This window comes from Streptomyces sp. NPDC037290, assembly GCF_055603245.1.
The window spans coordinates 108,490-162,056 of sequence record NZ_JBVJVZ010000012.1 but is presented as its reverse complement, the minus strand read 5'-3'; the positions used below and the strand labels follow the sequence as shown (position 1 = coordinate 162,056).

59 protein-coding genes, 1 tRNA gene, 1 pseudogene and 1 riboswitch (2 of these 62 only partly in view) are annotated in these 53,567 nt (G+C 70.5%); of the genes and pseudogenes, 29 read left to right on the top strand and 32 right to left on the bottom strand.

Going from position 1 to position 53,567, the window contains the following annotated elements; genetic code table 11:
• Positions 1–60, top strand: partial view of a DNA cytosine methyltransferase gene (locus ACZ7HQ_RS32945; protein WP_470997944.1) — the 3' end only. 1,293 nt of this gene lie to the left of the window's left edge; only the last 60 of its 1,353 coding nucleotides appear in the window; its start codon lies beyond the left edge, outside the window; the stop codon is at positions 58–60.
• A 103-nt stretch (positions 61–163) separates the two neighbouring features.
• Here the strand turns inward: ACZ7HQ_RS32945 and ACZ7HQ_RS32940 are convergent, their stop codons facing one another.
• Positions 164–823 (bottom strand): ATP-binding protein, encoded by a 660-nt coding sequence (locus tag ACZ7HQ_RS32940; RefSeq protein WP_470997941.1) that lies wholly within the window; start codon positions 821–823, stop codon positions 164–166.
• A 263-nt stretch (positions 824–1,086) separates the two neighbouring features.
• On the opposite strand from ACZ7HQ_RS32940, the gene ACZ7HQ_RS32935 reads away from it, so the two are divergent.
• A complete protein-coding gene (locus tag ACZ7HQ_RS32935) occupies positions 1,087–1,947 on the top strand; it encodes a helix-turn-helix domain-containing protein (RefSeq protein ID WP_470997938.1) in 861 nt (286 codons plus the stop codon).
• Positions 1,947–2,141 carry a hypothetical protein gene (locus ACZ7HQ_RS32930; RefSeq protein ID WP_470997974.1) on the top strand — a complete coding sequence of 65 codons (195 nt, stop codon included), beginning with the start codon at positions 1,947–1,949 and terminating at the stop codon, positions 2,139–2,141. The genes ACZ7HQ_RS32935 and ACZ7HQ_RS32930 overlap by 1 nt, the downstream gene beginning before the upstream one ends.
• Before the next feature lie 31 nt (positions 2,142–2,172).
• Here the strand turns inward: ACZ7HQ_RS32930 and ACZ7HQ_RS32925 are convergent.
• Positions 2,173–2,547: pseudogene (locus ACZ7HQ_RS32925) on the bottom strand (HAD family hydrolase); the annotation flags it as partial.
• A 157-nt stretch (positions 2,548–2,704) separates the two neighbouring features.
• Between ACZ7HQ_RS32925 and ACZ7HQ_RS32920 the strand changes: the two are divergent.
• From ACZ7HQ_RS32920 to ACZ7HQ_RS32900, 5 genes are all read left to right on the top strand, one after another.
• Complete coding sequence (locus ACZ7HQ_RS32920) at positions 2,705–2,911, top strand: hypothetical protein (protein WP_470997935.1); 207 nt, start codon at positions 2,705–2,707, stop codon at positions 2,909–2,911.
• On the top strand, positions 2,895–3,413 hold the full coding sequence (locus tag ACZ7HQ_RS32915; protein ID WP_470997932.1) for a DUF6879 family protein: 519 nt from the start codon (positions 2,895–2,897) through the stop codon (positions 3,411–3,413). Before ACZ7HQ_RS32920 ends, ACZ7HQ_RS32915 begins: the two co-directional genes overlap by 17 nt.
• Positions 3,403–4,233, top strand: a complete 831-nt coding sequence (locus ACZ7HQ_RS32910) for a helix-turn-helix domain-containing protein (RefSeq protein ID WP_470997930.1) — start codon at positions 3,403–3,405, stop codon at positions 4,231–4,233. The genes ACZ7HQ_RS32915 and ACZ7HQ_RS32910 overlap by 11 nt, the downstream gene beginning before the upstream one ends.
• A 365-nt stretch (positions 4,234–4,598) precedes the next feature.
• Positions 4,599–4,823 carry a DUF397 domain-containing protein gene (locus ACZ7HQ_RS32905; protein ID WP_470997928.1) on the top strand — a complete coding sequence of 75 codons (225 nt, stop codon included), beginning with the start codon at positions 4,599–4,601 and terminating at the stop codon, positions 4,821–4,823.
• Positions 4,824–4,904: 81 nt separating this feature from the next.
• Complete coding sequence (locus ACZ7HQ_RS32900; protein ID WP_470997971.1) at positions 4,905–5,399, top strand: hypothetical protein; 495 nt, start codon at positions 4,905–4,907, stop codon at positions 5,397–5,399.
• 10 nt (positions 5,400–5,409) lie between these two features.
• Here ACZ7HQ_RS32900 and ACZ7HQ_RS32895 read toward each other — a convergent pair whose 3' ends face one another.
• On the bottom strand, positions 5,410–5,889 hold the full coding sequence (locus ACZ7HQ_RS32895) for a DUF2267 domain-containing protein (protein ID WP_470997926.1): 480 nt from the start codon (positions 5,887–5,889) through the stop codon (positions 5,410–5,412).
• A 268-nt stretch (positions 5,890–6,157) separates the two neighbouring features.
• Positions 6,158–6,583 carry an Hsp20/alpha crystallin family protein gene (locus ACZ7HQ_RS32890; protein WP_470997924.1) on the bottom strand — a complete coding sequence of 142 codons (426 nt, stop codon included), beginning with the start codon at positions 6,581–6,583 and terminating at the stop codon, positions 6,158–6,160.
• A 158-nt stretch (positions 6,584–6,741) separates the two neighbouring features.
• On the opposite strand from ACZ7HQ_RS32890, the gene ACZ7HQ_RS32885 reads away from it, so the two are divergent.
• Positions 6,742–7,044 (top strand): hypothetical protein, encoded by a 303-nt coding sequence (locus ACZ7HQ_RS32885; RefSeq protein ID WP_470997922.1) that lies wholly within the window; start codon positions 6,742–6,744, stop codon positions 7,042–7,044.
• A 17-nt stretch (positions 7,045–7,061) separates the two neighbouring features.
• On the opposite strand, the gene ACZ7HQ_RS32880 is transcribed toward ACZ7HQ_RS32885, so the two are convergent.
• Positions 7,062–8,012: a GlxA family transcriptional regulator gene (locus ACZ7HQ_RS32880; RefSeq protein WP_470997919.1), complete on the bottom strand. Its 951-nt coding sequence runs from the start codon at positions 8,010–8,012 to the stop codon at positions 7,062–7,064.
• Positions 8,013–8,175: 163 nt separating this feature from the next.
• On the opposite strand from ACZ7HQ_RS32880, the gene ACZ7HQ_RS32875 reads away from it, so the two are divergent.
• A complete protein-coding gene (locus tag ACZ7HQ_RS32875; protein WP_470997917.1) occupies positions 8,176–8,619 on the top strand; it encodes a hypothetical protein in 444 nt (147 codons plus the stop codon).
• Between the two features lie 19 nt (positions 8,620–8,638).
• On the opposite strand, the gene ACZ7HQ_RS32870 is transcribed toward ACZ7HQ_RS32875, so the two are convergent.
• Together ACZ7HQ_RS32870 and ACZ7HQ_RS32865 are read right to left on the bottom strand one after the other, a co-directional pair.
• Positions 8,639–10,201, bottom strand: coding sequence for an MFS transporter (locus ACZ7HQ_RS32870; protein ID WP_470997914.1), 1,563 nt, complete (start codon positions 10,199–10,201; stop codon positions 8,639–8,641).
• A 90-nt stretch (positions 10,202–10,291) separates the two neighbouring features.
• A complete protein-coding gene (locus ACZ7HQ_RS32865; RefSeq protein WP_470997911.1) occupies positions 10,292–11,608 on the bottom strand; it encodes a DUF445 domain-containing protein in 1,317 nt (438 codons plus the stop codon).
• A 208-nt stretch (positions 11,609–11,816) separates the two neighbouring features.
• Here ACZ7HQ_RS32865 and ACZ7HQ_RS32860 point away from each other — a divergent pair, with 208 nt between their 5' ends.
• Together ACZ7HQ_RS32860 and rdgB are read left to right on the top strand one after the other, a co-directional pair.
• Entirely contained in the window at positions 11,817–13,151 is a 1,335-nt protein-coding gene (locus tag ACZ7HQ_RS32860; RefSeq protein ID WP_470997909.1) for an SGNH/GDSL hydrolase family protein, read from the top strand.
• A gap of 52 nt (positions 13,152–13,203) precedes the next feature.
• Positions 13,204–13,806 (top strand): RdgB/HAM1 family non-canonical purine NTP pyrophosphatase, encoded by a 603-nt coding sequence (gene rdgB, locus ACZ7HQ_RS32855; RefSeq protein WP_470997906.1) that lies wholly within the window; start codon positions 13,204–13,206, stop codon positions 13,804–13,806.
• 4 nt (positions 13,807–13,810) lie between these two features.
• Here the strand turns inward: rdgB and ACZ7HQ_RS32850 are convergent.
• Together ACZ7HQ_RS32850 and bcp are read right to left on the bottom strand one after the other, a co-directional pair.
• Positions 13,811–13,897, bottom strand: a tRNA-Leu gene (locus tag ACZ7HQ_RS32850).
• Between the two features lie 48 nt (positions 13,898–13,945).
• Positions 13,946–14,413: a thioredoxin-dependent thiol peroxidase gene (bcp, locus tag ACZ7HQ_RS32845; RefSeq protein WP_470997903.1), complete on the bottom strand. Its 468-nt coding sequence runs from the start codon at positions 14,411–14,413 to the stop codon at positions 13,946–13,948.
• Between the two features lie 93 nt (positions 14,414–14,506).
• Between bcp and ACZ7HQ_RS32840 the strand changes: the two genes are divergently transcribed.
• The 3 genes from ACZ7HQ_RS32840 to ACZ7HQ_RS32830 all read left to right on the top strand — a co-directional run bounded on the left by ACZ7HQ_RS32840 (position 14,507) and on the right by ACZ7HQ_RS32830 (position 15,726).
• Complete coding sequence (locus tag ACZ7HQ_RS32840) at positions 14,507–14,836, top strand: DUF3618 domain-containing protein (protein WP_470997900.1); 330 nt, start codon at positions 14,507–14,509, stop codon at positions 14,834–14,836.
• 43 nt (positions 14,837–14,879) lie between these two features.
• Positions 14,880–15,239, top strand: a complete 360-nt coding sequence (locus ACZ7HQ_RS32835; RefSeq protein ID WP_470997898.1) for a GroES family chaperonin — start codon at positions 14,880–14,882, stop codon at positions 15,237–15,239.
• A 53-nt stretch (positions 15,240–15,292) separates the two neighbouring features.
• A riboswitch (guanidine-III (ykkC-III) riboswitch) is annotated at positions 15,293–15,372 on the top strand.
• Positions 15,373–15,405: 33 nt separating this feature from the next.
• Positions 15,406–15,726, top strand: a complete 321-nt coding sequence (locus ACZ7HQ_RS32830; protein ID WP_470997895.1) for a DMT family transporter — start codon at positions 15,406–15,408, stop codon at positions 15,724–15,726.
• Positions 15,727–15,750: 24 nt separating this feature from the next.
• On the opposite strand, the gene ACZ7HQ_RS32825 is transcribed toward ACZ7HQ_RS32830, so the two are convergent.
• Positions 15,751–18,537, bottom strand: coding sequence for a transglycosylase domain-containing protein (locus ACZ7HQ_RS32825; protein ID WP_470997968.1), 2,787 nt, complete (start codon positions 18,535–18,537; stop codon positions 15,751–15,753).
• 998 nt (positions 18,538–19,535) lie between these two features.
• On the opposite strand from ACZ7HQ_RS32825, the gene ACZ7HQ_RS32820 reads away from it, so the two are divergent.
• From ACZ7HQ_RS32820 to ACZ7HQ_RS32805, 4 genes are read left to right on the top strand one after another with little or no spacing between them, the layout of a single operon-like run.
• Positions 19,536–20,336, top strand: coding sequence for an ABC transporter permease (locus ACZ7HQ_RS32820; RefSeq protein ID WP_470997892.1), 801 nt, complete (start codon positions 19,536–19,538; stop codon positions 20,334–20,336).
• A gap of 37 nt (positions 20,337–20,373) precedes the next feature.
• Positions 20,374–21,150, top strand: coding sequence for an ABC transporter permease (locus tag ACZ7HQ_RS32815; protein ID WP_470997965.1), 777 nt, complete (start codon positions 20,374–20,376; stop codon positions 21,148–21,150).
• Between the two features lie 3 nt (positions 21,151–21,153).
• A complete protein-coding gene (locus tag ACZ7HQ_RS32810) occupies positions 21,154–22,122 on the top strand; it encodes an ABC transporter ATP-binding protein (protein WP_470997890.1) in 969 nt (322 codons plus the stop codon).
• Between the two features lie 9 nt (positions 22,123–22,131).
• Positions 22,132–22,833, top strand: coding sequence for a DUF1707 SHOCT-like domain-containing protein (locus tag ACZ7HQ_RS32805; protein ID WP_470997887.1), 702 nt, complete (start codon positions 22,132–22,134; stop codon positions 22,831–22,833).
• Positions 22,834–22,844: 11 nt separating this feature from the next.
• On the opposite strand, the gene ACZ7HQ_RS32800 is transcribed toward ACZ7HQ_RS32805, so the two are convergent.
• From ACZ7HQ_RS32800 to ACZ7HQ_RS32790, 3 genes are all read right to left on the bottom strand, one after another.
• The gene (locus ACZ7HQ_RS32800; RefSeq protein WP_470997884.1) at positions 22,845–23,237 is read right to left on the bottom strand and encodes a hypothetical protein; all 393 of its coding nucleotides are present in this window, start codon (positions 23,235–23,237) and stop codon (positions 22,845–22,847) included.
• Between the two features lie 100 nt (positions 23,238–23,337).
• A complete protein-coding gene (rph, locus tag ACZ7HQ_RS32795) occupies positions 23,338–24,075 on the bottom strand; it encodes a ribonuclease PH (protein ID WP_470997881.1) in 738 nt (245 codons plus the stop codon).
• A 77-nt stretch (positions 24,076–24,152) separates the two neighbouring features.
• Positions 24,153–24,386: a PTS sugar transporter subunit IIB gene (locus ACZ7HQ_RS32790; RefSeq protein ID WP_030610403.1), complete on the bottom strand. Its 234-nt coding sequence runs from the start codon at positions 24,384–24,386 to the stop codon at positions 24,153–24,155.
• Between the two features lie 184 nt (positions 24,387–24,570).
• Here ACZ7HQ_RS32790 and ACZ7HQ_RS32785 point away from each other — a divergent pair, with 184 nt between their 5' ends.
• Together ACZ7HQ_RS32785 and ACZ7HQ_RS32780 are read left to right on the top strand one after the other, a co-directional pair.
• Complete coding sequence (locus ACZ7HQ_RS32785; RefSeq protein WP_470997877.1) at positions 24,571–25,872, top strand: PTS transporter subunit EIIC; 1,302 nt, start codon at positions 24,571–24,573, stop codon at positions 25,870–25,872.
• Between the two features lie 140 nt (positions 25,873–26,012).
• On the top strand, positions 26,013–27,263 hold the full coding sequence (locus tag ACZ7HQ_RS32780) for a PTS transporter subunit EIIC (RefSeq protein WP_470997874.1): 1,251 nt from the start codon (positions 26,013–26,015) through the stop codon (positions 27,261–27,263).
• Positions 27,264–27,333: 70 nt separating this feature from the next.
• Here ACZ7HQ_RS32780 and ACZ7HQ_RS32775 read toward each other — a convergent pair whose 3' ends face one another.
• Positions 27,334–28,086, bottom strand: coding sequence for an MBL fold metallo-hydrolase (locus ACZ7HQ_RS32775; protein ID WP_470997871.1), 753 nt, complete (start codon positions 28,084–28,086; stop codon positions 27,334–27,336).
• Positions 28,087–28,300: 214 nt separating this feature from the next.
• On the opposite strand from ACZ7HQ_RS32775, the gene ACZ7HQ_RS32770 reads away from it, so the two are divergent.
• On the top strand, positions 28,301–28,759 hold the full coding sequence (locus ACZ7HQ_RS32770; protein WP_470997869.1) for a type II toxin-antitoxin system PemK/MazF family toxin: 459 nt from the start codon (positions 28,301–28,303) through the stop codon (positions 28,757–28,759).
• Here the strand turns inward: ACZ7HQ_RS32770 and ACZ7HQ_RS32765 are convergent, their stop codons facing one another.
• From ACZ7HQ_RS32765 to clpS, 9 genes are all read right to left on the bottom strand, one after another.
• Positions 28,760–29,215 (bottom strand): hypothetical protein, encoded by a 456-nt coding sequence (locus tag ACZ7HQ_RS32765; protein WP_470997867.1) that lies wholly within the window; start codon positions 29,213–29,215, stop codon positions 28,760–28,762. It abuts the gene before it with no gap.
• A gap of 129 nt (positions 29,216–29,344) precedes the next feature.
• On the bottom strand, positions 29,345–31,411 hold the full coding sequence (locus tag ACZ7HQ_RS32760) for a putative Ig domain-containing protein (protein ID WP_470997864.1): 2,067 nt from the start codon (positions 31,409–31,411) through the stop codon (positions 29,345–29,347).
• 274 nt (positions 31,412–31,685) lie between these two features.
• Positions 31,686–32,636 (bottom strand): PLP-dependent cysteine synthase family protein, encoded by a 951-nt coding sequence (locus ACZ7HQ_RS32755; protein WP_470997861.1) that lies wholly within the window; start codon positions 32,634–32,636, stop codon positions 31,686–31,688.
• A 17-nt stretch (positions 32,637–32,653) separates the two neighbouring features.
• The gene (locus tag ACZ7HQ_RS32750) at positions 32,654–32,932 is read right to left on the bottom strand and encodes a MoaD/ThiS family protein (protein ID WP_470997859.1); all 279 of its coding nucleotides are present in this window, start codon (positions 32,930–32,932) and stop codon (positions 32,654–32,656) included.
• A gap of 95 nt (positions 32,933–33,027) precedes the next feature.
• Entirely contained in the window at positions 33,028–33,123 is a 96-nt protein-coding gene (locus ACZ7HQ_RS32745; RefSeq protein WP_470997856.1) for a putative leader peptide, read from the bottom strand.
• Between the two features lie 79 nt (positions 33,124–33,202).
• Positions 33,203–33,625, bottom strand: a complete 423-nt coding sequence (locus tag ACZ7HQ_RS32740) for a M67 family metallopeptidase (RefSeq protein ID WP_470997853.1) — start codon at positions 33,623–33,625, stop codon at positions 33,203–33,205.
• Positions 33,626–33,759: 134 nt separating this feature from the next.
• Positions 33,760–35,196 (bottom strand): amino acid permease, encoded by a 1,437-nt coding sequence (locus tag ACZ7HQ_RS32735; protein WP_470997850.1) that lies wholly within the window; start codon positions 35,194–35,196, stop codon positions 33,760–33,762.
• Positions 35,197–35,541: 345 nt separating this feature from the next.
• Positions 35,542–36,147 carry a DUF2017 domain-containing protein gene (locus ACZ7HQ_RS32730; protein WP_470997847.1) on the bottom strand — a complete coding sequence of 202 codons (606 nt, stop codon included), beginning with the start codon at positions 36,145–36,147 and terminating at the stop codon, positions 35,542–35,544.
• Positions 36,148–36,159: 12 nt separating this feature from the next.
• On the bottom strand, positions 36,160–36,477 hold the full coding sequence (clpS, locus tag ACZ7HQ_RS32725) for an ATP-dependent Clp protease adapter ClpS (protein WP_189948983.1): 318 nt from the start codon (positions 36,475–36,477) through the stop codon (positions 36,160–36,162).
• Between the two features lie 57 nt (positions 36,478–36,534).
• Here clpS and ACZ7HQ_RS32720 point away from each other — a divergent pair, with 57 nt between their 5' ends.
• Together ACZ7HQ_RS32720 and ACZ7HQ_RS32715 are read left to right on the top strand one after the other, a co-directional pair.
• A complete protein-coding gene (locus ACZ7HQ_RS32720; protein WP_470997844.1) occupies positions 36,535–37,881 on the top strand; it encodes a nicotinate phosphoribosyltransferase in 1,347 nt (448 codons plus the stop codon).
• Between the two features lie 97 nt (positions 37,882–37,978).
• Positions 37,979–38,572, top strand: a complete 594-nt coding sequence (locus ACZ7HQ_RS32715; protein WP_470997841.1) for a nicotinamidase — start codon at positions 37,979–37,981, stop codon at positions 38,570–38,572.
• 47 nt (positions 38,573–38,619) lie between these two features.
• On the opposite strand, the gene ACZ7HQ_RS32710 is transcribed toward ACZ7HQ_RS32715, so the two are convergent.
• Both ACZ7HQ_RS32710 and ACZ7HQ_RS32705 read right to left on the bottom strand, forming a co-directional pair.
• Complete coding sequence (locus tag ACZ7HQ_RS32710) at positions 38,620–38,943, bottom strand: hypothetical protein (RefSeq protein ID WP_470997838.1); 324 nt, start codon at positions 38,941–38,943, stop codon at positions 38,620–38,622.
• Between the two features lie 121 nt (positions 38,944–39,064).
• Complete coding sequence (locus ACZ7HQ_RS32705; protein ID WP_470997835.1) at positions 39,065–41,419, bottom strand: immune inhibitor A domain-containing protein; 2,355 nt, start codon at positions 41,417–41,419, stop codon at positions 39,065–39,067.
• Positions 41,420–41,763: 344 nt separating this feature from the next.
• On the opposite strand from ACZ7HQ_RS32705, the gene ACZ7HQ_RS32700 reads away from it, so the two are divergent.
• Positions 41,764–42,009, top strand: a complete 246-nt coding sequence (locus tag ACZ7HQ_RS32700) for a hypothetical protein (RefSeq protein ID WP_470997832.1) — start codon at positions 41,764–41,766, stop codon at positions 42,007–42,009.
• A 76-nt stretch (positions 42,010–42,085) separates the two neighbouring features.
• On the opposite strand, the gene ACZ7HQ_RS32695 is transcribed toward ACZ7HQ_RS32700, so the two are convergent.
• Entirely contained in the window at positions 42,086–42,883 is a 798-nt protein-coding gene (locus ACZ7HQ_RS32695; RefSeq protein ID WP_470997829.1) for an RDD family protein, read from the bottom strand.
• A gap of 92 nt (positions 42,884–42,975) precedes the next feature.
• Positions 42,976–44,631, bottom strand: coding sequence for an RDD family protein (locus tag ACZ7HQ_RS32690; protein ID WP_470997826.1), 1,656 nt, complete (start codon positions 44,629–44,631; stop codon positions 42,976–42,978).
• 245 nt (positions 44,632–44,876) lie between these two features.
• Here ACZ7HQ_RS32690 and ACZ7HQ_RS32685 point away from each other — a divergent pair, with 245 nt between their 5' ends.
• Complete coding sequence (locus ACZ7HQ_RS32685) at positions 44,877–45,290, top strand: SsgA family sporulation/cell division regulator (RefSeq protein ID WP_470997824.1); 414 nt, start codon at positions 44,877–44,879, stop codon at positions 45,288–45,290.
• A gap of 11 nt (positions 45,291–45,301) precedes the next feature.
• Here ACZ7HQ_RS32685 and ACZ7HQ_RS32680 read toward each other — a convergent pair whose 3' ends face one another.
• Positions 45,302–46,708: an FAD-binding oxidoreductase gene (locus tag ACZ7HQ_RS32680; RefSeq protein WP_470997821.1), complete on the bottom strand. Its 1,407-nt coding sequence runs from the start codon at positions 46,706–46,708 to the stop codon at positions 45,302–45,304.
• A 92-nt stretch (positions 46,709–46,800) separates the two neighbouring features.
• On the opposite strand from ACZ7HQ_RS32680, the gene ACZ7HQ_RS32675 reads away from it, so the two are divergent.
• A complete protein-coding gene (locus ACZ7HQ_RS32675; RefSeq protein WP_470997818.1) occupies positions 46,801–48,273 on the top strand; it encodes a tetratricopeptide repeat protein in 1,473 nt (490 codons plus the stop codon).
• 9 nt (positions 48,274–48,282) lie between these two features.
• Here ACZ7HQ_RS32675 and hppD read toward each other — a convergent pair whose 3' ends face one another.
• Complete coding sequence (gene hppD / locus ACZ7HQ_RS32670; protein ID WP_470997815.1) at positions 48,283–49,428, bottom strand: 4-hydroxyphenylpyruvate dioxygenase; 1,146 nt, start codon at positions 49,426–49,428, stop codon at positions 48,283–48,285.
• Between the two features lie 122 nt (positions 49,429–49,550).
• Between hppD and ACZ7HQ_RS32665 the strand changes: the two genes are divergently transcribed.
• Positions 49,551–50,030 carry an Lrp/AsnC family transcriptional regulator gene (locus ACZ7HQ_RS32665; protein ID WP_470997812.1) on the top strand — a complete coding sequence of 160 codons (480 nt, stop codon included), beginning with the start codon at positions 49,551–49,553 and terminating at the stop codon, positions 50,028–50,030.
• Positions 50,031–50,036: 6 nt separating this feature from the next.
• Here the strand turns inward: ACZ7HQ_RS32665 and ACZ7HQ_RS32660 are convergent, their stop codons facing one another.
• From ACZ7HQ_RS32660 to ACZ7HQ_RS32650, 3 genes are read right to left on the bottom strand one after another with little or no spacing between them, the layout of a single operon-like run.
• Positions 50,037–50,828 carry a S16 family serine protease gene (locus ACZ7HQ_RS32660; protein WP_470997809.1) on the bottom strand — a complete coding sequence of 264 codons (792 nt, stop codon included), beginning with the start codon at positions 50,826–50,828 and terminating at the stop codon, positions 50,037–50,039.
• A 32-nt stretch (positions 50,829–50,860) separates the two neighbouring features.
• Positions 50,861–51,970 (bottom strand): o-succinylbenzoate synthase, encoded by a 1,110-nt coding sequence (gene menC / locus ACZ7HQ_RS32655; RefSeq protein ID WP_470997806.1) that lies wholly within the window; start codon positions 51,968–51,970, stop codon positions 50,861–50,863.
• Positions 51,967–52,728, bottom strand: a complete 762-nt coding sequence (locus ACZ7HQ_RS32650) for a chorismate synthase (RefSeq protein WP_470997803.1) — start codon at positions 52,726–52,728, stop codon at positions 51,967–51,969. Before ACZ7HQ_RS32650 ends, menC begins: the two co-directional genes overlap by 4 nt.
• Before the next feature lie 102 nt (positions 52,729–52,830).
• On the opposite strand from ACZ7HQ_RS32650, the gene ACZ7HQ_RS32645 reads away from it, so the two are divergent.
• Positions 52,831–53,567: the start of a PucR family transcriptional regulator gene (locus ACZ7HQ_RS32645; RefSeq protein WP_470997801.1), read on the top strand. The gene runs 820 nt beyond the window's last position; only the first 737 of its 1,557 coding nucleotides appear in the window; it begins with the start codon at positions 52,831–52,833; its stop codon lies off the right edge, out of view.

Genomic DNA, 53,567 nt, shown 5'->3' with positions numbered 1-53,567 from the left:
GTCCCGGTCCCTCTCGGCAAGGCGATCGCTGCGTCAATATACGCATATCTTCGCGACTGAAAGTCGTACCCTGTCTGTTCGACAGCCCGGAATCTTGCTGAGAACTCAAGTCCGGGCTGTCGCCGCGCATGACAGCGCTGAGGCTCGGCCGTCCGCCAGCTGCCTACCAATTGGCGGACGGCTCCGCCTCGGCCTCCAACTGGCGTTGGGCCCTGTCCAGAGCCTGGTCGGCATCATGACCGTGCGCCTGAAGCCAATGAAGAAGGTCGGCGATGGCCGCGACCGCTACCGTCTCGGCCATGGTGGCGGTCAGTCTTCTCGATGCGGCCGTGCGCGCAGGCTGCTGCACGTCGTACAAGCCGAGGACGCTCGCGGCCCTTGAGACGCGTGGGTTCTGGCTGTGGCCGTTCGGCGCACTCAAGCCCGTCGCGAACTCGACCCACGTGACCTTTCGGTTGGGCAGGAGTTGAACACCCCAGCGATCGGAGCAGGCGGCGACAAGTGCAATGCCGCGCCCCGACTCCGCATCGCCCTCCGCATCGATCAGCGTCGGTAAGGCCTGGCTGTCGGGGTCATGGATCTCGATGCGCAAGTGGGTGCCGCTCATGGAGACGACAAGGGTTGAAGGTGTACCTGGACCAACGTGCGTGATCACGTTGGAAACCAGCTCGCTGAGGCAGAGTTGGACACCTTCGATCAACTCCGGTAGGCCCCAGAGACGCAGATGGACCTTCAGCACGTGTCTGAGTGCGGCCACCTCCTCCGGCACCGCAAGGAAGGGCAACTCCCAAGGTGTTCTTGGCGTACAGGCGCTGCATTCCATGTGTCGACTCCTGCTCGTGTGTCCTCTTGTGCTGCTCGGCAAGCAGTGGCTTGTCGCCCTGGCGCACGCCCCTCTCTCCCAGGGCAGGAGAGATCGGGCAGGCATGGGCGATGCACTTCTGTTCGCCATGGACCAGCGGCTCGATGCTCAACCTAGAAGCCCTCCTGGTAAATTTGCCACACGCTTCGGCAAATTAGCTCGATCGTGGATGGAGGGGCGGGCGCACGGCAGACTGCCGTCTGAGCCAACACGGAAGGATGGACATGCCCCCGAAGCAAGTTCCGACTCAGCGGCAGAAGCGCCTCGGTTACGAGTTGCGCAGGATGCGGGTCACGGCAGGCGTGTCCGCGGAGGAAGCGGCCAAGCTGATGGGAGTTGACCGCGGGAAGATCTCCTACATGGAGTCCGGCGCACGGAACATCAGTGAGGAGCGCCTACGCGCCCTGGCTCATCACTGCGGGTGTACCGACGAGAAGTACGTGAGCGCCCTGATCGACATGGCCTCGGCCGGCGCTCATGGGTGGTGGGAGCAGTACCGTGGCGCACTGCCCCAAGGCCTGTTGGACATCGCCGAGTTGGAGTCCCGGGCCGTCCGCATGCGAGCAGCGTGCACTGTACACATCCCAGGACTGCTCCAAACCACGGACTATGCACTGGCTGTGTTCCGTGCCGTCCTGCCGCGACTGCCTGAACACGAAGTAACGATGAGGGCGGCCCATCGCAATCGGCGTCAGGAGATCCTCTCAGGCGACACAGCTCGTGCCTTCACAGGCATCGTTCACGAGGCAGCGCTGCGGATGCAGTTCGGAGGGCCCCGAGTGACTCGTGAACAACTCGAATATTTGCTCGCACAGTCCGAGAAGGACGGCGTGACCGTGTTGGTCGTGCCCTTCGCCCATGGTGGGTTTCCAGGTGCGGGCCAAACCGTCCTGTATGCAGAGGGACCGACAGAGCAGCTGCACACCGTGCAGATCGACAACTCCCACGGTCCGGACTTCCTCTACGGTGAGGCCGAGTTGGCCAAGTACCGTGCTCACTTGGACCGGATGGAGGAACTGGCGCTGTCTCCCGGCGACTCGAAGGACCTCATCCAAACCATCGCAAACGGACTGCAGGAGGCATGATGAGTGGGATCCAGTGGGAAGAGCCGTTCTGCGGGGAGGGCAACTCGTGCTTCCGGATAGGTGTCGATGAGGCCGACAACGCATACATAGCGGTGCTCGGCCAGGAGGACCGTTTCATCACGGATACTCGGGACGCCTTGCGCACCATGATTCGGGACATCAAGGCAGGCAAGGCGGACCACCTGCTCCGGTGAGAACCAATCGAGGGACCGGGCCGAACTCCATTTATCGGTCCGTTGAGTCGTTGAAGCTCTTGATCCGTCCGGACAGGTCCCCAAGGCTCTCGACCCTGAAGGTCGGGAGGCTCTCGGCTTCCGCCGTGCGCCACTGGATTGGCGCCCATGGCCCTCGGTGGACCAAAGCGGCAGCGGCGGCCGGCTGGACGTCGTTGTCGAGCCGGTCGCCGACGTAGAGAGTTTCGGCCGCGCTGAAGGGGACGGCTTCGACGACACGGTGGAAGAACGCGGCATCTGGCTTGCCGGCGCCCCAGTCAGCCGAGGTTCCGATCAGGTCGACGTCATCCGTGAACAGTACCCGGAGGATCCTGCCTGCGCGGATCGTCTGGTTGCCTGCGATGCCCATCCAGATGCCATCCGACCGACTCGTGTCCCTCGACAACCGGCGCAGCCTTCTCGGCGAGATCAACTACCCCACTACAGGAATATTTCCGTGGCGTCCTGGACGCCCTCCCAGTAGCCGACCTAGCGTCGCCCCTGAGGCAGGGAACGACAACTCTGTCCGACGTGAAGGGGGCACAATGCCGCGTGGAGAGCTGACTCGGCTGACCGGCAACGGGAACGGTGAGTGCGGGGGCGACGACTGCCCCAACGTGTACCGGACCAGCTCGGGGTCGTTCGTGGTCCAGGGGAACCTGTCGAATGTCTTCGACCCGCCGGAGGGAGAGGCGCTCGTGGAGATCCCTGAGTCTGTCCTGAAGGAGGCTGTCCGTGCTCTTGGCTGGTGAGGATTGGCGGAGGACGTTCGACGCCATGCAAGGAGAGGCGTGGCGTCTGGAGTCTCTGCCCGTCTACCGTGTGCCGCAGGAGGACGAGGCCATTCGCCGGTTTCTGGCCGGGGAGCCTGTGACACGTGACGCCACTCAGCCTTGGTTCGATCGGGTCAAGGCGTACGTGGCGAGCGGTCGTAGCGTCGGGCGAGTGCACGTCGTCGCTCGGCCCCTCTCGGACTACCTCCGCTTCGAGTTCGAGTTCTACCGTCACAACGTCGAGGCCGGTGAGGCGATCCGCATCCTCGACGTTACCGATCGTCCCAACCCCCTCGACCACGTTCAGGACTTCTGGATGTTCGACCGCTCTCGGATCGTGCTCATGCACTACGAGCCGGACGGGACTCAGATCAGCCGCGAAGTGTACGAAGGCGATCCGGCACCGTACCGGGAGTACCAACGCATCGCCCTCGCGGAATCGGTGCCTTTCGAGGAGTACGTGAAGGGCCTTGACGCTTGATCCTGAGAAGCTGGGGCAGTCGAAGGCCGACCTGGCGGAGACACTGAGAATGCTACGCAAACGAGCCGGACTCTCCCAGGTCCGGCTCGCGAGGCGTTGCAATGTTTCCCAGTCCAAGATCAGTAAGATTGAGACTGCGGAAATCACCCCAAGCCTGGTCGATGTCGAGCTCATCCTGCGGGCACTCGACGCCCCAGAGAAACTGGTCGCTGAAATAACCTCGCTGGCGCGACTCGCGAACACCCAGTGGGAACCGATTCGGTCGTCGTGGCGCCGCGGCTTGGAGAAGCGCCAGGCAGAGTTGGCCGGCCTCGAAGCCGAGTCCAGGGAACTTCGCTACTTCCTCCCCGCAATGCTCACGGGCTTGCTGGCCACTCCCGATTACGTCCGGGCCGGCCTCGCATACTCGCCGGGAGACATCTCGAAGGCCGTAGCGCGGAAGCTGGAACGGCAGACGGTGCTGTACGACACCACGAAGCGCTTCACGTTCCTGCTCACGGAGCAGGCAGTGCGGTGGGCCGTTGTCCCACCGCCTGCAATGGCTGTGCAGATCGACCGCCTGAGCTCACTGTCCCACCTCCCCAACGTGCGAATAGGTGTCATCACGATCGGCACAGTCGTAAGTCGTGGGCCCATGAACACTTTCACGGTGTACGACGACCGGCTGGCCACTGTCGAGACGTTCACCGGGCGGACGGTGTTCCGCGACCCTCGCGATATCTCTGAACATCTGGAAGTCTTCACGCAGTACGAGCAGAAGGCCCACTTCGCAGACGCGGCCAGCACCCTCCTTCAGGAATGGGCCAGCGCCTACCGTTGATCTTTAGTAGACAACCGGAATAAAGCTCGCCCTCCCCTTCCTGTCGCTGGATCATGTGAGTCATGAAACACAGGGGAGAATCAATGGCGAATGAATGCGGGATCTTTTCCAATCGCCCGCTCATGACTATTCGCGTCTCGCAGGATTCCGGCCGGACGTGGGGACGCCGGCGAACTTTGTTTGCAACGGATGACCTTCCACCCCTCGTCACGGCACAGTGGCCGCCGTGCCGATGCCGGCGCTGCGCCGGGCGCCGTAAGGAAGCCGACTGCTGAGGCCGCTGGCCCCGTTCCCAGAACTCCCGCCCATCGAGGGCGGCGGCGGTCAGTCATGGCCGCGAACAGTTGAGCAGGAAGGTGCAAGTGATGCTGGACGGAACCAAGTTGTATGACCTGGACATCAGCGGGGCCTCCTTCGTGAAGGCCTGCGGTGGTCCCTGTACCGAGGGGTGCGTGACGCTGGCCCGGATCGGCCAGGACGCCTGGGCGCTGGGGGACAGCAAGCGGCCGGATGCGGAGCCGTTGCGGTTCACGTCGGAGGAGCTGGCCGTGGCCGGCATCGATCCGGTGAGGTTCGGATTGTCCGTCTGATCCTCTCCTGCCGGTCCCGGCCCCCGTATGGAGGCCGGGACCGGTCCTGCCCGATCCCGTACGCCCGACAAGGAACGGCTGGTGCACTTCCACGGCTATCTATGGGTCGGCGCGAAAGAGCGATTCGACCAGGAGGCCCTTCGGCGGCCTCCGCATCCCGAGCCGCCGCCGGCCGCGAGCAGACCTGAGCTGATCGAACGCTATCGAGAGGTGGCGACGGCGTTCCCGACCGTGGATCTTCCTCCGTTGGAGACGGCGTACTGGCTCGTCAAACCACGTTCCTTGGTACGGGGCACATGGGACGAGGCCAAGGACGCCGCCGCCTGGGTCGGAGCGCGTGTGGCCGAGTACGCGCCCCGGTTCGCCTCCGCCCGGGAGCGCGACTCCGGCGAGCCGGGGGCGCTGGTTGCCTCCGTGGCGGAGAAGCTCTGTTCGGGCGGCGACGTGTCCCTCGGCTTCTACCTCGAGCGTCCCTCGTACCTGTCCCTCGCGGTGGTGACGTGCTCACCGAACCGGTCGAAGCCAGAACTGGCGTGCCCCGGTGCCGGCCTGGCCGGTGCCGGCCGGTTGCCTTGAGACCGGGCGGTCACGCCGTCGGTGCCAGGTCCGCCCGTCCGAAGAGGAGGGCGTAGCCCGGGGGGAGTTGGGTGAGGAGGCGGGTGGTCAGGGGGTCGCCCACCCAGTCCGCCAGGACGCTCAGGACCGAGCTGACGTCCCAGCGGGCCGTCGCCGGGGTCGCTCCCTCGATGCGGGTGGCCACGGAGTCGACGAACTCCCGGGCCGTGAGGGGGTGCGTGGCGGGGATCTGGGAGGCGATCACCCGGCCTGCCTCCCGGGGGACGGCCTGGGCCAGGGCCACGCGCTCGTCACCGGTCACATGGCCGCCCAGGGCCGAGAGGACGGTGCGGGTCACGCTCTCTGCTTCCGCCCTCGTCGTGTACTGGCCCGCCTCCCGTACCGCCTCGGTCAGTTGCTCCCAGCTTGCGGTGTCGGTATCGGCGTCACGGGACAGGGGGGCTGCGGTGGCAATAGTCGTTCTCAGGGGCGGGGTCGTCGTCACGGTCATCGTGCTTGCTCCTTCTCCGGGACACTGGCGCCGGGGGCGGTACCCCGGTACCCCGTAATGCGACCTGCATGAGCTGGAGTTCGGCCAATGTGTTGCTTGGGGCGGGTGGTGGCGGTGGGCCGCCGCCCTGTCCGCGGTGGGCCGCCACGCCCGCCGGCCGGCTGCGGTCGGCCGCCACGCCCGCCGGTCAGCCGCGGTCGGCCGCGGTCGCAGGCCGCCGCGCCCCGGTTCCGCTGGGGGAGCCCGGGACGCGGCGAGTGGCAGTGGGTCAGGTGCTGATCTGCTTGCGGTCGGCGTTGCCGCCCGCGATCTGGATGCGGCGTGGCTTGGCCTGTTCGGCCACCGGGATGCGCAGGGTCAGGACGCCCGCCTCGTACGACGCGTCGATGCGGTCCGTGTCGAGGGTCTCGCCGAGGAACAGCTGGCGCGTGAAGATGCCGGTGGGGCGCTCCGCCACGAGCAGGTCCGCGTCGCCGGGGGCCGGGCTGCGGCGCTCGGCGCGGACGTTGAGGACGTTGCGCTCGACGTCCAGCTCGATCGTCTCGGGGTCGATGCCGGGCAGATCGAAGTGGACCAGGAAGTCATCCCCCGCGCGGTAGGCGTCCATCGGCATCGCGGCCGGACGCGCGGCGTCTCCGAAGAACTGTCGCGTGAGGCGGTCGACCTCACGGAAGGGGTCCGTACGCATGAGCATCACAGGTCACTCCTCTCTTCAGGAATTGGGTGCGATGCCCTACGGCCTCTTATATAACTCTCTGCCGGAAACTTGACAAGGCCAGACTCAGGTTAGGGGCGTCCCGTCGGTGGGGCGTTAGCCTCGGGCCGAGACATATGGCACCAGAGGAGGCAGTCGTGGCCAGGGTTCCCAGTGCAGTCGTCGCCGCTACCGGGCTCGTCGGCGGGTACGGCGTCGCTCGTTGGACCAAGAAGCGGCAGCTGGGCGGTGCCGTGCTGGCCGTCGCCGGGGTCGCTGCCGCGCAGCAGTGGCGTGCGCGGGCCGGCGGGAAGGCCGCCGGTGCGCTGGGCGCCGCCTATCTCGCCGCCTTCGCCGGGTCCCACCCGCTCGCGAAGAAGGTCGGCGCCTGGCCGTCCGTCCTCGGTGTCGCCGGCGCCGTCGCCCTCGCCTCCTGGGCCGTCGCCGACCGCAAGGCCTGACGGCACGCCGACGGCAGCTACAGCGTCCCCGCCCGGAACGCCCTGCGGTACGCCTGCGGACTCGTCCCCACCACCCTCCTGAACCGTTCCCGGAAGGCCGTGGGCGAGCCGAAGCCGGTCTGGGTGGCGATGCGCTCGACCGGGTACGGCGTCGTCTCCAGCAGGTGCTGGGCCCGCCGTACCCGTGCCCGGTGGAGCCACTGCAGCGGAGTCGTGCCGGTCTGCTCCCGGAAGCGGCGGTTGAGGGTGCGGGTGCTCATGCCCGCCCGGGCCGCGATCTCGTCCAGCGTGAGGTCACGGTCGCTGTGGTCCTCCAGCCAGTGCAGCAGGGGCTCCAGGGTGGTACCGGCCGGGGCCGGGGGCAGGTCGTGGACGATGAACTGGGCCTGGCCGCCCTCCCGTTCCAGCGGCATGACGGACATCCGGGCCGCGTGAGCGGCGACAGCCGATCCGAAGTCCCTGCGGATCATGTGCAGGCACATGTCCAGCGCCGCCGCCGCGCCCGCCGACGTCAGGAACGGGCCCTCGTCGACGTACAGGACGTTCGGATCGACGGTCACCTTCGGGTACAGCTCCGCCAGCCGGGCGGCCGCGACCCAGTGCGTCGTCGCGCGCAGGCCGTCCAGCAGGCCCGTCGCCGCGAAGAGGAACGCGCCCACGCAGACCGAGGCGATGCGGGTGCCGTTCGCCGCCGCCGCGCGCAGTGCCTCGGCCACCCCCGGCGGCAGTTCCTCCGGCGGTTCCGCCACGCCCGGCAGGATGATCGTGTCCGCCTCCGCCAGCGCGTCCAGGCCGTAGGGCGCCCGCACCGTGAAGGCGCCCGCGCTCACCTCCTCCCGTACCGAACACACCCGTACCCGGTACGGCTCCCGCCCGTCGGGCAGCCGCGCCCGGCCGAAGGTGTCGACGGGGGCGGACAGGTCGAACGGGATGACGCCGTCCAGCGCCAGTACGGCCACGGTGTGCATGGCGGGATCGTAGATGTGCGACGGGTTGCGGCCAACGGTCAGCTGCCGGTGCCGGAGCCACCGGACGCCGCCCGCCTGCCCCTACCGCCGCTGGCGAGAATCCGTTGGACCCTGGCACTCTCGCCGCTTCCGCGGGATCCACCCGCCGCCTACCGTCACCGCCGTGACCAAGTTCCTCCTCGCCGTGCACGTCCTCGCCGCCATCGTCGCCGTGGGTCCCGTGACCGTCGCCGCCAGCATGTTCCCGCCCGCCGCGCGCCGCGCCCTCGCCGCACCCGACGACCCCGGCGCCACCGGGACCCTCAACCTGCTGCACCGGATCTGCCGGATGTACGCCCTCGTCGGCGTCGTCGTCCCGGCCTTCGGGTTCGCCACCGCGAGCGAGATGGGCGTGCTCGGCAGTGCCTGGCTGGTCACCTCCATCGCGCTGACCGCCGTCGCCGGCGTCGTACTCGCCGCGCTGGTGCTGCCCGCCCAGAGCGCGCTGGTGGAGGGCCGCGGCACGAACCCCGCACGGCTCGCCATGTTCACCGGCGTCTTCAACCTGCTGTGGGCCACCGTGACGGTCCTGATGATCGTGCGGCCGGGATCCACCACCGGCGCCTGACCCCGGCCGCCGCCCCTCCCTACGGGTTGCTCGCCGCCGGCGGTGCCGTGGGACCCGGGCCCCCGGTGCCGGGAGTGCGGCGGGACGGTCGCGCGCCCCGGGTGACCGCCCCCACCCGGTCGGCCACCGCCGTCAGCGGGCGGGCGATGTCCTCCAGGGAGCGGCGTTCGGCCCGTACCGCCAGGAAGGCGGCGACCAGGCCCGCCGCGCACATCAGGAACGCGCCGATGGAGAACGCCAGGACCGTGTCGCCGACCCTGCCCGTGCCGGTGAGGTCGGCGAACAGCAGCGGGCCGCTGATCCCGCCGGCCGCCGTGCCGAGGGCGTAGAAGAAGGCGATGGACATCGCCCTCGTCTCCATCGGGAAGATCTCCGAGACGGTGAGGTAGGCGCTGGAGGCGCCCGCCGAGGCGAAGAACAGCACCACGCACCAGCAGGCCGTCAGCGTGCCCGCGCTCAGCGCACCCCGGCCGAACAGCCACGCCGTGCCGAACAGCAGCAGACCCGAGAGCAGGTACGTCGAGGAGATCATCACCCGGCGCCCCACCGTGTCGAACAGCTTGCCCAGCAGCAGCGGGCCGCAGAAGTTGCCGACCGCGATCACCGCGAAGTAGTAGCCGGTGCGGTCGGCGGGCACCGCGAAGAACTTGGTCAGGATGGCGCCGAAACCGAAGGTGATCGCGTTGTACAGGAACGCCTGGCCGATGAAGAGCGAGAAGCCGAGCACCGCACGCCTGCGGTACCGGCCGAAGACCGTGCGCGCGATCTCCATGAACGTCACGCTCCTGCGCTGGTGGATCTCCAGCTCGCCCCGAGGCCCGGGCAGCGCCACGCCCTTCTCCCGCACCACCCGGCGCTCGATCCCGGAGACGATCTCCTCCGCCTCCCGGTCCCTGCCGTGGATCAGCAGCCAGCGCGGGCTCTCCGGGACGTGCCGCCGCACCAGCAGGATGACCAGGGCGAGTACGGCGCCGAGGGCGAACGTCAGCCGCCAGCCGACGTTCCTGGCCAGGAGGTCCGTGTCGAGCGCGACGATCGACAGCAGGGAGCCGCCGACCGCGCCCAGCCAGAAGCTGCCGTTGATGATCAGGTCGACCCGGCCGCGGTAGTCCGCCGGGATCAGCTCGTCGATCGCCGAGTTGATCGCCGCGTACTCGCCGCCGATGCCGAAGCCGGTCAGGAAGCGGAACAGGAAGAACCACCAGGCCTCCCAGGAGACCGCCGTCAGCGCCGTCGCCGCCAGGTACACCGCCAGGGTGATCATGAACAGCTTCTTGCGGCCGAAGCGGTCGGTCAGGCGGCCCCAGAACAGGGCACCCGAGCAGGCACCCGCCACGTACAGCGCGGCCGCGACGCCGGTGATCTGGCCCGAGGTGATCGAGAGCCCGCTACCGGGTTCGGCCAGCCGGCCGGCGATGTTGCCGACGACCGTGACCTCCAGGCCGTCGAGGATCCAGACGGTGCCCAGGCCGATCACGATCGTCCAGTGCCAGCGGGACCAGGGCAGGCGGTCCAGCCGGGCGGGGATGTCGGTGGTGATCGTACGGCCGGTCTGCGGTGACGGTGCCTCGGCGGTGGCCATGGGCTCCCTCCTCGTCGAAGGACGTCCCCCGTACGGGCGGGGACGGCATCACGGGTGCCCCCGGCCCGCACAACCACTCCGCACCGGGGCTCAGGCGCCCAGCGTCCGCGTCACCGCGTAGATCAGCAGTCCCGCCAGTGACCCCACCACCGTGCCATTGATCCGGATGAACTGCAGATCGCGGCCGATGTGCGCCTCGATCTTCCGGGTGGTGTGCTCGGCGTCCCAGCTCGCCACGGTGTCCGTGATCAGCGAGGTGATCTCCTTGCGGTACGTCGTCACGACGTGCACCGCCGCGCCCTCCACCCAGCTGTCGACCTTCTCCTGCACCTTCGGCTCGGTCGCCATCCGCGCGCCCAGCGACAGCAGCGCCGCCCGCACCCGCGTCCGCAGCTCGCTCCGCTCGTCCTCGGCCGCCGCCACGATCATGGACCGTACGGCCGTCCAGACGGACGCGATCAGGTCCTGCACCTCGCCCCGGCCCAGCACCTCGCCCTTCAGCCGTTCCACGCGCGCCCGGGTGTCCGTGTCGGACTGCAGGTCGGAGGCGAAGTCGGTGAGGAAGCGGTCGAGCGCGCCACGCGCAGGATGCGAGGGCATGTCCCGCATCTCGGTGACGAACCGCAGCAGCTCCTTGTACACCCGCTCACCGACCCTGCGGTCCACGAACCGCGGGGTCCAGCCGGGCGCGCCGCCCTCCACGGCGACCATCACATCGTCCCGGTGCAGCACCAGCCAGTCGTGCGCCCGCGTCACCACCAGGTCCACCGCCCGCCGGTGGCCGCCGTCCGCGACGATCTTCTCCAGCATCTTGCCGATGCCCGGCGCGATCTCCTGCGCGTTCGCCCGCCGCGTGATGGCCTCACCGACGACCGCCTGCACGTCCGAGTCCCTCAGGACCGTCAGCGCGCCCCGCAGCGCCGTCGCCAGCTCCGCCGTCACCCGGTCCGCGTGCTCCGGCTCGGCCAGCCACGCCCCGAGCCGGCTGCCGATGCCCACCGAGCGCAGCCGCTGCCGCACGACGTCCTCGGAGAGGAAGTTCTCCCCGACGAACTCGCCGAGCGAGACCCCCAGCTGGTCCTTCTTGGTCGGGATGATCGCCGTGTGCGGAATGGGCAGCCCCAGCGGGTGCCGGAAGAGCGCGGTGACCGCGAACCAGTCGGCGAGCGCGCCCACCATGCCGGCCTCGGCGGCCGCGGCCACGTAGTCCGCCCAGGGTCCCGCGCCCGCGTGCGCGGCGAGCTTCGCCAGGACGTAGACCACCGCCACGACCAGCAGCATGGCCGTCGCCGTGAGCTTCATCCGCCGCACCCCGCGCCGACGCTCCTCGTCGGCCGGGGTGAAGGCCGTCATCGTGCGGTACGACACACCCCGCCCCGACGCTGTTCCGGTCTCCGTAGGTCCCATCAGCTCCACCCGTCAGCTCCACCCGTGCGGTGATCCCGCACACAATTGTCCCTTCCTGACCGACTCCCGGAACGGAACAGGAGTTCCCGGCGTCTGTCTGCAAGGGGGTTTTGGGCAGGGCCCTGACAGCTCGCCCCGGCTCATGACGCATCATGGGCCCATCAAGATCGGAGCCTCGGGCTCCCATCCCGAGGAGAACAACACAAGCGTGACCAAGCGTCATGGTTATGCCCTGCTGAGTGCGCTCGCCGCACTGCTCGTGGCCGTGTCCGCCGCCATCTACGTCACCGTGGCGGCCGACGACGGCACCCCGCGCGGCACCCTCGCCGGCCACCGCCCCCGTCCCGGCTCCTCCGTCGCCCCCGCCTCGACCGGCACCTGGGTCGGCGCCTGGTCCACCGCCCCGGTCGGCGGCGAGCCCGGCACCGAGACGACGGGCCTCGCGGGCCGCTCCGTGCGCAACGTCGTCCACGCCGGCACCGGCGGAACGAGTGCCCGGATCACGCTGTCCAATCTCTACGGCCACACCCCGCTGACCATCACCCACGCCTCGATCGCGCTCTCCGCCGGCGACGGCACCGCCACGGCCGACCCCCAGTCGATGCGCCGCCTCACCTTCAACGGCGCCACCGGCGTCGTCATACCCGCCGGCGCCCAGATCACCAGCGACGCCGTACGCCTCGCCGTCCCGCACGACACCGACGTCCTGGTCACCACGTACTCCCCCACCGCGTCCGGCCCGGTCACCTACCACCCGCACGCACGCCAGATCTCCTACGTCGCGAACGGCGACCGCACCGAGGACGCGACCGGCATCCCCTACACCGAACAGACCCCCTACTGGCGCTACCTGACGGGCCTGGACGTCCTCAGCAACGAGGCCGACGGCACGGTCGTCGTCTTCGGGGACTCCATCACCGACGGCATCACCTCCACCACCGGCGCCAACCACCGCTGGCCTGACATCCTCGCGGGCCGGCTGCGCACCGCGCTCGAGAGCGGACACCAACTGCCGCGCTACAGCGTCGTCAACGAGGGCATCAGCGGCAACCAGGTCCTCACCGACGGCCTCGGCCGCCCCGCCGAGAACCAGGCCGGCCTCGCCCGCTTCGGCCGCGACGCGCTCTCCCACCCCGGCGTCAAGGTCGTCGTCATCGACCTCGGGATCAACGACATCCTCCGCAACCCGGAACTCGCCGACCCCGACAAGATCGTCGCCGGCCTGCGCACACTGGCCGGCGACGCCCACGCCCACGGCCTGAAGGCCGTCGGCGCCACCCTGATGCCCTTCGAGGGCCACCGCGGCTGGACACCGGCCCGCGAGGCCGTACGCCGGCAGATCAACGCTCAGATCCGGTCCGGCGGCGTGTTCGACGCGGTGGTCGACTTCGACAAGGCCCTCCGCGACCCCTACGCCCCCCAGCGCCTGCGTCCCGACTACGACTCCGGCGACCACCTGCACCCCAGCGACCTGGGCTTCAGCAGGATGGCCGGGGTGTTCGACCTGAACACACTCAACGGCGCGGGGCAGGCGGAGCTGTAGCCGACGCCGGGCGGGCGAAGCGGGCGTCGCGGCGCGAGGAATACTGGCGGGCATGACCCGCTTGATCCTCGCCACCCGCAACGCCGGAAAGATCACCGAACTGAGGGCCATCCTCGCCGAGGCCGGACTCCCCCACGAACTCGTCGGCGCGGACGCCTACCCCGACGTCCCCGACGTCAAGGAAACAGGCGTCACCTTCGCCGAGAACGCCCTGCTCAAGGCCCACGCCCTCGCCCAGGCGACCGGCCTCCCCGCGGTCGCCGACGACTCCGGCCTCTGCGTCGACGTCCTGGGCGGCGCCCCCGGCATCTTCTCCGCCCGATGGGCCGGCCGCCACGGCGACGACAGGGCCAACCTGGACCTGCTCCTGGCCCAGCTCTCCGACATCGCGGAGGAGCACCGGGGCGCGCACTTCGCGTGCGCGGCGGCGCTGGCCCTGCCGGACGGCACGGAGAGGGTGGTCGAGGGGCGGCTCCGTGGCGTCCTCCGCCATGAGCCGGCCGGCACGAACGGCTTCGGCTACGACCCGGTCCTCCAGCCGGAGCACGAGACCCGCACGTGCGCCGAGCTGAGCGCGCAGGAGAAGAACGCGATCAGCCACCGGGGGAAGGCGTTCCGGGCGCTGGTGCCGGTGGTGCGGGAGCTGCTCGGCTGAACTCTGGTGCGGCCGGAGGGACTCGAACCCTCACGGGAGTTACCCCACTGGGACCTAAACCCAGCGTGACTGCCAATTCCACCACGGCCGCTCGTCTGCTGCCCGGCCATGCTAGCGGCCGGGCAGCGGGACCCGAGGGTCAGATGCCCAGATCCTTGATGATCTTTGCCACGTGGCCCGTGGCGCGGACGTTGTACAGGGCTCGTTCGACCTTGCCCTGTTCGTCGACGACGATCGTGGAGCGGATGACGCCCATGTACGTCTTGCCGTAGTTCTTCTTCTCGCCGTAGGCGCCGTAGGCCTCGGTGACCTTCTTGTCCGGGTCGGCCAGCAACGTGACCCTGAGGGATTCCTTCTCCCGGAACTTCGCCAGCTTCTCCGGGGCGTCCGGGGAGATGCCGATGACGTCGTAGCCGGCGCCGGCCAGGACGTCCAGGTTGTCCGTGAAGTCGCAGGCCTGCTTGGTGCAGCCTGGAGTCAGGGCGGCCGGGTAGAAGTAGACGATGACCTTGCGGCCCTGGTGGGAGGAAAGGGACACCTCGGTGCCGTCGGCATCCGGGAGGGTGAAGGCGGGGGCCACGTCCCCCGGCTGGAGTCGCTCGCTCATCGGGCCAGGGTAACCGGGGGGCCTTGCGGTGCACCGGGAGCAGAAGCTGACAGACTGTTCGGAACAGCATCAGGAGACTTCGGAGGCCGTACGGTGGCGGACACGTCGGACACCAGAACCCCGGCGCAGATCGAGGCGGACATCAAGCGCCGCCGTGAAGTGCTGGCCGAGACGCTCGACGAGATCGGGGTGCGGGTGCATCCGAAGACGATCGTCGGGGATGCCAAGGCCAAGGTTGTCGCCAACATCGATCACACGGTCGGACGGGCGTACATCCAGGTCAACCGCGTGGTGAGTGAGGTGCGGGCGCAGTTCGTCGATCAGGAGGGCGGGCTGCGGTTGGAGCGGGTCGTGCCGGTGGCGCTGCTCGCCGTCGGTGTCGCCGGGCTGCTCACCGTGGGCTCGCGGCGGCGCAAGGGCTGACCCGGGCGCGTACGGGTGTGACGAAGGCAGGTAGGTTCGAGGCGTGAGCGCCAAGAGACACGAGCACAGCACCCCCCATCACGACAAGCTGCCCATCCGGATGCTGCACGACCGGGTTCTGGTCAAGACGGAGACCGGTGAGGGCGAGCGGCGGTCGGGGGGCGGCATTCTGATTCCCGCCACCGCGGCGGTCGGGCGGCGGCTGGCCTGGGCCGAGGTTGTCGCCGTCGGTCAGAACGTACGGACCGTGGAGCCGGGTGACCGGGTTCTGTTCGATCCGGAGGACCGGGCGGAGGTCGAGGTGCGCGGTGTGGCGTACGTGCTCATGCGCGAGCGGGATCTGCACGCCGTGGCCGCGGACCGTTTCGAGGGGTCGGAGGACACGACGGGCCTGTATCTCTGAGTCCGTTCTGCGACAGGGGCCGGTGACCATCGTCACCGGCCCCTTTTGCGCTGCCTTTGCTATGTTCGAAGGCGTCAGCCCGACGAGACGCGCCGTACCGGGCACCCCGGCCCTCAGGCAAAGACGACGCACCCCCGTTCAGAGATTCCTTCCGGAGGTGCCTGTCGTGGCCTGGGTTTTGCTGATCGTCGCCGGACTGCTGGAAGTCGGCTGGTCGATCGGGATGAAGTACACCGAGGGTTTCACCCGGCTGCTGCCGAGTGTGTTCACCGGTGCCGGGATCGTCGCCAGCATGGTCCTGTTGTCGTACGCCGCGAAGTCCCTGCCCATCGGTACCGCCTACGGCGTGTGGGTGGGCATCGGGGCGGCCGGCGCGGCGGTGCTCGGCATGGTGGTGCTGGGTGAGCCGGTCACCGCCGCGCGGATCTTCTTCGTGTGTCTGCTGCTGGTCGCCGTGGTGGGGCTGAAAGCGACTTCGGGTCACTGACGGCCCCCGGCGGTGGCGGGGGCGTCAGGTGAGGGGGTCGCCTCCCGCACCGGCGGCCGCGCCTGTCGTGTCGCCGCCTCCGTCGGTGCCGTCGCCGCCCGTGGCCGTACCGCCTCCGCCGGTGGCGCCGCCGTTCGTGCCGCCGCCGGTGGCGTCGCCGCCGGTGGTGTTGGTGCCACCGCCGGTCGTGTCACCGCCGGTGGTGTTGGTGCCACCGCCGGTCGTGTCACCGCCGGTGGTGTTGGTGGCGCCGCCCGTGGTGTCGCCGCCGGTCGTCGGGGTGCCGGTGCCGCCGGTGGTCGGGCTGGCGGTCGCACCGCCGTTGTCCTGGCCGCCGTCGGTCGTGCCGCCGTTGTTCTGCGCACCGGTCGTGCCGGGCTGGGCCGAGCCGGTCGGGCTCTGCGGCTGGGGCTGGTCGGCGCCCTGCTGGAGCTGCAGGTCGAAGTCGTTGGACGGGGTGCCCTGCAGGGCGTCGTGCGTGTACTGGGCCCAGATACGGGTCGGCGGGCCGCCACCGTTCATACGGGGCTGGCCGAGGGCGCCGTACAGCGGCATGTGCTTGGCGGTCACCGGGTCCTGGCCCATGACGGAGACCACCGTGGCCAGGTCGGGGGTGTAGCCCGCGAACCAGGCGGCGGTGTCGCTCTCGGCGGTGCCGGTCTTGCCCGCTGCCGGGCGGTCCGCGCCCTGGGCGGCGGTGGCGGTGCCGTTGTCGACCACGCTCTGCAGCATCGACGTGGTGGTGTCGGCGGCCTCCCGGCTGACGGCCTGCTCGACCGGCTGGTCGGGCAGCTTGACCTCGTCCGTGCCGTCCTTGGTGATCTTGTCGATCATCGTGTACGTGCCGTGCCTGCCGTGGTTGGCGAGCGTCGCGTAGGACTCCGCCATGTCCAGGACGCTGGCGGTCGCGGTGCCGAGGGCGATGGACGGGTACGGCTGGAGGTCCGGGGTGCCGGAGGGGACGCCCAGGTCGATCGCGGTCTGCTTGACCTTGCTGGGGCCGACGTCGACGGCCATCTGCGCGTAGACGGCGTTCACGGACAGGTCGGTGGCCTTGGTGACGGTGATCTGGCCGTACGACTTCTGGTCCTCGTTCTCCGGGGCGTAGGCGCCGCCGTTCCAGCCCTCCACGGGACGCTGGTTGGTGCCGTCGTACATGGTGTTCGGGGTGATGGGGCGGCCGTCCTGGGTGGTCGAGCCGTTCTGCACCGCGGAGGTGAACACGAACGGCTTGAAGGTCGAGCCGACCTGGAAGTCACCGCGGGTCGCGCCGTTGGTGTACTGCTTCACGTAGTCGATGCCGCCGTACATGGCGACGACCTTGCCGGTCTTGGGGTCGACGGAGGCGCCGCCCGCGCGGACGTACTTGTCGGCGGTGATGTTCTTCTTGTCCAGCTTGGAGATCAGGTTGTCGTTCACCGCCTTGACGAAGGCGTTCTGCTTGTTCTTCTGGATGGTGGTGGTGATGCGGTAGCCGCCGGCCTCCAACTGGTCCGTGGTGAGGATCTTGTTGGTGACCAGGTAGTGCTTGACCGCGTCGACGAGGTAGCCGCGCTGGCCGGACATGCCCGTGGAGAGCGTCTGCTCCTTCGGCATCGGGAACTTCATCCCGGCCCGCCTGGACTCGCTGAGCCAGCCTTTCTTGACCATGCCGTCCAGGACGTAGTTCCAGCGGGCGACGGCGGCTGCCTTGTTCTCGGGGTGGGCGACGACGTCGTACTCGCTGGGCGCGTTGACGAGCGCGGCGAGGTAGGCGGCGCGGGCCGGATCGAGGTCGGCGGCGTCACGGCCGTAGTAGGCCTGGGCGGCGGCCTGGATGCCGTAGGCGTTGCGGCCGAAGAAGCTGGTGTTCAGGTAGCCCTCGAGGATCTCGTCCTTGGTCTTGTTGCGGTCCAGCTTGATCGCGATGAAGAACTCCTTGGCCTTGCGGGTGAGCGTCTGCTCCTGGCCCAGGTAGTAGTTCTTCACGTACTGCTGGGTGATCGTCGAGCCCGACTGCGTGCCCTTGCCGGTCGCGGTGTTCCAGGCGGCGCGCAGCATCGCCTTGGGGTCGACGGCGGACTCGGTGTAGAAGTCGCGGTCCTCGGCCGCGAGCACGGCGTGCTGGGCGTCCTTGGAGACCTGGGCGAGGCCGACCTTCTCCCGGTTGACCTGGCTGTCGCGTGTGTCGCGGGCGATCTGGGAGCCGTCGGCGTAGAGGTAGACGTTGGCCTGCTTGGTGGCGAGGGCGTTGGCGGGCGGGATCTTCACGAGGGAGTAGCCGAGGAAGAACAGCCCGATCAGCAGGAGCAGCCCGATCACGAAGGTGCCGAGGACCATGCGCCAGGTGGGGATGATCCGCCGCCACCCGGTCCGCTTGCGCTTCGGCTTCTTCCCCTTGCCCTGCCCTCCGGCGGGCCGGCCGTCCGCGGGGGCGGTGGTGTTCTCGTCGGTGGGCCGGGGGGCGCCGTGCTCGGGGGTGGTGGCGGTGGCGCCGGTCGCGGTGTCCGTGCCGGTGCGGGGGCGGCGGGCGCCGGCACCGACCGCCCCGGCCGCGCCGACGGCGCCCGCAGCGCCCGCCTGGGCGGCCTGGGCCGCCTGCCCGGCGGGACCGGCGGCACCGGCGGCGGCAGCGGCCGCACCGGCCGCCTGGGCCGTGCGGTTCTTGCCGCCGCGCGGGCGGGCGACGTCGGGACCGGGCGCACCAGGGGTGGGGGCGGCGTCGGGCGCCCCGGACGTACGGCCGGTGGGGTTCGGCTCGCCGGAGGGAGAGGCGGCGGCCGTGGCGGGGTCGCCCGGCTCGGCCGCTCGGGGTGCGTTGACCCGCCGCAGGACCTGGGTGGTCTCCGGCGCCTGTGTGTCACCGGCGCCGGGCCGGTCCCCCTGCGGTGCGCGGGGCGCGGTGACGCGCCGGAGCACCTGCGTGCTCTCGGCCGGCCGGGTCTGCTCGGAACCGTCCCTGGCCTCCGGGACCTGCGGCTTCCCGGAAGCGGCCGTCGAAGCCTCACCGGAAGCAGAGCCCGCACCACCGCCGGACACCCGCGCACCGGACTCCGACGGACTCCCGCCAGCGGCCGACGCATCGCGGTCCGCCGGACCCCGGCCGGAACCGGAACCCTCACCCGAGGCCGAGCCCGCACGGGCTGCACGATCAGAGGCCGCACCGGTCACCGAGGCCGTGCCGGAAGCAGCGGACGCACCCCCGCGGGTGCCGTCCGTCGAAGCCCCGCCGGGAGCGGCGTCGGCAGCCGTGCCGGGCGCCTGCGCGGGCACGTCCTCGCCCGACGCGGTCGCCTTCTGCTGTTCCGTGCGGCCGCCACGGGCCGCCTGGCGGGCGCGGGCCATGGAGGCCGTCCGGTCGGGGGCCGGGCGGTCCTCGGACACCCGATCGTCACCCGTCCGGCCGGGCGCGGCCTGCCGAGCCTGCCCGCCCTGCTCGGCCGGTGCTGCCTGCTCGGGCCGGGCCGGCGGGCCGGCCTGCTCGGACGGTGCCGGCCTGCCGGTCCCCCTGACCGTGCCGGTGGCCGTCGCGTCACGGCCCCCGGGGTCACCGGACCCTTCAGCCGGCAGCGGCTTTTCCGGCGGCACGCCTTCGTTCGGCTGCTGCGGCTGCGGCTCGTCGCTCATGTCGTGCACGGACTCCTGTTTCGCGTCGTACGTTCCCGTACGCCTCGTACGCTTCTGCGCCCCCAGTTGGAAGACTCTCGCACCTGGCGTTCCGTTCCCGGATTCCAGCACGCTTCGGGCACGAATATTGCGTGGCCGGCAGCCGGAACCCGGGACTAGGCTCCTGCGCTTCGGTGTCGAGCGGTCCCGGGAGGTGGACTGACGTGGGCGCGGGACGGTTGTACGTGGCCGTCGCGGCGGGGGGATTCAGACGGTACGCGACGTATCGGACCGCCACTGCGGCAGGGGTCTTCACCAACACCGCCTTCGGGCTGATCCTCGTCTACACCTATCGGGCGCTGTGGGACGAGCGGCCGCACCTGGGCGGATGGGACCAGTCGCAGGTCGTGACCTATGTGTGGCTGGGGCAGGCGTTCCTGTCGACGCTCGCGATCGGCGGCGGAGGCGTCGAGAACGAGTTGATGGAACGCATCCGTACGGGGGACGTGGCGATCGACCTGTACCGGCCCGCCGACCTGCAGCTGTGGTGGCTCGCCACCGATCTCGGCCGGGCGTTCTTCCAGCTGCTGGGGCGCGGCCTGGTCCCCTTCCTCTTCGGCGCCCTGTGCTTCCCGGTGTACCTGCCGGCGGACGTGGGCACGTGGGTCGCCTTCCTGGTCGCCGTGCTGCTGGCGATGCTCGTCGGGTTCGGGATCCGGTATCTGGTGGCGCTCAGCGCGTTCTGGTTGCTGGACGGTCAGGGTGTGACGCAGATGTCATGGCTGGCCGGCTTCTTCTGCTCGGGCATGCTGCTGCCGCTGAACGTCTTCCCGGGGGTGCTCGGCGAGGTCGTACGGGCGCTGCCGTGGTCCTCGTTGCTCCAGGCGCCGGCCCAGATCCTGCTGGGGCACGGGGACCCGCTGGGCACGTATCTGTTCCAGGGGACGTGGGCGGTGGTGCTGCTGGGCGCCGGGCGGCTGGTGCAGTCGGCGGCGACGCGGCGGGTGGTGGTCCAGGGTGGGTGAGGGCGGTCGGGTGCGGGAGGCCGTGCGGGCCTATCTGATGATCGCCGGGATGTGGGTGCGGTCGACGATGGCGTACCGCGCGTCCTTCGCGATGACCACGTTCGGCAACTTCTCGGCGACCTTCTTCGACTTCGTCGCGATCATGCTGATGTTCTCGCGGGTGGATGCCCTCGGCGGCTGGTCGCTGCCCGAGGTGGCGTTCCTGTACGGGCTGTCCGGTACGGCCTTCGGGCTGGCCGACCTGGTGATCGGGTCGATGGAGCGGCTGGGGCGGCGGCTGCGCGACGGCACGCTGGACACGCTGCTGGTGCGCCCGGTGCCGGTGCTGGCACAGGTCGCCGCCGACCAGTTCGCGCTGCGGCGGCTGGGCCGGGTGATCCAGGGCCTGCTGGTGCTGGGCTGGTCCCTGCTGCGGCTGGACGTGGACTGGACGCCGCTGAAGCTGTTGCTGATGCCGGTGATGGTGGTGAGCGGCTGCGGGATCTTCTGCGCGGTGTTCGTGGCGGGGGCGGCCTTCCAGTTCCTGGCCCAGGACGCCTCGGAGGTGCAGAACGCCTTCACCTACGGCGGTACGACGCTGCTGCAGTATCCGCCGACGGTGTTCGCGAAGGAGCTGGTGCGCGGGGTGACGTTCGTGCTGCCGCTGGCCTTCGTCAACTGGCTGCCCGCGGCCTTCGTGCTGGGGCGGCCGTATCCGCTGGGGCTGCCGCGGTGGACGGCGTTCGCATCGCCGCTGGTGGCGGTGGGGTGCTGTGCGCTGGCGGGGCTGGCCTGGCGGGCGGGACTTCGTTCGTACCGGAGCACAGGGAGCTAGCAGATGACGGACGGCGGCTTCATCACGCTGGAGAACGTCGAGAAGGTCTTCGACGTGCGCAAGAAGGCCGGGTTCCTGAAACGGGAGCGGCGTCAGGTGCGGGCGGTGGACTCGATCTCGTTCACCGTGGCGCGCGGGGAGATGGTCGGGTACATCGGGCCGAACGGCGCGGGGAAGTCGACCACGATCAAGATGCTGACCGGCATCCTGACGCCGAGCGCGGGGCGGCTGCGGGTGGCGGGCATCGATCCGGCGGGCGAGCGCAGGCGGCTGGCGCACCGGATCGGGGTGGTGTTCGGGCAGCGTACGACGCTGTGGTGGGACCTGCCGCTGATCGACTCCTACCGGCTGGCGCACCGCATGTACCGGATCCCGGACGCCCGCTACCGGGAGAACCTGGACCGGTGTGTCGAACTCCTAGAACTGGACGCCATGCTGGACGTGCCCGTACGGCAGCTGTCGCTCGGGCAGCGGATGCGCGGGGACATCGCGGCGGCCCTGCTGCACGATCCCGAGGTGCTGTACCTGGACGAGCCGACGATCGGCCTGGACGTGGTGTCGAAGGCCAAGGTCCGGGGGTTCCTGCGGGAGTTGAACGCCGAGCGGGGCACGACCGTGCTGCTGACCACGCACGATCTGCAGGACATCGAGCAGTTGTGCTCACGGGTGATGGTGATCGACCACGGGCGGCTGGTGTACGACGGTCCGCTCACGGGGCTGCACGAGGCCGGGGAGAGCGAGCGGACGCTGGTGGTGGACCTGGAGCGGGAACTGCCGCCGGTGCGGGTGCCCTTGGCGCGGGTGGTGCGGGTGGAAGGGCCGCGACAGTGGCTGGCGTTCCCGGCGGGGCAGTCGGCGGCGCCGCTCGTCGCGCATCTCGCGGCGGAGTATCCGCTGGTGGACCTGTCGGTGCGGGAACCGGACATCGAGGCCGTCATCGCGAAGATGTACGCGGAGAAGGCGGTCTCGTAGGCTGCTGCCATGACCGACGACGCAGTCCCTGACCTCAGGGCGTCCGACACCGACCGTGAACGGGTCGCCGAGGTCCTGCGGGACGGCCTGGCCGAGGGCCGCCTCGACATGGCGGAGTTCGAGGAACGGCTGGAGGCGGCCTACAAGGCGCGCACGTACGGCGAGCTGGCGCCGCTCACCCGCGACCTGCCGACGGCCGGCGCGGCGGCTTTGGCCGCTCCCGTCTCCTTCACCAAGGAGCCCGCGCCGAGTGGCGGTTGGGCGGGGCGGATCGTCGGGGGCGCGGGGTCCTCGACCGGCGCGGTCGCCATCATGTCGGGCTTCCAGCGCAAGGGGCGCTGGACGGTGCCGAAGCGGTTCGCGTGCTTCGCGTTCTGGGGCGGTGGCGAGATCGATCTGCGGGAGGCGGACTTCGCGGACCGCGAGGTCGAGATCAACTGTGTGGCGGTCATGGGTGGTGTGCAGGTCATCGTGCCGCCGGGTGTCGAGGTCGTCGTGCGCGGGATCGGCATCATGGGTGGTTTCGAACACCCGAGGGACGACGCGCCGCCCGAGCCGGGCGCTCCGCGCGTGATCATCGGTGGCGTCGCCTTCTGGGGCGGCGTCGGTGTGGAGCGCAAGGTCACGCGGGCGGAGCAGAAACGCCTGAAGGAACAGCGCCGTCAGGAGAGGCTGGAGCGCAGGGAGTCCCGTCGCGACAGGGGGCACTGAGGCCGCGGCCGTTACTTCGTGCAGACCTTCGTCAGTTCGCCGGCGGCGTCCGTCACGGGGCTGACGTCCGGTGTCCTGTCGCCGTTCCTGATGGCCGTACGCACGTGGCCCACGGCCTTCTTCAGATCGTCGACCGCCTTGTTGACGTCGGCGTTGTCGGTCCTGTCGCCGATCTTGTCGAGGTTCTTCTCGATGGAGTTCAGGGAGTCGTCCGCCTGGGTGGGGTCGTTCGCGGCGTTCTCCACGGCCTGCTGCAGGTCGGTGACGCTGTCGGCTATGGAGTCGGCGGTCTGCACGCAGTCCAGGGCCTTGTTCATGGCGTCGCAGCCGGTGGTGAGGCCGGTCGTGAGCGCGGCGAGCGCCACGGCGACGACGGCGGTGAGACGGCGTCGGCTGACGGCCATGGTGGTGGTCCCCTCCCGGTACGGCTGCTGTCCGTACCCCTAGGACGCCAAGAAGGGCGCGCGGGTTGCTCCCGCGCGCCCTCTCGTTTTGATCCGCCGTTTACTTCGCGAGCGTGGTCTCCAGGGCCGCGCGCTGGTGGGCGGCGAGTTCGCCGCAGCCGGTGACCGCCAGGTCCAGCAGGGCGTTCAGTTCCTCGCGGGCGAAGGGCTCCGCCTCGGCGGTGCCCTGGACCTCGACGAAGCGGCCGTCGCCGGTGCAGACGACGTTCATGTCGGTCTCGGCGCGCACGTCCTCCTCGTAGCAGAGGTCGAGCAGCGGGACGCCGCCGACGATGCCGACGGAGACGGCGGCGACGGTGCCGGTGAGCGGCTGCCGGCCGGCCTTGATCAGCTTCTTGCCCTGGGCCCAGGCGACGGCGTCGGCGAGAGCGACGTAGGCGCCGGTGATGGCGGCGGTGCGGGTGCCGCCGTCGGCCTGGAGGACGTCGCAGTCGAGGACGACGGTGTTCTCGCCGAGCGCCTTGTAGTCGATGACGGCGCGCAGCGAGCGGCCGATGAGCCGGGAGATCTCGTGGGTACGGCCGCCGATCCTGCCCTTGACGGACTCGCGGTCGCCGCGGGTGTTGGTGGCGCGGGGCAGCATGGCGTACTCCGCGGTGACCCAGCCCTCGCCGCTGCCCTTGCGCCAGCGCGGGACGCCTTCGGTCACGGAGGCGGTGCAGAACACCTTGGTGTCGCCGAAGGAGACGAGGACGGAGCCCTCGGCGTGCTTGCTCCATCCCCGTTCGATGGTGACCGGGCGGAGCTGTTCGGGGGTACGGCCGTCGATGCGAGACATGCCGACGAGCCTAGCCGTCCACGGGAAAGGGGCTCCTCTCGCGTCGGGAAGAGCCCCTTACAGGTGAACCCGCCGGCTCACATCATGTCTTCGATCTCCGCGGCGATCGGATCGGCGTCGGTGCCGATGACGACCTGGATGGCGGTGCCCATCTTGACGACGCCGTGGGCGCCGGCGGCCTTCAGGGCGGCCTCGTCGACCAGCGAGGCGTCGGACACCTCGGTGCGCAGCCGGGTGATGCAGCCCTCGATCTCCTCGATGTTGTCGATGCCGCCGAGGCCGGCGACGATCTTCTCAGCCTTGCTGGCCATGTTCCTTCTCCCTGATCCGAACCGCTTTGTCGCAGTAACCCACAGTTGGCCCAACTTCGCGAGCGGTCATGCCGTAGGTGCCGAATGATGGCGATCACAACAGCGGAACCGTCCGCGAACTGGTCTACACCACAGGGAGGACGGTCACCAAACCGCGCCCGAGTCGAGCGGCCGGGAGGACGCCATGAGTGCCGAGAGCGCGCCCGCCGACAGCACCGTCAGCCCGGCGCGGGAGCGCTGGAACCGCCTGTTCCAGGGCCTGCAGAAGATGGGCCGGAGTCTGCAGCTGCCGATCGCGGTGCTGCCGGCGGCGGGCATCGTCAACCGGCTGGGCCAACCGGACATGTTCGGGGACGAGGGCCTGGGCTGGAGAGACGTCGCCAAGGTGATGAGCGGCGCGGGCGGTGCGCTGCTGGACGGCAGCCTCGGGCTGCCGCTGCTGTTCTGCGTGGGCGTCGCGATCGGCATGGCGAAGAAGGCGGACGGCTCGACGGCGCTCGCGGCGGTGACGGGGTTCCTCGTCTATTACGGGGTGCTGCACCAGTTCCCGGTGACGTGTCCGGCGGGCGCGAAGGTCGTGGCCACCGGCTGCCAGGCGGCCGAGGGCACGGTGACCGCCTTCACCTTCCAGAACCCGGGCGTGTTCGGCGGGATCGTGCTGGGCCTGATGGCCGCGTTCCTCTGGGCCCGGTTCCACCGCACCCGGCTGGTGGACTGGCTGGGCTTCTTCAACGGCCGCCGGCTGGTGCCGATCATCATGGCGTTCGCCGCCATCCTCTTCGCGGCGCTGTGCCTGTGGATCCGGCCGCCGGTCGGCAGTGCCCTGGAGAGCTTCAGCCACTGGCTGCGGTCCATCGGCTCCTGGGGCGCGGGCGTCTACGGCGTCGCCAACCGGGCGCTGCTCGTCGTCGGCCTGCACCAGTTCCTGAACGTGCCCATCTGGTTCCAGTTCGGCAGCTACACCAAGCCCGACGGCACGGTGGTGCACGGCGACATCAACATGTTCCTCCAGGGTGACCCGCATGCGGGCCAGTTCCTCTCGGGCTTCTTCCCGATCATGATGTTCGCGCTGCCGGCCGCCGCGCTGGCCATCACGCACTGCGCCAGGCCCAGCCGCCGCAAGGAGGTCGGCGGCCTGATGCTGTCGGTGGCGCTGACGTCGTTCGTGACGGGCATCACCGAGCCGATCGAGTACTCGTTCATGTTCATCGCGCCGCTGCTGTACGCCGTCCACGCGCTGCTGACCGGCGTCTCGATGGCGGTGACCTGGGCGCTCGGGGTGCACGACGGGTTCAGCTTCTCGGCCGGGCTGATCGACTACGTCATCAACTGGCGCCTGGCGACGCGACCGTGGCTGATCATCCCGATCGGCCTGTGTTTCGCGGTCGTGTACTACGCCGTCTTCCGCTTCGCGATCACCCGGTTCGACCTCAGGACGCCGGGCCGCGAGCCGGAGGAGGAGGTCGAGGACATCACCAGGGCCTGAGGAATCCGAGCCCTTTAGCACATCGGCACGCCGCGTAGCGTACCGGTAGCGGATTTCGTGGTTCCTTATCCCGCCTTCATCGTGCTACAACAGGTCTACACCACTGAGTGGTGTAGACCACCACCGATGGAGGAACAACCATGAGCACCGCCACCGCCACGGCGGCTCCCGCAAAGAAGCGGGGATCCGGCCTGTTCCAGGGCCTGCAGAAGGTCGGCCGCAGCCTGCAGCTCCCGATCGCCGTGCTGCCGGCGGCGGGCATCCTGCTGCGTCTCGGTCAGGATGACGTGTTCGGCAAGGACGGCCTCGGCTGGAACAAGGTCGCGGCCGTGTTCGCCACCGCCGGTGACGCCGTCTTCAGCAATCTGCCGCTGCTGTTCTGCGTGGGCATCGCCATCGGCTTCGCCAAGAAGGCCGACGGCTCGACGGCACTGGCGGCGCTGGTCGGTTTCCTGGTGTACAAGAACGTGCTGACCGCGTTCCCGATCACCGAAGCCAGGATAACCAAGGGCGCGGACATCCCCGCCACGTACAACGACCCCAAGGTGCTCGGCGGCATCGTCATGGGACTCATCGCCGCCGTCGTCTGGCAGCGCTTCCACCGCACCAAGCTGCCGGACTGGCTGGGCTTCTTCAACGGCCGCCGGCTGGTTCCCATCCTGATGGCCTTCATCGGCACCGGCGTCGGTGTGGTCTTCGGTCTGATCTGGGAGCCCATCGGCAACGTCATCACCGACTTCGGCAAGTGGATGACCGGCCTCGGCGCGGTCGGCGCGGGCCTGTTCGGCCTCATCAACCGCGGTCTGCTGCCCATCGGCATGCACCAGTTCGTGAACACGGTGGCCTGGCAGGAGATCGGCAGCTACAAGGACTCCACCGGTGCCCTGTGGCACGGTGACCTGCCCCGCTTCTTCCACGGCGACCCGACCGCCGGCCAGTTCATGACGGGCTTCTTCCCGATCATGATGTTCGCCCTCCCGGCCGCCGCCCTGGCGATCACGCACTGCGCCCGCCCGGAGCGCCGCAAGGCCGTCGGCGGCATGATGCTGTCCCTCGCGCTGACCTCGTTCGTCACCGGTATCACCGAGCCGATCGAGTTCGCGTTCATGTTCATCGCCCCGCTGCTCTACGCGATCCACGCGGTCCTCACCGCGGTGTCGATGGCGGTGACCTGGTCGCTGGGCGTGCACCACGGCTTCAGCTTCTCGGCCGGCGCGATCGACTACGTCCTCAACTGGGGCCTCGCGACCAAGCCCTGGATGATCATCCCCATCGGTCTGGTCTTCGCGGTGATCTACTACGTGGTCTTCCGCTTCGCGATCACCAGGTTCAACCTCCCCACCCCGGGCCGGGAGCCCGACGAGGAGGTCGAGGACCTCACCAAGGCGTGAGTCCGGCCGCGACGGCATGAAGAAGGCCCTGGAACCGAACGGGTTCCGGGGCCTTTCCGTGTGGGGGAGGCTAGATCTCGTACGTCTGCCTCGGCGCCGCCAGCTCCACCGGCCCCGTGAACACCTCGCGCGCGTCGCAGAGGTTGATCTCCGGGTCGGTCCACGGCGGGATGTGGGTGAGGACCAGGCGGCGGGCACCCGCGCGGGCCGCCGACTCACCCGCCTCACGACCGTTGAGGTGCAGGTCGGGGATGCTCTCCTTGCCGTGCGTGAACGCCGCCTCGCACAGGAACAGGTCGGTGCCCCGGGCCAGCTCGTCCAGCGCCTCGCTGACACCGGTGTCGCCGGAGTACGTCAGCGACCGGCCGCCGTGCTCGAGGCGGATGGCGTACGCCTCCACGGGGTGGCGGACCCGCTCCGTGTGCACCGTGAACGGGCCGATCTCGAACGTGGACGGCTTCACGGTGTGGAAGTCGAAGACCTCGCTCATGGACGAGGCGGAAGGGGTGTCGGCGTAGGCCGTGGTCAGGCGGTGCTCGGTGCCCTCGGGGCCGTAGACCGGGATCGGGGCGCAGCGGCCGCCGTCGTGGCGGTAGTAGCGCGCGACGAAGTACCCGAGCATGTCGATGCAGTGATCGGCGTGCAGATGGCTCAGGAACACGGCGTCGAGGTCGTAGAGACCGCAGTGGCGCTGCAGCTCGCCGAGGGCGCCGTTGCCCATGTCGAGAAGCAGCCGGAAGCCGTCGGCCTCGACGAGGTAGCTCGAGCAGGCCGATTCCGCGGACGGGAACGACCCCGAGCAGCCGACGACGGTGAGCTTCATGAAGCAGAAACCTCCGTTGGCGGAAAGATCAAAAGGGCAGGAAACGGGGGTCGTGCGGTGCGTCGAGCGTAAGGCGCGAAAGCACGGGTCGCTCCTCCGCCAGGGGCCGTTGTGGGCGAACTCACCTGTGCTGTCACCGGTTCGGCTGGACCCGGGGCGCAGAAGGATACGCAGAGGGCGCGCGATCCTCGGCGTGCGCCGGTAACGTCGTCGTATGGACACGTCCTGGTGGCTGGCGCTCGCGGCGGTGGTACTGCTCGCCCTGGTCGCCACGCTCATCGACGGCTGGGGAGGCGGTCGCCGGCCCGGCGGGCGCCGGCTGAGGCCGCTCGGCCGCGCGGGAACCCGCCCGGCGCGGTCCGCCCGGCCGGCCCCCGGCGACATCTGGTGGGCGGACGTTCCCTACGAGGACCGCACCGATGCCAAGGACCGGCCCTGTCTGGTGCTGGCCGTGCGGGGGAACCGGGCCACGGTCGCGAAGATCACCAGCAAGTACCACGACGAACGGGCCGGGGTGATCCCGCTGCCCCCGGGCGCGGTCGGCGACGCCCGGGGGCGGCCCAGCTTCCTGGAGACCGACGAGCTGCGTGAGGTGCCTGTCGGCGACTTCCGGCGCCGCGTCGGTGTGGTCGACCCGGTCCTGTGGGACCAGGTCCGGCACCTGGCAGGCTAGTTACTTCACGGTCACCGTGACCGTCCACTCCTGGATGCCCTTGCAGGAGACCTGGCCGGGCGCCGTCGGCTGGGCGCACAGCGGCCGGGACGACGTCAGTTTCTCCGTTCCGCTCGCCACCGCCTGGTACGCGGCCGTGGCCTGGCCCGGCTGGATGACGAAGCCCGCGTTGATGCCCTTGAGGACGGTGCCCTTGGCCATGACCTGCTTCCACGGGCGGGACTTGGTGCCGTCCAGGGTCAGGCGGACCTCACCGCCCTTGGTCACGCACACGGAGCGGCCGTTGTCGGCGGCCGTGAGCTGGACGAGGGCCGCGCAGCCGCCCTTGCCCGGTGCGGAGGACGCCGGCGGGGACGCCTTGCCGGCGCTTCCGGTGTCCTTGCCGTTCTGCGAGCCGCATCCGGCGAGGAGCAGCGCTGCCGCCGCGAGGGCGAGGGACGTCGTCGTACGGCGCATGGGGGATCGCCTTTCTGCCGTGGCCGCACGGGGTCGGCCGCCTGGTGCAGATGTGACGTACCAGCACGACGAAAGGATCCCGCACGCGGAAGGTTTCCGCGTGCGGGACCGGTCGTTCGGGTGCGGGGATCAGCTGGTCGTCAGGGCGGTGTCGTCCACGACGAAGCTGGTCTGCAGCGAGGAGTCCTCCACGCCGTTGAACTTCAGGGTGACCGTCTGGCCCGCCAGCGAGGACAGGTCGAAGGTCTTCTGCGCGTACCCGGAGTTCGCGTTGACGTTCGAGTACGTCGCCAGGGTGGTCGAACCGGCGGTGACCGTCAGCTTGTCGTACGCGGTGCTGCCGGTCTCGGCGGTGTCGATGTGCAGGTAGAAGGTGAGCGTGGCCTTGCAGCCGGCCGGGATCGTCACCGACTGGGACAGCGTGTCGGTGTGCGAGGAGCCGTAGCCGTCCAGCCAGGCCTTGTACGAACCGCCGTGGGCCGCCTCACCGGTGTCGTTGGTGATGACACCGCTGCTCGCGGTCCAGCCGGTGCTGCCGGACTCGAAGCCAGGGTTGGCCAGCAGCTGGGAGGAGGAGCAGGTGCCGCCGGAGGAGCCGACGGTCCAGGTGAAGGAGGTCGAACCGGAGGCGCCGGTGGAGTCCTTCGCGGTGACCGTGACCTGGTAGGTGCCGGCGGTGGAGGCCGTACCGGAGATCAGCCCGGTGGAGCTGTTGATGGACAGGCCGGTCGGCAGACCGGAGGCGCTGTAGGTCAGGGCCGCGCCCGCGCTGTCGGTGGCCTGGATCTGCAGGCTGACCGAGCTTCCCGTGGTGGTCGACTGGCTGCCCGGGTTGGTGACGGAAACCGTGTTGCCGCTGCTGGAGCCGGCGGTGAAGGCCGCGGTGCCGTTCGGGGTGCCCCAGCCGGTCGGGCCGTCGTAACCGGTGCCGGCGGTGCAGAAGTACGACGGGGAGCAGGAGCCGTTGCTGCCGCTGGTCACGTCGTACAGGTTGCTCGTGTGGGAGTACGGGTACTTCGCCGGGTAGTCGCTCGCACCCGGGGTCCCCGCCAGGGCGTAGACGCCGGCGACGATCGGGGCGGCGGCGCTGGTGCCGCCGTAGACCGCCCAGCCGGAGCCGCCGTAGGTGTCGTAGACCGCCACGCCGGTGGCCGGGTCGGCGACCGCGGAGACGTCGGCCTCCATGCGCTTGGAGCAGCCGGAGTCGGTCTGCCAGCTCGGCTTCGGGTCGTAGGCCGAGCAGCCGGAGCCGGTGCCCTCGGTGGAGCTGGTGTGCCACACCGACTCGGACCAGCCGCGGGAGTTGGAGGCGGTGGTGAGCGCGGTGCCGCCGACGGCGGTCACGTACTGGGAGGTCGCCGGGTACTCGGCGCCGTAGGCGGAGTCACCCGAGGAGACGGTGATCGCGACGCCCGGGTGCTTGAAGTACTGGGTGTCCTCGCTGGTCTGGGTGGAGGACTCGGAGCCGCCCCAGCTGTTGGAGACGACCTTGGCGCCGAGCGAGACGGCCTCGTTCTCCGCGATGCCGAGGTCGGTGTCGTTCGCGGAGTTGGCCTCGACCAGGACGATGCTGCAGTTCGGGCAGACCGCGCTGACCATGTCGAGGTCGAGGGCCTCTTCACCGGCCCAGCCGCTGTCGTTGGTCGGCAGCGAGGTGGTGGAGCCGGTCTGGCTGACCTGCTTGAAGCAGCCGTTGGCCTTGGTGCACGCGGACAGGCCGTAGGTGGAGCGGTAGGTGCCCAGGTCCGACTCGGCGTTCGGGTCGTTGTAGGCGTCCACGATGGCGACCGTCATGCCGGAGCCGCCCGTGGTGGGCAGGTTGTAGGCGCTGTGCAGGTTGGCCGGGGAGAGGCCGGAGGGTGCCGCGGCGGCGAGGGCGGCGGCGAGCCGCTGCTTGATGTCGGTGCGGCGCTGGGCGAAGCAGGACGCGTGGCCCGGCTCGGCGGTGGCGCACAGATGGGTCGTGGGGACCTTCTGGCCGGCCTTGCCGGTGGAGTGGTAGGTCTGCCGCCCGGGGGCGGTCAGTGCCTTGTTGTTCTGTGTGACCTTGGAGGTGTGCGGGTGGGCCGCTACGGGCTGGGCCCCTGCCGTCGGCGCCGCGACGAGTCCGGCGACGGTGAGGGCGAGGGCGGGGAAGGCGACGGTGACGAGTCTTCGCAGACTCCGTCTCCGCCGGCTCGGGCGTGACTCACGCATGGGGTACTGCCTCCGTTGACGTGGGGATGCGCACTGGATTGGCAGGCCCGTGACGCGCGTAGCGGCGGTGCCGCGCAGTCATGAGCATGACACTCGCAGACACCTGTCATGGCGCTGGGTGAGCGTGACATGCCAGGGTGCGACGAGGAACGTAGCCCTGGCCCCGGCGCTACCGGCAGTACCCAAAGGAATTCTTTGCCCTGCCATAGGAATGGCTTAGCCCCCTCATAGGAGGGGGCTGGTGCGCGCTTGGGGGCCGAAACCCCTGTGAAACCTAGGCCCAGAGCTGGCCCTGCAGCGTCTCGATGGCCTCCTCGGTGGTGGCCGCCGTGTAGACGCCGGTGGACAGGTACTTCCAGCCGCCGTCGGCCACGATGAAGACGATGTCGGCGGACTCCCCCGCCTTGAGGGCCTTCCTGCCCACCCCGATCGCCGCGTGCAGGGCGGCGCCGGTGGAGACGCCCGCGAAGATGCCCTCCTGCTGCAGGAGTTCACGGGTGCGGGTGACCGCGTCGGCCGAGCCGACCGAGAAACGGGTGGTGAGCACGGAGGCGTCGTACAGCTCGGGTACGAAGCCCTCGTCGAGGTTGCGCAGCCCGTACACCAGGTCGTCGTAGCGCGGTTCGGCGGCGACGATCTGGACGCCCGGCCGGTGCTCGCGCAGATAGCGGCCGACGCCCATCAGGGTGCCGGTGGTGCCGAGGCCCGCGACGAAGTGGGTGATCGAGGGGAGGTCGGCCAGGATCTCCGGGCCGGTCGTGGCGTAGTGGGCGCCCGCGTTGTCCGGGTTGCCGTACTGGTAGAGCATCACCCAGTCGGGGTGCTCGGCGGCCAGCTCCTTGGCCACGCGCACGGCGGTGTTGGAGCCGCCCGCGGCCGGCGAGGAGATGATCTCGGCGCCCCACATGCCGAGCAGGTCCCGGCGCTCCTGCGAGGTGTTCTCCGGCATCACGCACACCATGCGGTAGCCCTTGAGCTTGGCCGCCATGGCGAGGGAGATGCCGGTGTTGCCGGAGGTGGGCTCCAGGATCGTGCAGCCCGGGGTGAGCCGGCCGTCCTTCTCCGCCTGCTCGATCATGTGCAGCGCGGGGCGGTCCTTGACCGAGCCCGTGGGGTTGCGGTCCTCCAGCTTGGCCCAGATGCGGACGTCGGGGGACGGCGAGAGCCGCGGCAGGCGCACCAGGGGGGTGTTGCCCACCGCGGCCAGCGGGGAGTCGTAGCGCATCGCTGCTCAGCGGCCGATCAGCGCATGCCGCCGGCGACGGCCGGCAGGATCGTCACGTTGTCGCCGTCGGACAGCTTGGTGTTGATGCCGTCCAGGAAGCGGACGTCCTCGTCGTTCAGGTAGACGTTCACGAACCGGCGCAGCTGGTCGCCGTCCACGATGCGGGCCCTGATGCCCTCGTGCCGGGTCTCGAGGTCGGCGAACAGGTCGGCGAGGGTGTTCCCGTTGCCCTCCACCGCCTTCTGACCGTCGGTGTACGTGCGGAGGATGGTCGGGATGCGGACCTCGATGGCCATGGTGGTGGGCTCCTGTCGGAAAGGGTTCGTCGGTTCGGTGCGCGCGCACGCGCGACGGCGCGCCGCGGCTCACGGCCGTACGGCGGCGGGGAACGTCAACAGATGGCGCTGTTCAGCCTGCACAGGTCGACGTGCAGCCGCGCCACGAGCAGCACGCTCGGCGCCTCGTCGCTCACGTCAGTCAGAACCATGCGCTCATCGTAACGATTCCCGGTCCGGGTCCCGGAGTGTGATTCCGTATGTCGGACGGTTTTCGTCCGGTGGGCGAGACTAGTAGGCCTCCACCACGGTGACCTCCTCCTCCGTGACCTCGCCCTCGACGATCCGGAACGAGCGGAACTGGAACGCGCCGAGGCCGTCGGTGTCGGCGGTGGAGACGAGGACGTAGTGGGCGCCCGGCTCGTTGGCGTAGGAGATGTCGGTGCGCGAGGGGTAGGCCTCGGTGGCGGTGTGGGAGTGGTAGATGACCACCGGGTCCTCGTCGCGGTCGTCCAGTTCGCGGTAGAGCTTCAGCAGATCGCCCGAGTCGAACTCGTAGAACGTCGGCGACATCGCCGCGTTCAGCATCGGGATGAAGCGCTCGGGGCGGTCCGAGCCCGCCGGGCCCGCGACGACGCCGCACGCCTCGTCCGGGTGGTCCTTGCGGGCGTGGGCGACGATCTGGTCGTACAGGGCCTGGGTGATGGTCAGCATGACGGTCAGGATAAGCAGAGGGGCCGTCCCGTACCGAGGTGTGGTACGGGACGGCCCACATGGTGGACGCCCTGAGCGGCGGCCGCCGGGGGCGCCACGAGAGCTCCCGGCGACCGGACGTCCGTTTCCGGTGGTCAGCGCTTGCGGAAGGCCGCAGCCTCGGGGTTGCGTCGCTTGAGCACCCAGTAGGAGACGCCGAGGATCGCGGCCCACAGCGGAGCACAGTAAAGCGACACCCGGGCGTCCTTGTCGATGCCCATGAGCACGATCACCATGAAGATGAAGGCCAGCGCGAAGAGGCTCGTGTACGGCGCACCCGGTGCGCGGAACTCGCTCTGCGGCAGCAGCCCGCGGTTCGCCTTCGCCCGGTAGCGGATCTGGCAGACCAGGATCACGATCCACGCCCACATGCCGGAGATGGTCGCGAAGGAGACGACGTAGTCGAACGCCTTGCCCGGCCACTGGTAGTTGATCCAGACGCCGACCAGCATCAGCGCGGCGGAGAACGTCGTACCGAGCAGCGGGGTACCGCTGCGCGTCAGCTTGGTGAAGGCCTTCGGGCCCTGGCTGTTGAGCGCCAGGTCGCGCAGCATGCGGCCGGTGGAGTACATGCCGGAGTTGCAGGAGGACAGCGCGGCCGTGAGCACCACGAAGTTCACGATGCCGGCGCCGGCGGCCAGGCCCATCTTCTGGAAGGCGGCCACGAACGGGCTCACACCCGGGTGGAAGTTCGTCCACGGCACGACCGACAGGATCATGATCAGCGCGCCGACGTAGAAGACGGCGATGCGCCACGGCACGGTGTTGATCGCCTTCGGCAGCACCTTCTTGGGGTCCTTGGACTCGCCCGCGGTCACACCGACCAGCTCGACGGCGAGGAAGGCGAACATGACCATCTGCAGGGTCATCAGCGTGCTGCCGACGCCGTGCGGGAAGAAGCCGCCGTCGTTCCACAGGTGGGCGACGGAGGCGGTGTCACCGGCGTCGGAGAAGCCGATCGTGAGGATGCCGGCGCAGATCAGGATCATGCCGATGATCGCGGTGACCTTGACCATGGAGAACCAGAACTCCAGCTCACCGAAGAGCTTCACGGAGATCAGGTTGGCGGCGTACAGCACGACCGTGAAGATCAGGGCCGAGACCCACTGCGGGATGTCGAACCAGTACGTCATGTAGGCGGCCGCGGCGGTGACCTCGGTGATGCCGGTGACCACCCAGAACAGCCAGTACGTCCACCCGGTCACGAAGCCCGCGAAGGGGCCGATGAACTCGCGCGCGTACTCCGAGAACGAGCCCGACACCGGGCGGTACATCAGCAGTTCGCCGAGCGCCCGCATGATCAGGAAGATGACGAGGCCCGCGACGGCGTACGCCAGGATCAGGCTGGGGCCGGCCTTGGAGATGCCCTTGCCCGCGCCGAGGAACAGACCGGTTCCGATGGCACCGCCGATGGCGATCATCTGGATCTGGCGGGAGCCGAGCCCGCGCTGGTATCCCTCGCCGCCCTCGCTGCCCTCCGCCCGCACGGCCCCTTCGCCGTCGCGATGCTGGTCGACCTGCGCTGAGGTCATGTGTGGTGCGCCTTTCTCCATGCCGATCCGGGCCTCGAGTCGGCCTCGGATCGGGTTTCGATCCCCCCGGATTGCTGGAGCGAGCGGGCTCGGGCCCGCTGAGCCTGGCCGACGGTCGTCGGCTCGGTGGCGCACCCGGCCGGACATGGGTGGTGTCGGCCGGGCGGTCGTGAAGATTTATCACGGCCGCAATACTGATCACAGAAGCACCGTGTGGCACATCACACAGGTAAAAGCGGACAAAGAGCGCCCGAATGCGGCAAACCAGGCTGGAACGGTGACGGGATCGTTATCCGGATTTGAGCGTCCGCTGAGCGAACGCACTCCGGCGGCAAAACCCCTGGATCACGGCATCAGTGTGCTGACCAAGGTCTCCTGGAGCCCGCCGAGCCACAGATAGGCCATCACCATCGGCTTGCGCGGATCCTCGTCCGGGAGCCGGTAGAGCAGATCGGTGTCGTCCTCGTCGGTGATCTCCAGCCGGGCGCCGATCGCGAGCCGCAGGTCGTTGAGGGAGCCGAGCCACCGCCGGGACTCCTCCGGCGCCAGCTTCAGCACCGCGCCGCCCTCGTCCACCGGGGCCAGCGCGTCCAGCGCACGGATCACCGCGAGCGCGTTCTCGCGCTTGCCGGCGCGCAGGTCGTTCTCGGTGTAGCGGCGGAACTCGGCGGAGTGGGCCCTGTGCTCCTCGGCCTCGGCGGGCGAGTCCGGGGCCTTCTCCGGGTCGCTGTAGGCGTCGGGGAAGAGCCTGCGGAGCACCGGGTCGGCGGGCGGCTCGCTGGGGCCCTCGGCGAACAGCTCGGCGAGCGGGTCCTGGGGGCTGTCCGCGCCGGGGCCGGGACCGATGAGCTCCAGGAGCTGGACGGCCAGCGACCGGATGATGGAGATCTCGACGTCGTCGAGTGCGACGGCCGCGCCGCCGCCGGGAAGCGGTTCGAAATGTCCGGGCATGTAAGGGATTCGCTACTTCCGGTCCTGCTGCAGGGTGGCCCACAGACCGTAACCGTGCATCGCCTGCACGTCGCGCTCCATCTCCTCGCGCGTGCCGCTGGAGACGACCGCCCGGCCCTTGTGGTGGACGTCGAGCATGAGCTTGGTGGCCTTGTCCTTCGTGTACCCGAAGTACGTCTGGAAGACGTAGGTCACATAGCTCATGAGATTGACCGGGTCGTTGTGCACGATGGTGACCCAGGGGACGTCGGGCTCGGGTACGGCGAAGACCTCCTCCGCCGACTCGGTGCGTTCGATCTCTACGGGCGCGGGTGACGTCACAGTGCCCATGCTGCCACGGCCATGAAAAATCGTCACACTGACGAAATGGGAGTACGATCCATGGTCATGAACACAGCGGACCTTGGGCTGCCGGTGGATGTTCCCTCGACGGCGCTCTTCACGGACCAGTACGAGCTGACGATGCTGCGGGCCGCTCTGAAGGCCGGTACGGCCGAACGGCGGAGCGTGTTCGAGGTCTTCACCCGGCGGCTGCCGGACGGGCGCCGCTACGGCGTGGTGGCGGGCACCGGACGCGTCCTGGACGCGGTGGAGAACTTCCGCTTCGACCCGGGCGTCCTGGGCTTCCTGCGCGACCGGAAGATCGTCGACGGGGAGACCCTGGACTGGCTCGCCGACTACCGCTTCAGCGGGGACGTCTGGGGTTACCCCGAGGGCGAGGTCTACTTCCCGGGCTCGCCGATCATGCGGGTCGAGGGCACCTTCGCCGAGTGCGTCCTGCTGGAGACGGTCATCCTCTCCATCCTCAACCACGACTCCGCGATCGCCGCCGCCGCCTCCCGCATGGCCTCCGCCGCCGGGGAGCGCCCCCTGATCGAGATGGGCGCGCGCCGCACGCACGAGCTGGCGGCCGTCGCCGCGGCACGGGCGGCGTACGTCGGCGGCTTCGCCACCACCTCCGACCTGGCGGCCGGCTTCCGCTACGGCATCCCGACCGTCGGCACCTCCGCCCACGCCTTCACCCTGCTCCACGACCGCGAGCGGGACGCCTTCCAGGCCCAGGTCGACACCCTCGGCCGGGGCACCACACTGCTCGTGGACACCTACGACGTCGCCGAGGCCGTCCGTACGGCGGTGCAGGTGGCCGGTCCGGAGCTGGGCGCGGTCCGCATCGACTCCGGGGACCTGCTGCTGGTCGCCCACCGGGTGCGGCAGCAGCTGGACGAGCTGGGCGCGACGGACACGAAGATCATCGTGACCTCGGACCTGGACGAGTACGCGATCGCCTCACTGGCCGCGGCCCCCGTGGACGCCTACGGCGTGGGCACCCAGCTGGTGACGGGCTCCGGGCACCCGACCGCCTCCATGGTCTACAAGCTGGTCGCCCGCGCCGAGACCGCGGACCCGAAGGCGCCGCTGGTGCCGGTCGCGAAGAAGTCCAGCGGCGGCAAGACCTCCGTCGGGGGCCGCAAGTGGGCGGCGCGCCGGCTGGACGAGGACGGGGTCGCGGAGGCCGAGGTCGTGGGCACCGGCCCGGTCCCGGCGGACCTCGCCGACCGGCAGCTGCTGGTGCAGCTGATCAAGGGCGGTGACGTCATCGCCCGCGAACCCCTGGACGTACCCCGGGACCGGCACATCGCCGCCCGGGCGAACCTCCCCCTCTCCGCCACCCAGCTGTCCCGTGGGGAACCCGTCATTCCGACGGAGTACGTCCAAGGGCGCTCGGGTAGCTAGAGCGGGACCGTCGTCCGCCGCTCCGAACGCCCCCTCCCGCACGGGCCCGGAAGTCTCTAGGCTCAGTTACTTAACTCTTAGTCGAAGGACACCCACCATGCGCCGCGCCTTGATCGTCGTAGATGTGCAGAACGACTTCTGCGAGGGGGGCAGCCTCGCGGTGGCCGGGGGTGCGGACGTGGCCGCCGCCGTCACGGAGCTGATCGGCCAGGCAGCCGGCACCGGGTACCGGCACGTGGTGGCCACCCGCGACCACCACATCGCCCCCGGCGGCCACTTCGCCGACAACCCCGACTTCGTCCGCTCCTGGCCCGCGCACTGCGTCGCGGGCACGGAGGGCGTCGGCTTCCATCCGAACTTCGCCCCGGCCGTCGCCTCCGGCGCGGTCGACGCGGTCTTCGACAAGGGCGCCTACTCGGCGGCCTACAGCGGCTTCGAGGGCCAGGACGAGAACGGCACGCCCCTGGCCGACTGGCTCCGTGCCCGCCACATCGACGAGGTCGACGTGGTCGGCATAGCCACGGACCACTGCGTGCGCGCCACCGCGCTGGACGCCGCGAGGGAGGGCTTCCGTACACAGGTCCTGCTGGACCTGACGGCGGGCGTGGCCCCGGAGACGACGGAGCGGGCACTGGAGGAGCTGCGGGAGGCGGGGGTCGAGCTGACGGGCAAGCCCGTCGTCAGCGCCTGAACGCACCCGCAGCCGCCGGCGCACCGCCCCCACCCCCGCGGCCCGCGTCACCCCTGCTGAACCGCCGGAGATCTCAGCAGGGCCCGGATCGGATGCCACAGCTCGTTCACGATGACACCGTTGTCCGCCGGGGCCGTGCGCCATATCAGGCCGTCCGGGTGGTGCAGCACCGCCGTGATCTCGTCCGGTGTCGGAGGTGCGGCGTTCCCCCGGAGGTAGATCGCGCGCAACCCCAGGTTGCGGAGCCTGGTCAGGGCTCGGGCGCGGTTCTGGGCGTGCACCAGCACCCGCACCGCGGCGGAGTCGTAGGGCAGGTTCAGCGCCACCACGACCGTGCCGTTCGGCAGCTTGCAGAAGCCTCCAGCGGCCATGCGGTCACATCCCCGTTTCGGTCGGTGTCAATAAGCGGTCCACAGGACGCACCTAAACACGATCGGCGGCAACCCGCCAAGGGGTTGCCGCCGATACGCGTCTGACCTGCGGAAATGCCGACTACTTCACCGCGGGGCCGACCTTGAGCAAGATCGTCGAGCCGTTCTTGGCCTCCTTGACGATCGTTATCTTGGTGTTGGTGTCAGTGACCTTCACGCCTCCGGTGGGGTTCGCCGGGTCGTAGTAGGTGCTGGTGTGGTCGTTGAAGACCGGCACCCCCTTCGACGCCTTGATCACCGTCGCGACGTCGGCCTTGTGCAGCGTGATGCCGTCGGTGCCGTACAGGCTGAACGGGGAGTCGTAGGCCTGCATGCGGTTGCGCATCAGCGTGCCGTCGGACCACTTCAGCGCCGTCGGGTGCGAGTCGACCGGGAGGATCAGACCGGTGCCCGGGTGGTCCTTGGCGTTGGTGTTGTTGTCCGCCTGGGAGGTGTCCCACTTCCAGATCAACAGGCCGTTCTGGTACGGGTAGTGCTCCACCCAGCCAGGACGCTTGGCCGAACCGAAGTTGTACGGGCCGGTCTTGAGGGTCCTGTCGTACGACACGTACTGCCGGTTCTCGGCGATGTAGTACTGCTTGTAGTCCTTGGTGAAGGACGCGCCGATGCGGGAGAAGCCGTTCGAGGTCCAACCGGCGTCCTGCGTCTCGGCGTTGTCCGAGAAGACCGGCGCGCCGTCGGCGGTCACCGTGATCTCGTCGGCCGCGAAGCCGTTCTCCGCGACACCGCCGTCGGTGGCGTAGCGGAAGCGCAGGTCGATCTTCTTGCCCGCGTAGGCGTCGAGCGCGTACGACAGCTTCTTGTGCGCCTGCGAGAAGCCGGTCAGCGCCGGCTTGCCGCTGCCGTCACGCGGGATGGCCTGGCCGTCCGCCGTGCCGTCCAGGGCGGTCCAGTTGGCGCCGCCGTCGGTCGACACCTCGGTGTAGACGTAGTCGAAGCCGTCCTCGGTGGCCCACCAGCCGTCCAGGTCCAGTTTCGCCGACGACTTGCCGGTGAGGTCCACGGACCGGGTCAGCGTGTTCTTCAGGTCGTTGCCGCTGCCGCTCCACCACTGGGTGGCACCCTGCGCGGGCTGGGTGATCGTGGTCGTGACCGCCTTGTCGGGCAGGTTGACCACGAGGGCCTGCTTGTCCCAGGTGTTGTACTCGGCGACGCCCAGCTTGTGGGTGGACTGCGTGCCGGCCTTGGCGGTGTCGTAGTTCAGCCAGCCCAGCTGCAGCTTGTCCCAGGCGTTCATGTCGCCGGGCAGGTTGCCGATGGACTCCTTGCCGGTGCCGAGCCAGGAGCCGGAGGACATCAGGGTCCAGAAGCCGGTGGAGTTGTCGCCGCCGTCGGTGTCGTACTCGTCCGGCAGGCCGAGGTCGTGGCCGTACTCGTGGGCGAAGACGCCGAGGCCGCCGTTCTCCGGCTGGATGGTGTAGTCGCCGACCCAGATGCCGGTGTCGCCGACCTGGGCGCCGCCGAGCTTGTTGTCCGCGGGGCCGGTGGCGCCGGCGTCGGTGCCGAAGGCGTACCAGCGGTGCGCCCAGATCGCGTCCTTGCCCTGGGCGCCGCCGCCCGCGGACTCGTCCTCACCGGCGTGCACGATCTGGAAGTGGTCGACGTAGCCGTCGGGCTCGTTGAAGTTGCCGTCGTGGTCGTAGTCGTAGCGGTCCCACTGGTCGTACTTGGCCAGGTCCGCCTTGATGGCGGCGTCGGACTTGCCGGCCGCCTTCTGCTGCGCGACCCAGGCGTTCAGGCCGTCGCTGACCACGTTCCACACGCTGGTGCAGTTGGTCTGGCCGCAGGCGTTGTTGCCGTAGCGCGCCTCGTTGTAGGGGACCTTGACCCAGTCCGAGACCTCGCCGTCGACCGAGTAGCGGCCCGAGGACTGCTTCTCGTAGTACTTCTTCAGCGACTCGGTCTTGTTGCCGGTGCCGAAGTAGAGGTCCTGGTAGTGCTTCTGGTTGTAGTCCTTCTGCCAGGCCGTGGAGTTGTCGTTCTTGCGGTCCGGCGCGGCGATGGTGTTGTGCAGCGGGCCGGGCGTGCCGCCGAACTTGGGGTCGGTCTTGTCCCCGAACTCCACCAGGATCGTGAAGATCTTGTCGGTCTTCTCGCGGCTCAGCTCGACGTACTTGCTCCTGCCCTTGCGGCTCTTGAGCGCCACGACCTTCGAGCCGTTCCGGTCCTGCGCCTTGGCCTTGCCCGCCATGAGCTGGTTCAGCGCCTCGCGGCGCTGGGCTTCCTGGGTCTTGCTCAGCGGGCCGTCCAGGTCATGGGCCTGCTGCTTCACCGGGGCCGGGTCGTGCCGGTTGACGGCAGCGGGCCGGGCCTGGGTGCTCGCCTCCGCGACGGCGAAGGTGGCGAACGTGGCGGAGGCCGCCGCGAGCGTCACCCCGATCGCGGCAGCTCTGAACGTCCAGGATCTGCTGGTCACTTGAGGTCCTCCCCCGCGCCGCGCACACGGACAGGGGGTTCCGGGTCATGGAGGAATCCGTGCGCGCAAGATCAACGCGTGTAATCAAGTGCCGTAATTTGACTAGAGGTTTAGAAGAAAAGACAGTCCTTGACTTGTGCAAGCCAAGTGCACTATGCGGAGCCGACGTTCGCTTTACGAACCTGCTCGCGGCCTATGCCTCCACCCCATGACTCCGTGCGCCCCCCGTGCAACCCCGTACCGTGGGTTAGGTCACGCTTACCAGGCCTCCCGTTCGGGCATGCACGCGAAGAGAGTCGAACGGCACGCCTCAGCCCCCGAAGTCTTCCTAGGACACGATTGCCATGCCTCGTCCGACTGCCGCACAGCTCGTTTACGGTTCCTGCACCGTGGTCTTCTCCACGCTCGCCATGCTGCTGCTGTCCCAGACGGGTTCGGGCGTCGGGATCACCGTCATCGCCCTCGCGGCGCTGGCCCTCGGGCTGCTCGTGGCGATGACGGTGCCGCTGCCGACGGTCCGCACCGCCGAGGCACCGGCCGAATCCGCCGAGTCCGCCTCCCAGGAGCAGCCGGTGTCCACGTCCCTGTGAACGGCGCACGCATCAGCGGCGGGTCCGTGCTCCACCGGGACCCGCCGCTGTCGTATGCCCACCCATGACACCTCGCTCAACGGGTGGTGACCACCACCGTCTTGGCCGCCTTGTCGTGCAGGCCCTGTTTGTACGGCTTGTCGAAAAAGCTCCAGCCGCCGCAGATCGCCGTCCAGATGCAGGCGCAGCAGAAGGCGAACGGCAGCCACAGCACCAGGGCGCGGATCAGGTTGGCCTGCACCGAGGGGGTGGCGCCGTCCTCCAGGTTCGCCACCCGCATGCCCAGCCACTTCTTGCCGAGGGTCTGGCCGAACCTGGCCATCATGAAGGTGTCGTACGCGATGTAGAGCACGGCCGCGACGACGGACTGCGCGACGGACCGGCCGACCTCGATGTGGTCGCCGTCGACCTGGTACTCGCGCACTCCGAACGCCCAGGTGAGCAGCACGACGACGATGCCGACGAGGATCATGTCGACGATCCGCGCGAGCGTCCGCCTGCCGCTGTCGGCGAGCGGCGGCATGCCGGCCAGCGGGTCGGCGGGGTAACCGCCGGCGCCGTAGCCCCCGTGGGGGCCACCGCCGTAGGGAGGGGGTTCGGGGCCGCCGCCGTACGGGGGCGGCGGCTGGCTGCCGTAGGGCGGTGGCGGCTCGCCGCTTCCGTACGGGGGCGGCTCGCCACCGCCCGGGGGCTGGCCGCCGCCGCCCGGGGGCGGAGGCTGGCCGCCGCCCGGCGGCGGGGGCTGCTGGGCGCCGCCGGACGGGGTGTCGTACGGCGAGCGCGGCCCCTGCCCCTGGTCAGACGGGGGCCGCTTGCTGAACGGGTCGTCCTCGGGTGGCTGCTCTCCGGAGCCGGGGGGCGGTTCGCTGCTCATGGCCCGAGTGGACCGCGAACCCCCCGGCTCCGCATCCGGCGGACGGCCGTACGGAGTACCGGGGGCGGGGCCTCGGGGCCGGGGCCGTCCGGTCAGCCGGCGACGAAGGTGTGGGCCGCCTTGTCGTGCCAGCACTGGTGCCAGGGCCGGTCGAACAGGCACCACAGCACGCCCAGGATCCCGATGCCGAGCAGCCCCGGCACGCTGTAGACCAGCCAGCGGCGCAGCGCCGGGCCGAAGGCCGGGGGCTCGTGCGCCTCGATGTCCCGCACCTGAAGGCCCATCAGCTTCTTGCCGAGGGTGCGGCCCCACTTGGCGGTCGGCAGCACCTCGTACACGACGCCGACGAGCAGCAGGACGGCGAGCACGATGCCGAGGCTGGTGGCGGTCGTGCCGTCGAGCAGCCAGACGGTCACCTCGCGGCCGGACAGCTTGGCCGCGTCGATCTTCTCCTGGACATGGTCGAGGACCTTCGTGCCGAGCGGTACGGCGGCGACGGCCGTCACCGCGCCCACCACCAGGCTGTCGATCAGCCGGGCGGCGAACCGCTTGCCGAGTCCGGCGGGGCGGGCGGCGGCCTGGCGGCGCGCGGCCGCCTGGAACGGGTCCTCCACCGGCGGCTTCCACGGCGCCACCGGCTGCTCGTCACCGCCCGCCAGCTGGTGCACCTGCTGCGCCCAGGAGGCCTGACCACCGCCGGGCCCGCTGGTCAGCGGGGTGGCCGGGGCACCGCCCTGAGCCGGCACCGAGGGCGCCACGGCGGCGGGCGCGGGCTGCCCCGGGTGGGGTGCCTCCGCGGCGGCGGCCCGCTCGGCGGCGGCCTTGCCGGCGCCGAAGCCGGGGCCGGAGGCCGGGGAGGCGGGGTTCGAGGAGGAACCGGCGGAGGGCGGGGTGGGCGCGCCGACGGGGCCCTGCGGCCCGAACCCACCGGGCGCCGGCCCCGGACCGGAGGCGTGCGCGCCGAATCCGGCACCGGAGGCCGGCGGGCCGTAGCCACCGGGCGCCGCGGACGAACCGGCCGCAGCCGCGTCCTGGCCGCCCGCGCCCGCTCCGGGAGCGGGCGCGCCGAATCCGGAGCCCGCACCGGAGGCCTGGGGGCCGGACGCGGGCTGCGCGCCCCGTTGGCTCTGGCCGGGCACCGGGCGGAAGGTCATCGTGCCGTCGTCCTGCACCGCCGCGGGCCCAGGGACCGGCCGGCGGAAGATGAAGGTGCCACCGGGGTCCGGGCCGTCGCCCTCGCCCGGCGGGATCGGGGCCGTGCCGTCGGTGAGGCCGGCCCGACCGGCCGGCTGTGCCGAGCCCTCCGCGGGCACCCGCGGGTCGGCGCCCCGGGCGGTACCCCGCTCGCCGTCCCCGGCGGAACCGGACCGCCCCGCGGACCGGCCCGCGCCGGTCGGCGCCGCGCCCTGGCCCCCGGCGTCGGCCCGGCCTGCCCGATCGTCGCCGTACCCGCCGTGCCCCGCGCCGCTCCGGGCGCCGGCTGCCCAGCTGCCGGAGCCGTCCTGGGCGGAGCGGGCCGGGGCCGGGTCCTCGTCGAAGAAGTGCGGGCCCGTCTCCTCCACCGCCGCGGGCGCGGCGCGGACGCCGGGCGGCGGGGTGAGCGGTTCGCCATCCTTCGGCGCCGGCCGGCTGGTGCCGGGCACCCAGGAGGCGCCGTTCCAGTACCGGACGTATCCGGGGATGGACGGGTCCGGGTAGTAGCCCTCGCGGGGCCTGTCGTCACCTGGGGCCGGGGTTGGGGCGCTCATGTCCGTCGTCCCGTATCTGCTCGGGGGTGGGATGGGGGCCTCCACATCTATCAGACCGGGGCAGTCCTCAGCGCCAGTCCCGCCGGACCCACTCCTTTCCGGGCAACGCCGTGCCGGACTCCCACAGGTCTGCGGGAAGAATTTTCCCTAACCCGCGTAATGGCCCGGCCCCAGTCCTCTCTCCCCTGGTGCGGGCCCGTTCCGAGCGGTCCCGGCCCGCGCAGACGAGGAAAGGAACGCAGGTCATGGAACACACCGTGGTGGAGCGGGAGCTGGAACTGAGGCTCATCCTGTCGCCGGAGCGCAGCATCCCGGTGCCGGCCCGGCTGGGCTACCGCTCCGACGATCCCTACGCCGTCCACATCAGCTTCCACATCAACTCCGGCTCCCCCGTCAACTGGACCTTCGCCCGCGACCTGCTGGTCGAGGGGGTGTTCCGGCCGTGCGGGCACGGGGACGTGCGGGTGTGGCCGACGAAGGTCGAGGGACGCACCGTCGTGCTGATGGCGCTCAGCTCACCGGACGGCGACGCGCTGCTGGAGGCGCCGGTCCCCCAGGTGTCGGCCTGGCTGGAGCGGACGCTGCGGGCGGTGCCGCCGGGAGAGGAGGGCGGGCAGCTGGGCATCGACGACGCGCTCGACCAGCTGCTCGCGCAGTGAGCCGAACGGGCTCAGAGGACCTTGCCGGGGTTGAGGATGCCCAGGGGGTCGAAGGCCTGCTTCACGGCGCGCTGCATCTCGACGCCGACCGGGCCGATCTCCCGGGCCAGCCACTCCTTCTTCAGGACGCCGACGCCGTGTTCGCCGGTGATGGTGCCGCCCAGTTCCAGGCCGAGGGCCATGATCTCGTCGAAGGACTCGCGGGCGCGCCGGGACTCGTCGGCGTCCTGGGCGTCGAAGCAGACGGTGGGGTGGGTGTTGCCGTCGCCGGCGTGCGCGCAGACGCCGATGGTCAGGTCGTACTTGGCGGCGATCCGCTCGACGCCCTCCAGCATCGCGCCGAGCTGCGAGCGGGGCACGCACACGTCGTCGATCATCGTCGTGCCCTTGACCGCCTCCAGCGCGGTCAGCGAGAGCCGCCGGGCCTGCAGCAGCAGCTCGGACTCGGCCGCGTCCTCGGCGGGGACGACCTGGGTGGCCCCGGCCGCCTCGCACAGCGCGCCCACGGCAGCGAGGTCGGCGGCGGGGTCCGGGGTGTCGAAGGCGGCGAGCAGCAGCGCCTCGGTGGTCTCCGGCAGGCCCATGTGGGCGAGGTCGTTGACGGCCTTGACGGTCGTACGGTCCATCAGTTCGAGGAGGGAGGGGACATGACCTCCCTCCATGATCCGGCAGACGGCGGCGCAGGCGGCGGCCGCCGAGGGGAACTCCGCGGCCAGCACCAGCTGCTGCGGAGGCCTGGGCCTGAGCGCGAGCACGGCCCGTACGACGATGCCGAGCGAGCCCTCGGATCCGACGATGAGACGGGTCAGGTCGTAGCCGGCGACGCCCTTCGCGGTGCGGCGGCCGGTGGACATCAGGCGGCCGTCGGCGAGGACGACGTCCAGGCCGAGGACGTACTCGGCGGTCACGCCGTACTTGACGCAGCACAGGCCGCCCGAGCCCGTGCCGATGTTGCCGCCGATGGTGCACATCTCCCAGCTGGAGGGGTCCGGCGGGTAGTACAGGCCGTGTTCCTCGACCGCGCGGGACAGGGTCGCGTTGATCACGCCCGGTTCGACGACGGCGATCCGGTCGACGGGGCTGATCTCCAGGATGCGGTCCATCCGGGTGAGGGACAGCACGATGCAGCCGTCCGTGGCGTTGGCGGCGCCGGACAGGCCGCTGCGGGCGCCCTGCGGGACCACCGGGACGCGCAGCTCGGTGGCGGTGCGCATGACGTGCTGGACCTGTTCGACCGTCCGCGGCAGGACGACGACGGCCGGGGCGCCGGCCGGGCAGAAGCTCGCCATGTCGTTGGCGTAGGAGGCGGTGACGTCGGGGTCGGTCAGCACGGCCTCGGCGGGCAGGCCGACCAGGAGCCGGTCGGTGAGGTTGCTGGTTGCCTCGTCGCGGGGGGCTTCGATGCGGCTCATGATCACAGGGTCGCACCCGCGCCCATCGGTGTGAACCCCGTCCGTCCTCCGCTTGGTCCACCCGGATGTGATCGTCGTATTGACGCACAGTGAGGACCATGGACAACCGAGTGGGTGTGCCGGGTACGTCCCTGCCGAGCGAGCCGCCGGCGCCGCGCCGCTCCCGGCGGTGGCCGCGCCGGGTGCTGGTCACCACGCTGGCCGGTGGCGTGGCCGCGGGCGCGGTGCTGATGCTGCTGACCGAGGAGCGGCCGTACGGGGCGGTACCCCCGCCCGCCGCCGGTCCGCAGGCCCAGGCCCAGGCGGCACAGGCGCTGACGGCGGTGACCTCGGGGCTGCCGGCCGCGCTGCCGCAGCTGGGGGCGCTCATCGCGCAGCAGGAGCAGCGGGTGCGGGCGCAGCCCCGGGACGCGCGCGCGTGGGCCGTGCTGGGGGCCGCGTATGCGGCACGGGCGCGCCGGACGGCCGACCCGGCGGACTGTCCGCGGGCCGAGCAGGCACTGCAGACCTCCCTGCAGCTGCGGGCGGCGCAGAACACCGAGGCACTGGACGGGATGACCGCGCTCGCGCTGGCGCGCCGGGACTTTCCGGCGGCGAAACGGTACGGCGAGCAGGCGCTGCAGGCGACGCCGAAGCGGTGGTCGGCGTATCCGCCGCTGATCGAGGCCTACACCGGCCTCGGCGACTACCAGAACGCTCGCTCCACGCTGGACAAACTGCTGGGGCTGCGCACCGGCGCCGCCGCCCGGCCCGCCGTGATGGCACGGGCCGCGGCGGTGTACCGGGACCGGGGCTGGCGCGAGGACGCGGTGGCCCAGCTGACCGATGCGGCGGCAGCCGCCGGCACCCCGGCCGAGCAGGCCGCCTACACGAGCGCGCTCGGGCAGCTGGCCTGGGAGCGCGGGGACTTCCCGGACGCGCTGCGGCACTTCGAGGCGGCGGTACGCCTCGATCCCGACCAGGAGGCGGCGCTGGCCGGACGGGGCCGGGTGCTGGCGGCGCTGGGCCGCACGACGGAGGCGTACGAGGCGTACCGGGCGGCACTCACCCGGCACCCGGTGGCGCGGGACGCCTATGAGCTGGGCGAGCTGTACGAGGCGCGCGGCATGACCGAACAGGCCCGGGAGCAGTACGACCAGGTGAAGGAGCTGGTGCGGCGCGGGATGGCGGCCGGGATCGACGAGGAGGTGCTGATCGGCCAGTACGAGGCGGACCACGGGGACCCGCAGGAGGCCGTGGAGCGGTTGCAGGAGGAGTGGCAGCGCCAGCCGGGCATCGAGGTGGCCGACGCGCTCGGCTGGGCGCTGCACCAGACCGGCGACGACGAGGAGGCGCTGACCTACGCCACCACCGCGACGGACGCGACGAAGGGCGGAGGGGTGCGCAGCGCGCTGTACGCCTTCCACCGGGGTCTGATCGAGCTGGAGCTGGACGAACCGGCCCTGGCGCGCCGGCACCTGCAGGAGGCGCTGCGGTTCAACCCGGCCTTCTCGCCGCTGCAGGTTCCGGTGGCGCAGGAGGCGCTGCGGGCGCTGGGCGAGGTACCCGAGGAGCCGGCGCCCAGCGCATAGGGGCCGCCGTTACAGGTTGCCCCGCTTCTCCTGCTCGCGTTCGATCGCCTCGAACAGGGCCTTGAAGTTGCCCTTGCCGAAGCCCATCGAGCCGTGCCGCTCGATGATCTCGAAGAAGACCGTCGGCCGGTCCTGGACCGGCTTGGTGAAGATCTGCAGCAGGTAGCCGTCCTCGTCGCGGTCGGCGAGGATCTTCAGCTCACGCAGGGTCTCGATCGGCACCCGGGTGTCGCCGACCCACTCGCCGAGGGTGTCGTAGTAGGAGTCGGGGGTGTCGAGGAACTCGACGCCGCCCGCGCGCATGGTGCGGACCGTCTGCACGATGTCGTTGGTGTTCAGCGCGATGTGCTGGACGCCGGCGCCGCCGTAGAACTCCAGGTACTCGTCGATCTGGGACTTCTTCTTGGCGATCGCGGGCTCGTTGATCGGGAACTTCACCTTCAGGGTGCCGTCCGCGACCACCTTCGACATCAGCGCGCTGTACTCGGTGGCGATGTCGTCGCCCACGAACTCCTTCATGTTCGTGAAGCCCATGACCTTGTTGTAGAAGGCCACCCACTCGTTCATCCTGCCGAGCTCGACGTTGCCGACGCAGTGGTCGATGGCCTGGAAGGTGCGCTGGGCGGGCGGGGTGACCATCGGCTTCGCGGCGACGTAACCGGGCAGGTAGGGGCCGTCGTAGCCGGAGCGGTCGACCAGGGTGTGGCGGGTCTCGCCGTAGGTGGCGATCGCGGCGAGGACGACGGTGCCGTGCTCGTCCTTCACCTCGTACGGCTCGGCGACGCCCTGCGCGCCGTGCTCGATCGCGTAGGTGTACGCGGCGCGGGCGTCCGGGACCTCGATGGCCAGGTCGATGACGCCGTCGCCGTGCTCGGCCACGTGCCGGGCAAGGAAGCGGCCCCAGTCGGTGCTCGGCTTGACCACCGAGGTGAACACGAAGCGGGCGGAGCCGTTCTCGAGCACGTAACTGGCGGTCTCGCGGCTGCCGTTCTCCGGGCCGGAGTACGCGACGAGCTTCATGCCGAAGGCGGTGGAGTAGTAGTGCGCCGCCTGCTTGGCGTTGCCCACGGCGAAGACGACCGCGTCCATTCCCTTGACCGGGAAGGGGTCGGCCTGCCGTGCGGTGTCGGGAGTGTGGTGTGTGGTCTGCGTCATGCCGGAAGGGTGGCCCCGCTCTGCAAGGTGCGCAATAGTTGGCGTATTCACTGGGCAATATGTTCAGTGGTACAGCCGCACCGACGGACTTTCTGTACAGGATGACCATCCCTGGAGGCGCCGTGGCGATCGATCGTCTGGACGGGCGGATCATCGTGCTCCTCGCCCGGGAGCCACGCATCGGCGTGCTGGAGATGTCCCGGCGGCTGGGGGTCGCGCGGGGCACGGTGCAGGCGCGCCTGGACCGGCTTCAGTCGAACGGAGTCGTCCGCGGCTTCGGCCCGCAGGTGGATCCGGCGGCCCTCGGATATCCGGTGACGGCTTTCGCGACGCTGCAGATCCGCCAGGGCCAAGGACCCGACGTACGCGCGCACCTGGCGACCGTGCCGGAGGTGCTGGAGCTGCTGACGACCACCGGCAGCGGGGACATGCTGTGCCGTCTCGTGGCCCGCTCGAACGCCGACCTCCAGCGGGTGATCGACCGGGTCATCGGTTTCGAGGGCATCGTCCGCGCCTCCACGGCGATCGTCATGGAGAACCCCGTTCCCCTGCGCATCATCCCCCTGGTGGAACAGGCGGCGGAGGACCGGGAAGGGAGCTGAGCGGCGTCAGCAGCTCGGTACCGAATCCTTGTGCTTCTCCAGGGCCAGCAGGGAGTTCACCGCGTCCTTGAGGGTGGTCACCGGCACCAGGCGCAGGCCCTTCGGGAGTTCCGCCCTGGCGTCGGCGCACTCGGCCTTCGGTACCAGGAAGACCGTCGCCCCGTCCCGCCGGGCGGCCTGTGTCTTCAGGGCCACCCCGCCGACCGCGCCGACCCTGCCGGCGGCGTCGATCGTGCCCGTACCGGCGATGGTGCGGCCGCCCGTGAGGTCGCCGCCGCTGCCGTCGCCGTGCAGCTTGTCGATGATCCCCAGGGTGAACAGCAGACCCGCGCTCGGGCCGCCCACGTCGGCGAGCTTCAGCGTCACCCTGACCTTGTCCGCGCTGAGCCCGAGGTACCCCAGCGCCGCCTGGGTCGCGGCGTCCTGGGACTGCCGCATCTGGGCCTCGTTGTGCTGCTCGATCTCCTTGACCGTGTCGCCGCTCGGGTAGACGGCGTCACGCGGCATCACGGCCCGGTCGGTGCGGAACCAGTTGCCGGCCACGTCGCCGAGGGTCACCCTGGCGTCCGGGCCGGTCGCCATGATCGTGACCATCCGCAGCTGCCCGCGGGTCGTCCGGACCGGCGCACCGGAGACGGTGATCACCTGGGTGCCCCGGTTCGTGCCGAGCACGTTCGCCGTCATGCCGGGCTCGGCCACCGAGAACGGCAGCGGCGCGAACGCCGCCGTGGCCAGCAGGGCCACGAGGGGCAGCGCGCAGACGGCTACGGCCTGGGAACGCGTGAGACGAGAGAGCACAAGTTCAATCTAACGTGACCACCGTCCGTGCCTTATGCCACGTAGAGGTCCCGGCGTTCCCGGGTGAACCGCCGCAGCGCCCCGGGAAGCGGTTCGATGCCGATGCCGGGGCTGGCCGGTACCGGGAGGTGGCCGTCCTCCAGGACGAACGGCTCGGTGATGTCCTCGGCGAAGTAGCGGGAGGAGGCGGAGGTGTCCCCGGGCAGGGTGAAGCCGGGCAGGGCGGCCAGCGCCAGGTTGGGGGCGCGGCCGATGCCCGTCTCCAGCATGCCGCCGCACCACACCGGCACCCCGTGCGCGTGCGCCACGTCGTGGACCCGGCGGGCCTCCAGGTAGCCGCCGACCCGGGCCGGCTTGACGTTCACCACCCGGCAGGCGTCCATCGCGATCGCGGAGGCGGTGTCGCGGGCGTGGTGCAGGGACTCGTCCAGGCAGACCGGCGTGCGCAGGCGCTTCTGCAGCTGGGCGTGGGCGTACGGGTTGTTCTCCTCCAGCGGCTCCTCGATCAGCAGCAGCCCGAACTCGTCCAGGCGCCGCAGATGCTCGGCGTCCGCAAGGGTGTACGCGGTGTTGGCGTCCACCTGGAGGGGGAGGCCGTCGCCGAAACGGTCGCGGACCGCGCGGACCGGCTCCACGTCCCAGCCGGGCTCTATCTTCAGCTTGATGCGCACGTAGCCCTCGGCGAGGTAGCGCTCGACGTCGTCCAGCAGCTCGGGGACCGAGTTCGTGATGCCGACGGAGACCCCGGCCGGCACCCGGTCCCGTACCGCCCCGAGGAACACGGCGAGCGGCATGCCGTACGCGCGCAGCTCGGCGTCCAGCAGGGCCGTCTCCAGGGCCGCCTTCGCCAGTTCGTGCCCCTTGATCTTCGCCAGGGCGGGAGCGAGCGCGGCCGTGGTGAGGTCCGGGAGGGCGGCCACGCGCGGGATCAGGAAGTCGCGCAGCACGGTCTCGGCGCCGGCGACGAACTCCGAGCAGTACAGCGGTTCGGGGTCGGCGGCGAACTCGGACCAGCCCTCGGCGGTGTCCGTGACGGCCCGCAGGAGGAACGTGTCCTTGGTCGTCATCGTGCCGAACGAGGTGCGGAAGGGGGTGACGAGGGGGATCGCCACGTGCACGATCTCGACGCGTTCGAGCTTCATGCCGCGGCCCCCTCACGGGTGAGCGCGTACCAGCCGTCGCGGGACATGCCGGTGGCCCGGAACCCCTCCCCGAAGGCGTCCAGGAACACGTCGCGCACCGCGTGCCGCCAGCGCAGCGCCAGCTCCGGCTCGGCGGCGCGCAGTTTCACGACGTCCTCGGGCACCCGGCACCAGACGTACCGGCCGGCAGGGTCCCGGCGGGCGAGCGGGTCGCCGTCGGGGGCCCTGCGGATCACGGGCGCGCCGGCGTGTTCCGGCGCCTCGTACGACCGGACCGGCGCGGTCAGGTCCCAGGTCACCGTCAGCCGGTCGCTCTCGTCGCCGTCGTTCACCCCGTCGGTCATGGGGCCGTAGAAGTCGACCAGGTACTCCGTGCCGACGGCGCCCAGCTTGGCCAGGTTGAAGCGGGCGTTGCGGCCGACCAGCGGGTCGAAGGTCCAGCGCATGGTGCGCGCGCCGAGCCCGGCCGCCCACTCGCGCTGGGCCAGCTTCACGGCGTGCCCGAGCCCCCGGTCGGCGGCGGCCACCAGCGAGTACGTGCCGCGTTCGGCGCCGAGGACGGCGACCGCCGCACCGGCGAGCCGCTGCCCGTCGTAGGCGGCGTGCACCGCGCCGCCCGCGTGCACCAGGCTGTGCAGGACCTCCGCGGGGTAGGGCGGGGCGGTGCGGGGTGTCTGCCAGACGTCGCTGAAGTAGCCGGCCACGGCGGCGAGGCCTGCCACGTCGTGGACGGTACGGATGGTGACTCCTGCTGTCATGGCACGAGTCTCGAAGGAGCTGGCCCCGTGCGTGTTGTGCGAGCGGCCAAGGGATGCGTAGGTTCGTTTCACCATCCGCCAACAGCCTGCTCGGGGACCCTCATGGACGTCTGCACCCTCGGTGACCTCCTGGACGTCGTCGGCGGCCCCGCCCTGCGCCTGCACACGGCCCCCGCCGGTCAGGCCGTACCGGTCACGGAGGCGGTGCTCTACGACGGCCGCACCCCGCTGCCCCGGCTGCCCGGCGCGCTGCTGCTGGCGGTCGGCGTGGCGGCGGACGAGGCCGGGCCGCTGCTGCGGGCGGCCGCGGAGGCCGATCTGACCGGCGTGGTGGTGCGCGGCGCGGACGGGCCGGTCGCGGAGGCGGAGGCGCACGGCGTGGCCCTCCTGTCCGTCGCCGAGGACGCCGCCTGGCATCACGTGCATCTGCTGCTGGCCTCGGCCATCGCCGCCCGGCCCAGCGCGGCGGCCCCCGACAGCGGGCTCGGCGACCTGTTCGCGCTGGCCGACGCGATCGCGACGGCGACCGGCGGGGCCACCGCCGTCGAGGACCCCCGGCAGCGGATCCTCGCCTACTCCACGGTCCCCGGCCAGCCGATCGACGAGGACCGCCGGCAGGGCATCCTCGGCCGTCAGGTACCGACGGACAGCACGGAGAACACCGAGCAGTACCGTCGGCTGTTCGCCGCCGACCGCCCGCTCAGGCTGCCCGCGCTGGCCGACGGGGACCTGCCCCGCCTGGCGATGCCCGTGCGGGCGGGCGGGGAGACGCTCGGCTCGGTGTGGGTGGTCGACAGCGGCTCGCTCGCCCCGGACGCCGAGGACACCCTCGCCCAGGG

Coding starts and splice junctions, on each gene's coding strand:
- ACZ7HQ_RS32710 (WP_470997838.1), bottom strand. CDS start 38,943: ATGGCCGCTGGAGGCTTCTGCAAGCTGCCGAACGGCACGGTCGTGGTG.
- ACZ7HQ_RS32810 (WP_470997890.1), top strand. CDS start 21,154: ATGACGGACGGCGGCTTCATCACGCTGGAGAACGTCGAGAAGGTCTTC.
- rph (WP_470997881.1), bottom strand. CDS start 24,075: ATGTCTCGCATCGACGGCCGTACCCCCGAACAGCTCCGCCCGGTCACC.
- ACZ7HQ_RS32800 (WP_470997884.1), bottom strand. CDS start 23,237: ATGGCCGTCAGCCGACGCCGTCTCACCGCCGTCGTCGCCGTGGCGCTC.
- ACZ7HQ_RS32700 (WP_470997832.1), top strand. CDS start 41,764: ATGCCTCGTCCGACTGCCGCACAGCTCGTTTACGGTTCCTGCACCGTG.
- ACZ7HQ_RS32750 (WP_470997859.1), bottom strand. CDS start 32,932: ATGGCCATCGAGGTCCGCATCCCGACCATCCTCCGCACGTACACCGAC.
- clpS (WP_189948983.1), bottom strand. CDS start 36,477: ATGGGCACTGTGACGTCACCCGCGCCCGTAGAGATCGAACGCACCGAG.
- ACZ7HQ_RS32790 (WP_030610403.1), bottom strand. CDS start 24,386: ATGGCCAGCAAGGCTGAGAAGATCGTCGCCGGCCTCGGCGGCATCGAC.
- ACZ7HQ_RS32805 (WP_470997887.1), top strand. CDS start 22,132: ATGACCGACGACGCAGTCCCTGACCTCAGGGCGTCCGACACCGACCGT.
- ACZ7HQ_RS32690 (WP_470997826.1), bottom strand. CDS start 44,631: ATGAGCGCCCCAACCCCGGCCCCAGGTGACGACAGGCCCCGCGAGGGC.
- ACZ7HQ_RS32865 (WP_470997911.1), bottom strand. CDS start 11,608: ATGGGACCTACGGAGACCGGAACAGCGTCGGGGCGGGGTGTGTCGTAC.
- ACZ7HQ_RS32935 (WP_470997938.1), top strand. CDS start 1,087: ATGCCCCCGAAGCAAGTTCCGACTCAGCGGCAGAAGCGCCTCGGTTAC.
- ACZ7HQ_RS32905 (WP_470997928.1), top strand. CDS start 4,599: ATGCTGGACGGAACCAAGTTGTATGACCTGGACATCAGCGGGGCCTCC.
- ACZ7HQ_RS32695 (WP_470997829.1), bottom strand. CDS start 42,883: ATGAGCAGCGAACCGCCCCCCGGCTCCGGAGAGCAGCCACCCGAGGAC.
- ACZ7HQ_RS32685 (WP_470997824.1), top strand. CDS start 44,877: ATGGAACACACCGTGGTGGAGCGGGAGCTGGAACTGAGGCTCATCCTG.
- ACZ7HQ_RS32765 (WP_470997867.1), bottom strand. CDS start 29,215: ATGCGCCGTACGACGACGTCCCTCGCCCTCGCGGCGGCAGCGCTGCTC.
- ACZ7HQ_RS32880 (WP_470997919.1), bottom strand. CDS start 8,012: ATGCACACCGTGGCCGTACTGGCGCTGGACGGCGTCATCCCGTTCGAC.
- ACZ7HQ_RS32675 (WP_470997818.1), top strand. CDS start 46,801: ATGGACAACCGAGTGGGTGTGCCGGGTACGTCCCTGCCGAGCGAGCCG.
- ACZ7HQ_RS32890 (WP_470997924.1), bottom strand. CDS start 6,583: ATGCTCATGCGTACGGACCCCTTCCGTGAGGTCGACCGCCTCACGCGA.
- ACZ7HQ_RS32715 (WP_470997841.1), top strand. CDS start 37,979: ATGCGCCGCGCCTTGATCGTCGTAGATGTGCAGAACGACTTCTGCGAG.
- ACZ7HQ_RS32720 (WP_470997844.1), top strand. CDS start 36,535: ATGAACACAGCGGACCTTGGGCTGCCGGTGGATGTTCCCTCGACGGCG.
- ACZ7HQ_RS32895 (WP_470997926.1), bottom strand. CDS start 5,889: ATGACCGTGACGACGACCCCGCCCCTGAGAACGACTATTGCCACCGCA.
- ACZ7HQ_RS32745 (WP_470997856.1), bottom strand. CDS start 33,123: ATGGTTCTGACTGACGTGAGCGACGAGGCGCCGAGCGTGCTGCTCGTG.
- ACZ7HQ_RS32740 (WP_470997853.1), bottom strand. CDS start 33,625: ATGCTGACCATCACCCAGGCCCTGTACGACCAGATCGTCGCCCACGCC.
- ACZ7HQ_RS32735 (WP_470997850.1), bottom strand. CDS start 35,196: ATGACCTCAGCGCAGGTCGACCAGCATCGCGACGGCGAAGGGGCCGTG.
- ACZ7HQ_RS32930 (WP_470997974.1), top strand. CDS start 1,947: ATGAGTGGGATCCAGTGGGAAGAGCCGTTCTGCGGGGAGGGCAACTCG.
- menC (WP_470997806.1), bottom strand. CDS start 51,970: ATGAAGCTCGAACGCGTCGAGATCGTGCACGTGGCGATCCCCCTCGTC.
- ACZ7HQ_RS32815 (WP_470997965.1), top strand. CDS start 20,374: ATGATCGCCGGGATGTGGGTGCGGTCGACGATGGCGTACCGCGCGTCC.
- ACZ7HQ_RS32730 (WP_470997847.1), bottom strand. CDS start 36,147: ATGCCCGGACATTTCGAACCGCTTCCCGGCGGCGGCGCGGCCGTCGCA.
- hppD (WP_470997815.1), bottom strand. CDS start 49,428: ATGACGCAGACCACACACCACACTCCCGACACCGCACGGCAGGCCGAC.
- ACZ7HQ_RS32920 (WP_470997935.1), top strand. CDS start 2,705: ATGCCGCGTGGAGAGCTGACTCGGCTGACCGGCAACGGGAACGGTGAG.
- ACZ7HQ_RS32940 (WP_470997941.1), bottom strand. CDS start 823: ATGGAATGCAGCGCCTGTACGCCAAGAACACCTTGGGAGTTGCCCTTC.
- rdgB (WP_470997906.1), top strand. CDS start 13,204: ATGACCCGCTTGATCCTCGCCACCCGCAACGCCGGAAAGATCACCGAA.
- ACZ7HQ_RS32650 (WP_470997803.1), bottom strand. CDS start 52,728: ATGACAGCAGGAGTCACCATCCGTACCGTCCACGACGTGGCAGGCCTC.
- ACZ7HQ_RS32770 (WP_470997869.1), top strand. CDS start 28,301: ATGGACACGTCCTGGTGGCTGGCGCTCGCGGCGGTGGTACTGCTCGCC.
- ACZ7HQ_RS32785 (WP_470997877.1), top strand. CDS start 24,571: ATGAGTGCCGAGAGCGCGCCCGCCGACAGCACCGTCAGCCCGGCGCGG.
- ACZ7HQ_RS32755 (WP_470997861.1), bottom strand. CDS start 32,636: ATGCGCTACGACTCCCCGCTGGCCGCGGTGGGCAACACCCCCCTGGTG.
- ACZ7HQ_RS32760 (WP_470997864.1), bottom strand. CDS start 31,411: ATGCGTGAGTCACGCCCGAGCCGGCGGAGACGGAGTCTGCGAAGACTC.
- ACZ7HQ_RS32775 (WP_470997871.1), bottom strand. CDS start 28,086: ATGAAGCTCACCGTCGTCGGCTGCTCGGGGTCGTTCCCGTCCGCGGAA.
- ACZ7HQ_RS32780 (WP_470997874.1), top strand. CDS start 26,013: ATGAGCACCGCCACCGCCACGGCGGCTCCCGCAAAGAAGCGGGGATCC.
- ACZ7HQ_RS32870 (WP_470997914.1), bottom strand. CDS start 10,201: ATGGCCACCGCCGAGGCACCGTCACCGCAGACCGGCCGTACGATCACC.
- bcp (WP_470997903.1), bottom strand. CDS start 14,413: ATGAGCGAGCGACTCCAGCCGGGGGACGTGGCCCCCGCCTTCACCCTC.